Source organism: Mariniflexile sp., from assembly GCF_041583155.1.
Lineage (GTDB): Bacteria > Bacteroidota > Bacteroidia > Flavobacteriales > Flavobacteriaceae > Mariniflexile.
On record NZ_JBFHGK010000008.1, the window covers coordinates 1 to 57,671 of the forward strand.

52 protein-coding genes and 1 tRNA gene (1 of these 53 running past the window's edge) are annotated in these 57,671 nt (G+C 32.6%); 31 read left to right on the top strand and 22 right to left on the bottom strand.

Annotation, left to right across the window (positions count from 1 at the left end):
* The 9 genes from ABYI63_RS04340 to ABYI63_RS04380 form a co-directional block, all read left to right on the top strand.
* Positions 1-260, top strand: a 260-nt coding sequence (locus ABYI63_RS04340) for a GNAT family N-acetyltransferase (protein WP_372753820.1), incomplete at its 5' end; no start/stop codon positions are given.
* Positions 261-362: 102 nt separating this feature from the next.
* Positions 363-989, top strand: coding sequence for a hypothetical protein (locus ABYI63_RS04345; protein WP_372753822.1), 627 nt, complete (start codon positions 363-365; stop codon positions 987-989).
* A gap of 157 nt (positions 990-1,146) precedes the next feature.
* Positions 1,147-1,377: a CDGSH iron-sulfur domain-containing protein gene (locus ABYI63_RS04350; protein ID WP_372753824.1), complete on the top strand. Its 231-nt coding sequence runs from the start codon at positions 1,147-1,149 to the stop codon at positions 1,375-1,377.
* A gap of 75 nt (positions 1,378-1,452) precedes the next feature.
* Positions 1,453-2,025 (top strand): Crp/Fnr family transcriptional regulator, encoded by a 573-nt coding sequence (locus tag ABYI63_RS04355; RefSeq protein ID WP_372753826.1) that lies wholly within the window; start codon positions 1,453-1,455, stop codon positions 2,023-2,025.
* Between the two features lie 64 nt (positions 2,026-2,089).
* Positions 2,090-2,818, top strand: a complete 729-nt coding sequence (locus ABYI63_RS04360; protein ID WP_372753828.1) for an acyl-CoA desaturase — start codon at positions 2,090-2,092, stop codon at positions 2,816-2,818.
* A 287-nt stretch (positions 2,819-3,105) separates the two neighbouring features.
* Positions 3,106-4,308 carry a tryptophan synthase subunit beta gene (gene trpB / locus ABYI63_RS04365; protein WP_372753830.1) on the top strand — a complete coding sequence of 401 codons (1,203 nt, stop codon included), beginning with the start codon at positions 3,106-3,108 and terminating at the stop codon, positions 4,306-4,308.
* Between the two features lie 346 nt (positions 4,309-4,654).
* On the top strand, positions 4,655-5,659 hold the full coding sequence (locus ABYI63_RS04370) for a sugar kinase (protein ID WP_372753832.1): 1,005 nt from the start codon (positions 4,655-4,657) through the stop codon (positions 5,657-5,659).
* 126 nt (positions 5,660-5,785) lie between these two features.
* On the top strand, positions 5,786-8,092 hold the full coding sequence (locus ABYI63_RS04375; protein ID WP_372753834.1) for a DNA topoisomerase 3: 2,307 nt from the start codon (positions 5,786-5,788) through the stop codon (positions 8,090-8,092).
* Positions 8,093-8,264: 172 nt separating this feature from the next.
* Positions 8,265-8,861 (top strand): pseudouridine synthase, encoded by a 597-nt coding sequence (locus ABYI63_RS04380; RefSeq protein WP_372753836.1) that lies wholly within the window; start codon positions 8,265-8,267, stop codon positions 8,859-8,861.
* A gap of 207 nt (positions 8,862-9,068) precedes the next feature.
* Here ABYI63_RS04380 and ABYI63_RS04385 read toward each other — a convergent pair whose 3' ends face one another.
* Together ABYI63_RS04385 and ABYI63_RS04390 are read right to left on the bottom strand one after the other, a co-directional pair.
* Positions 9,069-9,710, bottom strand: a complete 642-nt coding sequence (locus ABYI63_RS04385) for a hypothetical protein (RefSeq protein WP_372753838.1) — start codon at positions 9,708-9,710, stop codon at positions 9,069-9,071.
* A gap of 4 nt (positions 9,711-9,714) precedes the next feature.
* Positions 9,715-10,209 carry an RNA polymerase sigma factor gene (locus ABYI63_RS04390; protein WP_372753840.1) on the bottom strand — a complete coding sequence of 165 codons (495 nt, stop codon included), beginning with the start codon at positions 10,207-10,209 and terminating at the stop codon, positions 9,715-9,717.
* Between the two features lie 128 nt (positions 10,210-10,337).
* Between ABYI63_RS04390 and ABYI63_RS04395 the strand changes: the two genes are divergently transcribed.
* Positions 10,338-11,615, top strand: coding sequence for an NAD(P)/FAD-dependent oxidoreductase (locus ABYI63_RS04395; protein WP_372753842.1), 1,278 nt, complete (start codon positions 10,338-10,340; stop codon positions 11,613-11,615).
* Between the two features lie 951 nt (positions 11,616-12,566).
* Here ABYI63_RS04395 and apaG read toward each other — a convergent pair.
* Positions 12,567-12,953 (bottom strand): Co2+/Mg2+ efflux protein ApaG, encoded by a 387-nt coding sequence (gene apaG, locus ABYI63_RS04400; RefSeq protein ID WP_372753844.1) that lies wholly within the window; start codon positions 12,951-12,953, stop codon positions 12,567-12,569.
* 107 nt (positions 12,954-13,060) lie between these two features.
* Entirely contained in the window at positions 13,061-14,311 is a 1,251-nt protein-coding gene (locus ABYI63_RS04405) for a DUF5103 domain-containing protein (RefSeq protein ID WP_372753846.1), read from the bottom strand.
* Between the two features lie 159 nt (positions 14,312-14,470).
* Here ABYI63_RS04405 and ABYI63_RS04410 point away from each other — a divergent pair, with 159 nt between their 5' ends.
* The 8 genes from ABYI63_RS04410 to ABYI63_RS04445 all read left to right on the top strand — a co-directional run bounded on the left by ABYI63_RS04410 (position 14,471) and on the right by ABYI63_RS04445 (position 24,023).
* Positions 14,471-15,826, top strand: a complete 1,356-nt coding sequence (locus tag ABYI63_RS04410) for a Na(+)-translocating NADH-quinone reductase subunit A (protein WP_372753848.1) — start codon at positions 14,471-14,473, stop codon at positions 15,824-15,826.
* Positions 15,826-17,052, top strand: a complete 1,227-nt coding sequence (locus ABYI63_RS04415) for an NADH:ubiquinone reductase (Na(+)-transporting) subunit B (protein ID WP_372753850.1) — start codon at positions 15,826-15,828, stop codon at positions 17,050-17,052. The genes ABYI63_RS04410 and ABYI63_RS04415 overlap by 1 nt, the downstream gene beginning before the upstream one ends.
* Before the next feature lie 2 nt (positions 17,053-17,054).
* The gene (locus ABYI63_RS04420) at positions 17,055-17,804 is read left to right on the top strand and encodes a Na(+)-translocating NADH-quinone reductase subunit C (RefSeq protein ID WP_372753852.1); all 750 of its coding nucleotides are present in this window, start codon (positions 17,055-17,057) and stop codon (positions 17,802-17,804) included.
* A gap of 3 nt (positions 17,805-17,807) precedes the next feature.
* Entirely contained in the window at positions 17,808-18,452 is a 645-nt protein-coding gene (locus tag ABYI63_RS04425; protein WP_372753854.1) for an NADH:ubiquinone reductase (Na(+)-transporting) subunit D, read from the top strand.
* A 107-nt stretch (positions 18,453-18,559) separates the two neighbouring features.
* Positions 18,560-19,273 (top strand): NADH:ubiquinone reductase (Na(+)-transporting) subunit E, encoded by a 714-nt coding sequence (gene nqrE, locus ABYI63_RS04430; RefSeq protein WP_372753856.1) that lies wholly within the window; start codon positions 18,560-18,562, stop codon positions 19,271-19,273.
* A gap of 1 nt (position 19,274) precedes the next feature.
* On the top strand, positions 19,275-20,582 hold the full coding sequence (gene nqrF / locus ABYI63_RS04435; RefSeq protein ID WP_372754021.1) for an NADH:ubiquinone reductase (Na(+)-transporting) subunit F: 1,308 nt from the start codon (positions 19,275-19,277) through the stop codon (positions 20,580-20,582).
* Between the two features lie 657 nt (positions 20,583-21,239).
* The gene (locus ABYI63_RS04440) at positions 21,240-21,659 is read left to right on the top strand and encodes a response regulator (protein WP_372753858.1); all 420 of its coding nucleotides are present in this window, start codon (positions 21,240-21,242) and stop codon (positions 21,657-21,659) included.
* 489 nt (positions 21,660-22,148) lie between these two features.
* Positions 22,149-24,023, top strand: coding sequence for a YfiR/HmsC family protein (locus tag ABYI63_RS04445; protein WP_372753860.1), 1,875 nt, complete (start codon positions 22,149-22,151; stop codon positions 24,021-24,023).
* A 6-nt stretch (positions 24,024-24,029) separates the two neighbouring features.
* Here ABYI63_RS04445 and ABYI63_RS04450 read toward each other — a convergent pair whose 3' ends face one another.
* Complete coding sequence (locus ABYI63_RS04450; protein ID WP_372753862.1) at positions 24,030-24,485, bottom strand: Na(+)-translocating NADH-quinone reductase subunit F; 456 nt, start codon at positions 24,483-24,485, stop codon at positions 24,030-24,032.
* A gap of 376 nt (positions 24,486-24,861) precedes the next feature.
* Between ABYI63_RS04450 and ABYI63_RS04455 the strand changes: the two genes are divergently transcribed.
* On the top strand, positions 24,862-27,297 hold the full coding sequence (locus ABYI63_RS04455) for a hypothetical protein (RefSeq protein WP_372753864.1): 2,436 nt from the start codon (positions 24,862-24,864) through the stop codon (positions 27,295-27,297).
* An 81-nt stretch (positions 27,298-27,378) separates the two neighbouring features.
* On the opposite strand, the gene ABYI63_RS04460 is transcribed toward ABYI63_RS04455, so the two are convergent.
* From ABYI63_RS04460 to ABYI63_RS04480, 5 genes are all read right to left on the bottom strand, one after another.
* Positions 27,379-30,549: a CHAT domain-containing protein gene (locus ABYI63_RS04460; protein ID WP_372753866.1), complete on the bottom strand. Its 3,171-nt coding sequence runs from the start codon at positions 30,547-30,549 to the stop codon at positions 27,379-27,381.
* A 49-nt stretch (positions 30,550-30,598) separates the two neighbouring features.
* The gene (locus tag ABYI63_RS04465) at positions 30,599-31,342 is read right to left on the bottom strand and encodes a tol-pal system YbgF family protein (RefSeq protein WP_372753869.1); all 744 of its coding nucleotides are present in this window, start codon (positions 31,340-31,342) and stop codon (positions 30,599-30,601) included.
* 3 nt (positions 31,343-31,345) lie between these two features.
* Positions 31,346-31,924: an RNA polymerase sigma factor gene (locus tag ABYI63_RS04470; protein WP_372753871.1), complete on the bottom strand. Its 579-nt coding sequence runs from the start codon at positions 31,922-31,924 to the stop codon at positions 31,346-31,348.
* Positions 31,925-32,475: 551 nt separating this feature from the next.
* Positions 32,476-33,228: a tol-pal system YbgF family protein gene (locus ABYI63_RS04475; RefSeq protein ID WP_372753873.1), complete on the bottom strand. Its 753-nt coding sequence runs from the start codon at positions 33,226-33,228 to the stop codon at positions 32,476-32,478.
* A 76-nt stretch (positions 33,229-33,304) separates the two neighbouring features.
* Complete coding sequence (locus ABYI63_RS04480; protein ID WP_372753875.1) at positions 33,305-33,559, bottom strand: hypothetical protein; 255 nt, start codon at positions 33,557-33,559, stop codon at positions 33,305-33,307.
* A 541-nt stretch (positions 33,560-34,100) separates the two neighbouring features.
* Between ABYI63_RS04480 and ABYI63_RS04485 the strand changes: the two genes are divergently transcribed.
* Positions 34,101-34,478, top strand: coding sequence for a Na(+)-translocating NADH-quinone reductase subunit F (locus ABYI63_RS04485; RefSeq protein WP_372753877.1), 378 nt, complete (start codon positions 34,101-34,103; stop codon positions 34,476-34,478).
* 8 nt (positions 34,479-34,486) lie between these two features.
* Positions 34,487-35,461, top strand: a complete 975-nt coding sequence (locus ABYI63_RS04490; RefSeq protein ID WP_372753879.1) for an FAD:protein FMN transferase — start codon at positions 34,487-34,489, stop codon at positions 35,459-35,461.
* Position 35,462: 1 nt separating this feature from the next.
* On the opposite strand, the gene ABYI63_RS04495 is transcribed toward ABYI63_RS04490, so the two are convergent.
* From ABYI63_RS04495 to gpmI, 5 genes are all read right to left on the bottom strand, one after another.
* A complete protein-coding gene (locus tag ABYI63_RS04495) occupies positions 35,463-36,227 on the bottom strand; it encodes a class I SAM-dependent methyltransferase (RefSeq protein WP_372753881.1) in 765 nt (254 codons plus the stop codon).
* 5 nt (positions 36,228-36,232) lie between these two features.
* Entirely contained in the window at positions 36,233-37,015 is a 783-nt protein-coding gene (locus ABYI63_RS04500; RefSeq protein ID WP_372753883.1) for a DUF3050 domain-containing protein, read from the bottom strand.
* Between the two features lie 5 nt (positions 37,016-37,020).
* The gene (gene map, locus ABYI63_RS04505) at positions 37,021-37,839 is read right to left on the bottom strand and encodes a type I methionyl aminopeptidase (protein WP_372753885.1); all 819 of its coding nucleotides are present in this window, start codon (positions 37,837-37,839) and stop codon (positions 37,021-37,023) included.
* Between the two features lie 78 nt (positions 37,840-37,917).
* Positions 37,918-38,322, bottom strand: coding sequence for a BT0820 family HAD-type phosphatase (locus ABYI63_RS04510; RefSeq protein WP_372753887.1), 405 nt, complete (start codon positions 38,320-38,322; stop codon positions 37,918-37,920).
* A gap of 60 nt (positions 38,323-38,382) precedes the next feature.
* Positions 38,383-39,900, bottom strand: a complete 1,518-nt coding sequence (gene gpmI, locus ABYI63_RS04515) for a 2,3-bisphosphoglycerate-independent phosphoglycerate mutase (protein WP_372753889.1) — start codon at positions 39,898-39,900, stop codon at positions 38,383-38,385.
* Between the two features lie 256 nt (positions 39,901-40,156).
* On the opposite strand from gpmI, the gene ABYI63_RS04520 reads away from it, so the two are divergent.
* Positions 40,157-40,546: an ankyrin repeat domain-containing protein gene (locus ABYI63_RS04520; protein WP_372753891.1), complete on the top strand. Its 390-nt coding sequence runs from the start codon at positions 40,157-40,159 to the stop codon at positions 40,544-40,546.
* An 85-nt stretch (positions 40,547-40,631) separates the two neighbouring features.
* Here ABYI63_RS04520 and ABYI63_RS04525 read toward each other — a convergent pair whose 3' ends face one another.
* Positions 40,632-41,072 (bottom strand): GNAT family N-acetyltransferase, encoded by a 441-nt coding sequence (locus ABYI63_RS04525; RefSeq protein ID WP_372753893.1) that lies wholly within the window; start codon positions 41,070-41,072, stop codon positions 40,632-40,634.
* A 96-nt stretch (positions 41,073-41,168) separates the two neighbouring features.
* Between ABYI63_RS04525 and ABYI63_RS04530 the strand changes: the two genes are divergently transcribed.
* Together ABYI63_RS04530 and ABYI63_RS04535 are read left to right on the top strand one after the other, a co-directional pair.
* The gene (locus ABYI63_RS04530; protein ID WP_372753895.1) at positions 41,169-41,594 is read left to right on the top strand and encodes a GNAT family N-acetyltransferase; all 426 of its coding nucleotides are present in this window, start codon (positions 41,169-41,171) and stop codon (positions 41,592-41,594) included.
* Between the two features lie 48 nt (positions 41,595-41,642).
* Positions 41,643-41,715: transfer RNA gene (locus ABYI63_RS04535), tRNA-Gly, on the top strand.
* Between the two features lie 190 nt (positions 41,716-41,905).
* Here the strand turns inward: ABYI63_RS04535 and pepE are convergent.
* The gene (pepE, locus tag ABYI63_RS04540) at positions 41,906-42,613 is read right to left on the bottom strand and encodes a dipeptidase PepE (RefSeq protein ID WP_372753897.1); all 708 of its coding nucleotides are present in this window, start codon (positions 42,611-42,613) and stop codon (positions 41,906-41,908) included.
* A gap of 191 nt (positions 42,614-42,804) precedes the next feature.
* Between pepE and ABYI63_RS04545 the strand changes: the two genes are divergently transcribed.
* The 6 genes from ABYI63_RS04545 to ABYI63_RS04570 all read left to right on the top strand — a co-directional run bounded on the left by ABYI63_RS04545 (position 42,805) and on the right by ABYI63_RS04570 (position 50,290).
* The gene (locus tag ABYI63_RS04545) at positions 42,805-43,602 is read left to right on the top strand and encodes a carboxypeptidase-like regulatory domain-containing protein (RefSeq protein WP_372753899.1); all 798 of its coding nucleotides are present in this window, start codon (positions 42,805-42,807) and stop codon (positions 43,600-43,602) included.
* Positions 43,603-43,782: 180 nt separating this feature from the next.
* Positions 43,783-44,511, top strand: a complete 729-nt coding sequence (locus tag ABYI63_RS04550; RefSeq protein ID WP_372753901.1) for a hypothetical protein — start codon at positions 43,783-43,785, stop codon at positions 44,509-44,511.
* 73 nt (positions 44,512-44,584) lie between these two features.
* Entirely contained in the window at positions 44,585-45,079 is a 495-nt protein-coding gene (locus ABYI63_RS04555; RefSeq protein WP_372753903.1) for a DUF6702 family protein, read from the top strand.
* Between the two features lie 111 nt (positions 45,080-45,190).
* On the top strand, positions 45,191-47,500 hold the full coding sequence (locus tag ABYI63_RS04560) for a M1 family metallopeptidase (RefSeq protein ID WP_372753905.1): 2,310 nt from the start codon (positions 45,191-45,193) through the stop codon (positions 47,498-47,500).
* Positions 47,501-47,589: 89 nt separating this feature from the next.
* Positions 47,590-47,877 carry a twin-arginine translocase TatA/TatE family subunit gene (locus ABYI63_RS04565; RefSeq protein ID WP_372753907.1) on the top strand — a complete coding sequence of 96 codons (288 nt, stop codon included), beginning with the start codon at positions 47,590-47,592 and terminating at the stop codon, positions 47,875-47,877.
* Positions 47,878-48,028: 151 nt separating this feature from the next.
* Positions 48,029-50,290: an ATP-binding protein gene (locus tag ABYI63_RS04570; protein WP_372753909.1), complete on the top strand. Its 2,262-nt coding sequence runs from the start codon at positions 48,029-48,031 to the stop codon at positions 50,288-50,290.
* An 8-nt stretch (positions 50,291-50,298) separates the two neighbouring features.
* Here ABYI63_RS04570 and ABYI63_RS04575 read toward each other — a convergent pair whose 3' ends face one another.
* Entirely contained in the window at positions 50,299-50,940 is a 642-nt protein-coding gene (locus ABYI63_RS04575; protein ID WP_372753911.1) for an O-methyltransferase, read from the bottom strand.
* A 233-nt stretch (positions 50,941-51,173) separates the two neighbouring features.
* Here ABYI63_RS04575 and ABYI63_RS04580 point away from each other — a divergent pair, with 233 nt between their 5' ends.
* Positions 51,174-53,726 carry a TlpA family protein disulfide reductase gene (locus tag ABYI63_RS04580; RefSeq protein WP_372753913.1) on the top strand — a complete coding sequence of 851 codons (2,553 nt, stop codon included), beginning with the start codon at positions 51,174-51,176 and terminating at the stop codon, positions 53,724-53,726.
* A gap of 106 nt (positions 53,727-53,832) precedes the next feature.
* Here ABYI63_RS04580 and ABYI63_RS04585 read toward each other — a convergent pair whose 3' ends face one another.
* The 4 genes from ABYI63_RS04585 to ABYI63_RS04600 all read right to left on the bottom strand — a co-directional run.
* A complete protein-coding gene (locus ABYI63_RS04585; RefSeq protein WP_372753915.1) occupies positions 53,833-54,915 on the bottom strand; it encodes an amidohydrolase family protein in 1,083 nt (360 codons plus the stop codon).
* Positions 54,916-54,924: 9 nt separating this feature from the next.
* Positions 54,925-55,449, bottom strand: coding sequence for a 3-hydroxyanthranilate 3,4-dioxygenase (locus ABYI63_RS04590; protein ID WP_372753917.1), 525 nt, complete (start codon positions 55,447-55,449; stop codon positions 54,925-54,927).
* A 114-nt stretch (positions 55,450-55,563) separates the two neighbouring features.
* Complete coding sequence (locus ABYI63_RS04595) at positions 55,564-56,346, bottom strand: SDR family oxidoreductase (RefSeq protein WP_372753919.1); 783 nt, start codon at positions 56,344-56,346, stop codon at positions 55,564-55,566.
* A 92-nt stretch (positions 56,347-56,438) separates the two neighbouring features.
* Positions 56,439-57,671 carry the 3' portion of an FAD-dependent oxidoreductase gene (locus tag ABYI63_RS04600; RefSeq protein WP_372753921.1) on the bottom strand. It continues 180 nt past the right edge of the window, so the window shows 1,233 of its 1,413 coding nt (coding positions 181-1,413); its start codon lies beyond the right edge, outside the window — the gene reads right to left on this strand; its stop codon occupies positions 56,439-56,441.

Consider the following 57,671-nt stretch of genomic DNA (forward strand, 5'->3'; position numbering starts at 1 on the left):
CTTCAATTTGGGTAAAGGACAACTTTCTTCATCATTTGTATATATCCAATGAATTTCAAAGCAAAGGAATTGGAACACAATTATTGAATAGCGTAATTGAGAGAGCAAATGCTGATATGACATTAAAATGCTTGAAAAAAAATAAATTGGGAATAAAATTCTACCAAAAACATGGTTGGACATCAGTTTCACAAGGCGAATCAAATGAAGGAAACTATATTTTGTTTAAGTACCGGAATAAAATTGCTAACATTGAATAACCGTAATTACGACAGGTTCCACTACGCCCGAATCCACTCGGAATTGCTACCATCAGTGCTTAGCCGAAAATTATTAACTTTTAAATCGAAACGGATGGTTATATGAGACCATTGATAGTAATTATGAAAAAAAAGAAAAAATTAATTTGTTTTTTAGCTTGTCTAATATTATTTAGCTGCGAGGTAGAAGAAGTCGAATGTAAAGGTTTTGATAAAAATAATGCTATCCTGAGTTATGCAATGTTTCCAGATGAAAAGGAGTTTTATGAATTCGTTAATAATCAAGGGGATACGATAAAGCTTTCTTTTTTTGATAGATATTATTCAGAAAACTATATTGAAAGATGCGGTGGTTATGGAGACCCGACTTGCGATTGTTTTAGCAATTTTGAAGAACTATATAAGGTAAACGATTCAATATTCTTTAGAACTCAAGTTCGTATGTCTAGCTTAGAGGATGAAACTGAATTCATAGAACTTGATTATTCTGTAAATGCTTCACGATACAGCGAAAATCAAATAATTAATAGTCCAGAAAATATATTGGAGAGATTTAGTCAAATCACTAAAGAAGAATTAATTATAGATAATCATGAATTCAACAATGTTCTTTTAGTTGTTTTGAATAAACATATAAATGATAAATCTCTTATTGAGGAATTAATTATAGAAAAAGATAAAGGTTTAGTTGGTTTTATAAATAACAATGAATTATATGTGAAAAATTAAAAACGACTACCAATACGGGTAACCGTTGCTAAAGCGCCTAATTTATATACACATTTTCAAATCATTACAACATACTCTTTTTGTACCAAATGTAAATAAACCACTCAACTCCCCAAATATCAAAAAATATTTTCCAACTTTGTTTAAAAATATAACTATGAGCAAAACAAAACTTACCATAAACAGTAACGGGTCGGTAAAAGTAGAAGGTGATTTTGAAATTGTGGACAGCCAAGGCAATGTATATGGCTTACAAGGCAGACAAGTATTAGGAATTTGTCGTTGCGGACATTCTGCAAACAAACCGTTTTGTGATGGCTCGCACCGTAACAATTTTGAACACGATGCTAAAGCCTTCGATCTACCTCCTATTAAACCACGTTCGTAATTAAAAATTACTGTAAAAATTTTTAACACCTTTTAAAAGAGTAATTTTGAGGTTCTTATTTCAACGGGGTAAGTCATGAATAAATTACGCAGTTATTTAGAGAGTATAGTAGATATTGATGATGCTGATTGGAATTATTTCTCATCGCGGCTCATTAAACGCGAGTTTTCAAAAAAGAGCATTTTTTTAAATGTAGGTGAAGTAGAGAACTATATTTCGTTTATAGATGAAGGTGGCGTGCGTTTGTTCATTCCAAAGGAAGATGAAGAAAAGGAAATAACATTTGGTTTTTGCTTGCAAGGAGAGTTTGTAAGTGCTTATGATTCCTTTTTAACCCAGATGCCAACATTATATCAGCTGGAAGCCTTAATGGATACCACACTATGGAGTATTAGTTATGCCGATTTGCAAGATGTTTACAACGCTACTAAAATTGGCAACACAATAGGTAGATATACTACAGAAAAACTGTTTTTAATCAAATCCAAAAGAGAACAATCGCTGCTAAACGACACGGCTGAACAGCGCTATATCAACCTGTTTGAAGAGCGCCCGGAAATAATAAAGCAAATCCCTTTAAAATACATCGCATCCTACATTGGCGTTACGCCGCAGGCATTAAGCCGAATCCGAAAACGTATTTCTTAACTTAAGTTCATTGTGTGCAATAGTCTTTTTTGACTACTTTCGCAGCCTTAAATTAAAAAAATACATGGAAGTTATATATCTATTAATAATCTTATGGTACGGAGGCTTGTTTTTTCAAACCTTTTTTCTTCACCGCTATGCAGCACATCAAACATTCACTATGTCCAGAACTGCAGAAAAGGTTACTTACGTATTAACATGGTTATTTCAAGGTTCTAATTATTTGAGCGCTTACGGTTATGGTGTTATGCACAGAATGCACCATGCCTATGCCGATACAGAAAAAGACCCACATTCACCAAAATTTGACGAAAATGTACTTAAAATGATGTGGCGTACTAAAAATGTGTATCAAGATATCAATATGCAACGGATTCCAGTAGATGAAAAATTTACTAAAAACGTACCGCAATGGTTGGCTTTTGATAGAATGGCGAGCTCCAGAATTTCAAGAATTATCTGGACGCTGCTGTATGTTTTATTCTTTCTGCAATTTGCAACAGCATGGTGGCAATGGTTGTTTTTACCAATCATCGTATTAATGGCACCTATTCATGGTGTTATCATTAATTGGTATGCACATATTTATGGTTACGTAAATTTTAAAGTAAAAGATACGTCTAAAAATTTATTGCCATTCGATTTTTTAATGATGGGGGAAGCATATCACAACAATCACCACAAGCACGGTGGTCGAGCTAATTTCGGTGTAAGATGGCATGAGTTCGATCCAACTTATTTCATCATGCGTATCCTTAATGCATTAGGTATTATTAAATTTGTAAAAAATTAAATTTCAATTGGGGCGTTACCCGAAAAGGGTCGGGCTTTTCACTACAAGTCCTCGCTAAAATGCTTAGGCATTTTAGCTGTGGGCTTTCCGCTGCAATCCCTAACGCACTCACATCGCGGCACACATTCCTATTTTATACTTGATTATGTTTGAAAAAAACGATACATTCGTTTCATACAGAATTATGTCTACAATCTGTTGAAATCAGATCCCAATTACGAGTTCAATTTTAGTTTGTTAAAGGCAAGATGATTATCTGTGTTAATTAAAAAGCATAAAAGTATCATATGAAAAACTATTTTAAAACCTATCCAAATAAGGAAGGGTTCTTTGAAGGATATGGTGGTGCATTCATTCCACCTGTATTGGAACTTGAAATGAAAAAAATTACCGATGCCTACCACACCATAAGTAAGTCGCACAATTTTATTCAAGAACTTCGAAGTATTCGTAAACATTATCAAGGACGTCCAACACCAGTATATTATTGTGCACGCTTATCCGAAAAATATGGCGGACGTATTTATTTAAAACGTGAAGATTTAAACCATACCGGAGCTCATAAACTAAACCATTGTATGGGTGAGGCGCTTTTGGCAAAACACCTTGGTAAGAAAAAATTAATTGCAGAAACGGGTGCTGGCCAACATGGCGTGGCATTAGCAACCGCAGCGGCTTATTTTGGTTTAGAATGCGAAATCCACATGGGTGAAGTTGATATGGCTAAAGAACGCCCAAATGTAGTGCGCATGCAAATATTAGGAGCAACGGTTGTTCCTGTTTCCCATGGTTTAAAAACTTTAAAAGAGGCAGTCGATTCTGCTTTTGAATCCTATCTTAAAGATCCTGAAAATACCATTTATTGTATCGGCTCGGTGGTAGGACCACATCCATTTCCTATGATGGTTCGCGATTTTCAACGTGTTGTAGGTATTGAAGCACGCGAACAGTTTTTTGAAATGACAGGTGAAAATCCTGATAACGTTATTGCTTGTGTAGGCGGAGGAAGTAATGCAATGGGTATATTCTCAGCATTTATTGATGATGAAGATTGTCAGCTTCACGGGGTTGAACCAGGCGGTCGTTCTGATAAAATTGGAGACCACGCATCTACAATGAAGTTTGGCACTCCAGGAATTATCCATGGTTTTAAATGTTACACATTACAAGACGAAAAAGGAGAGCCTGCACCAGTGCATTCCGTAGCGAGCGGATTAGATTACCCTGGTGTTGGTCCAGAGCATAGTATGCTAAAAGATATGGGTAAGGTTAATTACGATAGCGTTAATGACCAAGAAACCATTGATGCCTTTTATGAATTAAGCCGATTGGAAGGTATTATTCCAGCCCTGGAAAGTGCCCATGCTGTGGCTTATGCTATTAAAGTAGCACAAGAGCAACCTCAAAAATCCATATTGGTTAATTTAAGTGGTCGTGGGGATAAAGACATCGATTTCGTGGTAGAAACCTATGGTTTGCCTAAAAATTAACCAATTAATTAAGTGGAAGTAACTTAATTTAAGCGAGTTAAATTAAAATTCATTATTAGCTGTTTGTCAAAATTTTTGATGAACAGCTATTTTTTTGTTTACACCATAAGAATCGGGTTTTTCTTTGAGAAAGATTTGCATTCAGAATTTCTAATTCATAAATTGTTTTAACTATCCCGAAAAGTAATTTTAATTTGGTTTTTTTACTCATTCCCTTCCTGTTGCGAGTTAGGCAATGAATAACAAATTTAAGAGCTAAATAAAAAATCACTATTTTTAGATAAATCATTGTGAGTTATACGTTTTACGAAAACCATTAACTTTATTAATCATAAAAAATTAAAGTATGCCTAAAAAAGTAGTCACATTTGGAGAAGTAATGATGCGTTTATCGCCACCAGGATATTCGATGTTTTCGCAAGCAACCTCTTTCGATTTGGTGTATGGAGGAGGTGAAGCCAATGTAGCCATTTCATGTGCCTATCTTGGAATGAAAGCAGAACATATGACACGTTTTCCAGATAATGCCCTTGGAAAAGCTGCTACCCAATTTTTACGAAAACATTGGTTAAGTACCGTAAACATTGTGTATGGCGACAACATGTTAGGTAAGTATTTTTTAGAAAAAGGGGCATCTTATAGGTCTAGCGTTGTTATTTATGAAAGGGAAGGCTCGGCTTTTTCCTTAATTCAGCCCTCCATGGTTAATTGGGAACATGTTCTTAAGGGTGCCGATTGGTTTCATTGGACAGGTATTACTCCTGCCATTTCTGAAGGCGCCGCTATGTGTTGTCTTGATGCCGTAAGAACTGCAAAAAAAATGGGTTTGAAAGTTTCAGGTGATATTAATTCGCGAGACAATATGTGGAAATATGGAAAAACCAAGCAAGAAATAATACCTGAATTGGTAAAACATACCGATATTGTAACAAGTAGTACAAGAGGTATTTTTGAAATGTTTGGACTAGGGGAATTAGGTGGTAAGTTTAAGAAATCAGCTAAGTTGCTTATGGATGAGTTTCCTAATATTGAGAAAGTGGTTGGTAAAAAAAGAAAATCAATAAGCGCTTCGCATCAAAAAATACATGGCAAAATGTGGAACGGTAAAAAATATCTAAAATCAAAAAACCTGGATATTAGTCATGTAATTGATAGAGTAGGAACAGGCGATGCCTTTGCTGCTGGTATTATTTATGGCCTATTGCATTATGACGACGATTTGCAAGCTTTAAACTTTGCCTCGGCAGCATGCGCTCTTAAACATACTGTTCCTGGTGATGTAAATATGGTGTCGCTAGAAAACGTAATAAGTTTAATGGAGGGCGATACTTCGGGGGCTATTAAAAGGTAGTGTTGTATAATTAAGTTGGAATGATTTTGTTTTACCTTCACTTTAATAGTTAATAACTACTTACAATTCCCTTTTAAAAACCATTTCAAAATCCCTAATTTGCGCCTTCAAATAAAAAGGAATTAAGTGAAAGTTTGTATTGCCGAAAAACCAAGTGTTGCCCGCGAAATTGCCTCCGTTTTAGGAGCCAATACCAAGCGCGATGGCTATTTTGAAGGCAATGGTTATGCTGTAACTTACACATTTGGGCATCTGTGTACCCTAAAAGAGCCTAACGATTATAAACCCTATTGGAAAAGCTGGGATTTAAACAATTTGCCCATGCTGCCTGAAAAGTTTGAAACCAAGGTAGTGTCAAATTCGGGGATACAAAAGCAATTTAAAATCGTAAAAAGTTTATTTGATAAAGCGGAGGTTGTTATTAATTGCGGGGATGCGGGTCAGGAAGGAGAACTTATTCAACGTTGGGTCATGAATGAGGCGAAATACAAAGGTGAAGTAAAACGACTATGGATTTCATCGCTAACCACCGAGGCCATTAAAGAAGGTTTTGAAAATTTAAAACCAGCTTCTAATTATGATAATTTATACTATGCCGGATTTTCTAGAGCTATTGGCGACTGGTTATTAGGAATGAATGCTACGCGATTGTACACTGTAAAACATGGTGGTTACAAACAAGTTTTATCTATTGGTCGTGTGCAAACACCCACCTTGGCAATGGTTGTAAACCGTTTTAAAGAAATAGAAAACTTTAAACCACAACCGTACTGGGAATTACAAACCATGTATCGTGAAACACTTTTTAGCTATGAGGAAGGTCGTTTTTTAAATAAGGAAGATGGCGAACTTTTAGCCAATAAGGTAAAAGAAAGCGATTTCGAAATAGTGTCTATTGAGAAAAAGAAAGTTAATGAGTATGCACCAAAACTGTTTGATTTAACGGGATTACAAGTCTATTGTAATACTAAGTTTGGATTTTCGGCAGAGGAGACTCTTAAAATAGCACAAACCCTATATGAACAAAAGGTAGTTACCTATCCAAGAGTAGATACCACCTTTTTACCAAATGATATTTACCCAAAAGTAAACGGTATACTTCAAAAGTTAACCAATTATGCTGCGTTAACAGCTCCGCTTTTGGGAAAAAAGATAAAGAAATCGCCAAAAGTTTTTAACGATAAAAAAGTTACTGATCACCATGCTATCATTCCAACGGGGATGCAAAGTAACTTGCAGTACAACCAGCAACAGGTGTATGATATTATTGTAAAACGCTTTATTGCGGTTTTTTATGATGATTGTGATGTGGCAAATACTACTGTAATTGGAAAAGCAGCCGAAGTATCGTTTAAAACCACCGGAAAAGAAATATTGAAAAAAGGATGGCGTGTGGTTTTTGAAAGTCCAGATTCTAAAGAAAAAGAACCCGATTTATTACCAACATTTGTGAAAGGAGAAAAAGGGCCCCATGAACCTTCTTTTTTAGAAAAAGAAACCAAACCACCCAATCAGTTTACAGAGGCCTCTTTATTACGAGCTATGGAAACCGCTGGGAAAGAGGTAGAAGATGAGGAATTAAGGGATTTAATGAAAGAAAATGGTATTGGGCGTCCATCAACCCGAGCCAATATTATCGAAACACTTTTTAAGCGCAAATACATTATTCGAAATAAAAAACAGGTGTTACCAACCCAAACGGGTATTCAGTTAATTGATACGATTCAGAATGATTTGTTGAAATCGGCTGAACTAACAGGAACTTGGGAAAAGCAATTAAAAGATATTGAAAAAGGTGAATTTACTGCAGGCGCGTTTATAAATAATATGAAACGCATGGTAGACGCTTTGGTTTATGAGGTGCGAAGTGAAACAACACGCGCCAATATTTCGCATGTTGCCACTGTAAAAAAACGAGAAGCTAAAGCGGAGAAAAAGAAAGCTGCAGGTATTTTGGCTGAGATATGCCCGAAATGTAAAAAAGCAACGCTTATAAAAGGGAAATCGGCTTTTGGCTGTGGGAATTACAAAGTCGGTTGCGATTTTGTGTTGCCATTTACCTATGCCGAGAAAAAAATTTCTGAGAAGCAATACATTCGGTTACTTCAAAAAGGCTCTACTGTAAATTTGAAAGATTTTAAATTTGGCTCGGATAAATCGGAGGGTTTATTACGATTGGATGATAATTTCAAACTTAAATTTGAAGCTAAAAAAGGTACAAAAAAAGTAGAGCCAAAATCGGATGAGTTAACCTGCCCAAAATGTAAAAAAGGCACAGTTCTAAAAGGTAAAACCGCATATGGTTGCAGTGAATATAAACAAGGTTGTAATTTTAAAGTAACTTTTGATGATGTTAGAGCTAAAATGAATGGAGAGAAGCCTACTAAAGAATTGGTTTATAAAATTTTGAAAGACTCCTTTAATATAAATTAAACGATCATTTTAAGGTATAACAACGAAGTATTCTATAGCATTTGGTTGTCTTCTCTACGGGCGAAGACAGCGGTTCTTATTAAATGTATTTAAAACAATACCCAAAGCGCTGAAACCGATGAAACTAATGATTGAACGTTATAAATTTATTACACTGTTGTTAATTAATTAAATGACCGAACAGCTAAGTACACACCAGCATTTTATAATATACAAACCATATGGGTTTTTAAGTCAGTTTGCTAGCAACGATAGTAAGCAACAATCTAAAAAATTTTTAGGGTTATTACATGAGTTTCCTGAGGGAATTATGCCCATTGGTCGTTTAGATGAAAAGTCAGAGGGTTTGTTGTTGTTGACTACCGATGGAAAATTGAGCGACTATGTTAATAGTAAAAAAGTTGATAAAGAATATTATGCCCAAGTAAATGGCGATATATCTTTAGAGGCTATTGAACAGTTAAAAGCAGGTGTTGAAATTGGTTTTTCGGGGAAAAAGTACCAAACGAAGCCATGTAAGGTGTTTAAATTAGAAAAAATACCTGAGTTGCCAACACGTTCACAAAAAATTAGAGATGATAGGCATGGACCTACTTCTTGGATATCAATTACTTTAAATGAAGGTAAGTTTAGGCAGGTTCGGAAAATGACTTCGGCAGTCGGGTTTCCAACCTTGCGATTGGTTCGAGTTCGGGTAGGAAATATTCATTTAGATACTATGCAGGTTGGTGAGGTGATTGAAATGGATGGTCTTTTGGATGTCATTTGAATTGATTTTAATTCGTTTGAAAGGAGTTAAAGTTTCCGAAATTCATCGTTCTTAAGGTTGTTGGGAAAGTGTATTGAGAATTTGAAGCTTCTTTAGCTTTTACGGTGCTTGTTTTTTTGCATTAGGGATAGCAGCGGAAAGCCCACAGCGAGGTACGAGCGAGGACTTGTAGCGGATAGCCCGACCCTTGGGTAATGCCTAAATAATTTAAACTTCCAGTTTTTTTAATTCGTTGTAATTACGGTTTAAGCGTTTTAATAATAGGCCGTAGGTTAGCCAGTAAATTAGTAATAAAAGCCCAACAGCTATTATTAATACGAGTAAGGTTACTATTATGATTCCCGCATATATTTCGAAAACACCACCGTTTAGGGAAGCCGAATTTAGTTGTGCTGTTAGGTTTGTATCGTGCTTAAATCCGTAAATAACTCCTAAAAATGTTCCAAGAATAAGAAATGCAATATTGAAAATAACATACTGTTTTACGGTTTGTCGGGTTTTTAAAATGTTTTCTATAAGTGTTTTGGAGTTATCGGTTGCCGATATGTTTTGGTGGTTTTTATAAAATTGATAAAAGAAATAAATGAGTACCGCATAACTTACAACGGTAAGAGGTGTGAGGATATGATCTATATCCAAACCATTCATTTTTTTAGATAATGAGGTGCCCTTGAATGCTACTGAAATGATTAACCAAAAAGCAAATTCCAAAATGCTAATAATAAATATCCATTTTACAATGTTTGATGATTTTGCATGAATCATGGCATAAATTTCTTTATAGCTTAACTGCGGATACTTAGTGGTATCTTTTTTCCAGTCTTTTTTTAATAGTTCTAATTCATCCATAACCTTACGGATTTAAAATGGTTTTAAGTTTGGTTTTGATTCGGTTCATTTTCACTCGGGCATTCACTTCGCTTATACCTATAGTTTCGCTTATTTCCTTATAATCTTTATCTTCTAAATATAGAAATACAAGGGCTTTTTCTATGTCGTTTAATTGATGTACAGCTTGGTATAGTATTTTTAGTTGTTGTTCTTCAGTGTCATCATAATCTTCAGCCTTTATTTTGAACTCCACACCTTCGTACGCTTGGGTATTAATGCTTCGTTTCGATTTTCGGTACAGGGTAATAGCAGTATTTAATCCTACCCGATACATCCAAGTGCTAAACTTAGCATCGCCCCTAAATTTGGGATATGCCTTCCAAAGTTGAATGGTTATTTCTTGAAACAAATCATTATGAGCATCCTGATTATTGGTGTACAGCCGACACACTTTATGGATGATGTTTTGATGCGTTTCTAGCAATTCAACAAAACTATGTTCTAGTTCTTTATTCAATTTTTTGGTTTGGTAGGTATAAGTTGTCTAATTCTGAAAAATGTTACAGATTTTAAAATTAATTTTTTAAAAAGCAATAAAAAAAAACTGATGGGTTAACTTTGCGGGTTTAATTTTTTATGTGTTTTATGAATATTCCTCAAACAAACTTACCCAGAATTGTAATTATAGGAGGCGGTTTCGCTGGTATAAATTTAGTAAAAAAATTAGGCAAAAAACCAGTGCAAGTTGTGCTAATTGATAAGCGTAATTACCATACGTTTCAACCTTTATTATACCAAGTGTCTTCGGCTGGTTTGGAACCAGATTCGATAGCGTACCCATTACGGAAAATTTTAAAGCGCTATGAGAACACTTATTTTAGAATGACTAAAGTGCGCACCATTGATGCTGAAGCTAAAGAAATTTATACGGATATAGGTGTGATAAGTTATGATTACCTTGTTATTGCAACTGGTACTAAAACGAATTATTTTGGTAATAAGGAAATTGAGAAGCATAGCATGCCTATGAAAAAGGTGCCTCAGGCTTTAAATATTAGAAGTTTGATTTTGCAAAATTTTGAGCAGGCTGCCATAACCGAAGATCAAACTGTAAGAAAGGCACTTTTAAATTTTGTTATTGTGGGAGGAGGACCAACTGGTGTTGAACTTGCGGGTGCCATAGCCGAATTAAAAAACCATATTTTACCTAAAGACTACCGCGACTTGATAGCATCCGATATGCAAATTTATTTGTTGGAAGGAAGTGCACGGGTATTGCCAACAATGAGTGAAGAGGCTTCCAAAAAAGCCGCACGATTTTTAACAAAGTTAGGTGTGATTGTGCATTGCAATACTTTTGTTAAAAATTATGATGGTAAAAAGGTGACCACTAATTTGAGTCTGAAGTTAGAGTCTGAAACCTTAATATGGGCAGCAGGTGTAACCGGTGATTTGGTTAAAGGATTGAATGCAGAAGTTTTGGTGGAAAGAGCAAATAGGTATAAAGTAAATGAGTACAATCAAGTGGAAGGCTATTCTAATATTTTTGCATTAGGAGATATTGCTTTGATGTCTACAGATGCGTATCCAAACGGGCATCCTCAGGTAGCGCAACCTGCCATACAACAGGCTCAACTTTTGGGTGAAAACTTACCCAAATTAATAGCAGGAAAACCGCTTAAAAAATTCAAGTATATTGATAAAGGATCTATGGCAACAGTGGGTAGAAATAAGGCTGTAGTAGATTTAAAGCATTATAAATTTGGAGGCTTTTTTGCTTGGTTTATTTGGATGTTTGTTCACCTTATGGCCTTGGTTGGATTTCGTAATAGGGTAGTGGTTTTCTTTAATTGGTGCTACAATTATATCAATTTTGACAAAGCAGCGAGACTAATTATTCGTCCGTTTAATAAATTGAAGTAGCGCTTTCTATAAGGATGTTTAAAATGCTGGATAATAATTTTTTAAATTCCTTTGATAGATTTTATTTATAATGGTTTTTTTGCCTTAAAACAGGGTCGGTTTTAATGAAAAAGGCAATTTAAGAGTTGTTTTTTAAAAGAATAAAAACACAGTGTCTTTAAAGTAATTGTTGCCTAGTAAAGTTTAAAGATAGATAAAATTTCCGACTTTAATTTTGTTTGGTTGAAGCATCTAAAGTCTTTTTGAAAAGTCGCTGAATGGTCTTTTTTATTTTTAGGATTTCTAGCAAAATAAGATGTGTTTTCACAGAATACTTGTTGTGTAATTTGGTTTAAAACGAAGAAAAAATGGCTTAATTATTTCGCTTTTTTTGATGAGTATGAAGGCTTTTTTTATTGCTTATTTTTTGTAGAAATACAATTTCAATACATCGAATTTTTTTAAAATTAAATAGATTATTTTATCTGTTGCAACTAGTAATTTGTTTTCAAAAATTGGTGTTCTTTGCGGGTTCATTGTTGGTTTATATATCAATTGATGGAATTTAATCTGGAGCATTAATAATAGTTTTTGTTTCATTGTTATTGATATAAAATAACATTGCGTATTACCTCTTGGATGTGATGTTCTTGGGGATTCAATAGTGGGCTTGTGGAGTATTTTAATGCTTATTGAATTAGACAAAATCCAAAGGGAACAAGACCGCTAAATAGGAGCGTGATACAGAGGGAGACCGTAAATGGTTTGGGTGTTTGTATTAAATGATAATCTTTAATACTTCAGAAAGAAAATCAATATTAAAAATGAGGTTTCGTTTTGATGACACATAAAAAAGCAAGTAATTATGCACTGTTTTTTTTATTTCTATGGTGTGTTTAAGACAAGAAACAACAGAAAATAGCATCTAATCTCAAGATGTCCTAAAAGATAAAATAAGTAGAAGTACTAGACTTAATTAATCGCGAAAGGCGCACTTAATTTAAATGTAGGGATGGTAACTTGAAAATTTTTAGAAGTTGTAAAATTAATCATATTATAATGCCCTTGCATAGCACCAAAAGGTGATGTTAATAAGCAGCCAGAAGTGTAGGTGTGAGATTCACCAGGTTTTAAAACAGGTTTTTTGCCCACAACACCTTCGCCTGAAACAACTTCAACGTTACTCAAAGCATCTAGTATTTCCCAATGGCGTGCATTAAGCTGAACAGAGTCTTTACTCTGGTTTTCAATTGTAACTGTGTATCCAAAGGCGTATTGTATTTTATAATTTTTATAAAATGAGCCTTCGTAAGTTGTTTCTACTGAAATTTTAATACCGCTTGTAACTTGTTGAACCATGGTGGTTTATTTAAGTTAATATTACTTTTAGGGCTAAAATACTAAATATTTAAGGGTTGGATGAAAATTTTAACGACTTTCATCAAAATATTAGTTGAAACGCATAATTAGTTCGAGATATTAACCGAACTTCCTTCTCCTACACCTATAATTTTATCGTATCGCGCACCTAAATCTCGGTAGTAAATAATTACTTTGTAGTTGTTTTCTGTTTGGTAAAAATTACCACTTATAGCACCTTCATCTAAACTACCGTCCTTATTAACTACTACAAATTTATAGTTATAAAAGCCTTGCTTTAAAAGCATTGTGTTTCTAAAAATGTTGTGAGTATCGTCATAAATCAGTTTAGTGCTTTCATCAATCACATAATTATTAAAATTACCATAAACGTGGATGTTTTTATTTTTAAAGGATTCTTGTGGTACTAATGAAAAATGAATCCAAACATAATCGGCTTCTATACTTGGATCGTCCACATCTAAGGCGGTAATTAGATAGTTGCCATTTATGTCGGGGTTATAGGTATACGGCTTGCTTGCTCGCTCTACATTAGTAAACAGATAATTATGGTAAAGTTCTTTTAAGTCAATTGCTCTAATACCCGTGTTTGCTGCACGAACATCTTTATTCTCAAAAAATAAATATTCGTTACCACCCATAAAACTTGTTTCTGTATCGTATCTGTAAATTAGCTGATTGCCCATAGTGTATTGCGGTTTTATGCTATGTAAGGCAGTTTTTAAATTATTATTTTGAACAATAACAGCCTTAACAGTTTGTGCGGGGTTGTTTAATTGGGTGTTGTTAGGGGATACAACAATTTCAACCCGTTGTTTTTCCTCAATGAATCTAACATCACGAGAGCGTTTTATAGTTACACCAACAGTGGAAGCTTCTTCGTAAATCATAAATTTTCTAGAAAAAACCAAATTATCGTAACTGTCATATACGCTAAGTATATAGTTTCCTGAGACTTTCAATCGTCTTGTTTGCTCGTTAGGAATTGTTAACTGATAATGAGAGTAGATTTGATAGGTGTTAAATGAATTCTCGTACGTTCTAATGCGTTGGTTGTCAAAGCCATCCATGAATTCCGACTTCATTAAAACGGAAGGTGTCCAGTCGTAATTGTAATGGTCTATTTTATAATAATAATCGTCTTCATTTCCATTTAAAACATCAAATTCAAGTACCACATATTCATTAAGTTTTAAAATAGGCAGTTGGGTCTCGGGTGTATTACTTTTAAAATTTATGGTTTTTATGTAATCTGGAGGATTAATTTCATTTACCTGAGAAATACAAAAGAAAGGGGCAAGAAGAAAAAAGATAAAAGAATTATAATTTAATCGCATTTTAGCAGTAGTTTTTCTGTAAATATAAACAATTATAATGCCTAACTAAAATATTAAGTTTTTTGTAAAAAAAAATCTAAGTATTTATTATGAAAACTGCATTATTAATTTGTATTTTTGCCCCGATTTTTAGACAAATAATTTCAATATAAATAAAATATGTCAAACGACATTCGCATTAAAAAAGGTCTAGACATTAAACTTAAGGGTGAAGCTGAAAAAACCTTGGAAAAGGCTGATTCGAGTAACTTTTATACTTTAAGGCCTGAAGATTTCCATGGCGTTATACCAAAATTGATTTCTAAAGTTGGATCGAAAGTAAAAGCGGGTGAACCTGTATTTTACGATAAATCCAATGAAAACGTAAAGTTTGTTTCTCCAGTTTCTGGCGAAATTATAGAAATTGCACGTGGTGAGAAACGTAAGATTCTAGCAATTAAATTACAAGCGGACAAAGAAGAAACTTATCAAGATTATGGTAAGTTTAACTTAGAGGCAGCAAAAGCAGATGAGGTTAAGGCCCATTTGTTAGCTTCGGGTTGTTGGCCATTTGTAAAGCAACGTCCTTATGATGTAATTGCAAATCCAGATAAAACGCCTAAGGCGATTTTTATTTCTGGTTATGCTAGTGCGCCATTGGCAGCTGATTTAGATTTTACTTTAAAAGGTAAAGAAGCGGAATTGCAAGCTGCAGTTACAGCATTAGGAAAACTTACCGAAGGTAAAGTACATGTGTCAGTTGGGAGTAAATCTAATTCGCCATTAGCAGGTTTGTCTGGGATAACACTTCACAAAGTGTCTGGTCCACATCCATCAGGAAACGTGGGAACATTAATCAATAAAGTAGATCCTGTTAATAAAGGAGAAGTAGTCTGGACGGTTGCCGCTCAGGATTTAGTGATTATTGGTGAATTACTTTTAACAGGTAAATTTAATGCAGAGCGTATTGTTGCTTTAGCAGGTTCTTCTATAGAAAAGCCGAGATATTTTATTACTAAAATTGGAAGTGAAGTAGCGCCAATTATTTATAATAAAGGAATTGCTAAGAAAGCAAATGTTCGTATTATTTCAGGAAACGTTTTAAGTGGTAAGCAAGTTAAATCTAATGGTTATTTAGATTATTACAGCAATGTGATTACGGTAATACCAGAAGGTGATGATTATGAACTTTTTGGATGGACTGCACCTGTATTTAATAAAATATCAACTTCTAGAGCATTAACCTTCTCTTGGCTTAACCCAAATAAAAAGTTCGATTTGAACACCAATACAAATGGTGAGCATCGGGCATTTGTGGTTACTGGTGGTTATGAGGAAGTTTTTCCATTAGATATTTATCCAATGCAAATTTTAAAGGCCTGCATGTATAAAGATTTAGATGAAATGGAAGCTTTGGGAATGTACGAAGTAGCACCTGAAGATTTTGCGTTAACAGAATTTGTTTGCGTGTCTAAACAACCACACCAGGATATTATTAGAAAAGGATTAGATGTAATGCTTAAAGAAATAGGGTAATGAATTTAAAAACAAGATTACATATTTTAAAAAGAAAGTATCGCGGGTCTAAATTGGCTCCGGCGTTTAATGCGCTTCATACTTTTTTATACTTGCCAGATGAGACCACACATAACGGAACTCATATAAAAGCAGCCGACGATTTAAAACGTACCATGAATACCGTTATTATGGCTATGGTACCATGTTTAATCTTTGGGATGTTTAACGCAGGTTACCAACATAACTTAGCTGTAGGTGAAATTCAAGCAGTAGCAGGAAGTTTCTTTAGCTCGGAATTTTGGACTTTGGATAATTTAATGATTGGTTTCTGGAAAATTATTCCATTAGTTATCGTGTCTTACGGTGTTGGTTTAGGAATTGAATTCTTATTTGCTATCATTAAAAAACATGAAGTAGAAGAAGGATACTTAGTAACAGGAATGTTAGTGCCACTTATTGTGCCTATTGATATTCCACTTTGGATGTTGGCTGTTGCTGTAGCATTTGGTGTGGTAATAGGAAAAGAAGTTTTTGGTGGTACAGGAATGAATATCTTAAATCCAGCATTAACCATCAGAGCATTTTTATTCTTTGCCTATCCAACTTGGATGTCGGGAGATAAAGTTTGGGTTGAAGGTGCTGTTGAAAGAACTAATGAAATTGCAGCAGGAGCTAATTTAGATGCTATTTCTGGTGAAACAATTTTAGGAACTTTGGCTCAAGGTAAAGAAGCTGCTTTTTCAACTTGGGATATGTTTCTAGGTTTTATACCTGGTTCTGTAGGTGAAACATCCACACTTTTAATTCTTTTAGGAGGTTTATTCTTAATCTTTACTAAGGTTGGAAGCTGGAGAATTATGTTATCATCTGCTTTAGGAGCCATTGTAATGGGAATCATATTCAATCAAATAGTGGATGCAGGCGTTATAACAGAAACTAGTAAATTTTACGGTTTAATGAGTACGCCATATTGGGAGCACTTAATTATTGGTGGATTTGCATTTGGAACTGTATTTATGGCTACCGATCCTGTAACTGCTTCTCAAACAAATAAAGGAAAATGGATTTACGGGTTTTTAATAGGATTCATATCTATTTTAATTCGTGTATTCAACCCAGCATACCCAGAAGGTGTTATGTTAGCAATTTTATTAATGAATGTGTTTGCGCCGACTATTGACCATTATGTGGTACAAGGAAATGTGAAGCAACGAATGAAACGTTTAAAGGCTAAAACTGCATAACTATGGAAAGTACAACAGATAAAAATTCATATACCATTTTATTTTCTATTGGAATGGTACTTATAGTAGGAGCTTTGTTAGCGTTTACGGCTTCCTCATTAAAACCGAAAATTTCAGAAAACCAACGTATAGAAAAGCAACAAAATATTCTATATGCGATGGGTGTAAATAATAATGATGAAAGTAGTGCGTCATTTGTGTCTACAGAAGAAGCGGCAAGTTTATTTGCAAAATACATCAAAAAACAATTAGTTATTGATGGTGCAAACGTAACAGAAGATACGGAAGCTTATTTAATAGATGTTAAAAAAGAACAAACCAAAGCAAAAGCTGGAGGTGTTAGAAGATTACCATTATTTATTGGAGAAAAGGATGGAAAAACCTTTTATATTGTGCCAATATATGGTAAAGGACTTTGGGATGCTATTTGGGCTTACGTGTCTTTAGATGAGAATATGGTTGTTCAAGGTGCTTATTTTGATCATAAAGGTGAAACTCCTGGTTTGGGAGCAAACATCAAAGAACGCTATTTTATGGACGATTTTATTGGTGAACATCTTTTAACGGAAGCTGGTGATTTTGCTGGTATTACCGTTGCTAAAGGAAATGCAGATCCAAAAAATGAAGTTAAAACAGATAATGAGGTAGATGCTATTGCAGGAGCAACCATTACAGGTGATGGTGTAACAGCAATGATTAAAAGCGATTTAAAGCTTTACAAACCTTATTTTGATAATTTAAAAAATAATTAATTTATGGCACTTTTATCAAAAAAAGATACGAAATTAATCACTGATCCATTAGCGGATAATAACCCAATTACTATTCAGGTATTAGGTATTTGTTCTGCATTAGCTATTACAGCGCAATTAAAAGCCTCTATTGTAATGGCCGTATCTGTATTAGCAGTATTAGGGATAGGTAACGTTGTTATTTCTTTAATGAGAAATATTATACCTTCAAAAATTAGAATTATTGTACAGTTAGTGGTAGTTGCTGCATTGGTAATTATTGTAGACCAGGTGCTTAAGGCATATTCATATGAATTGAGTAAAACCTTATCTGTATTCGTTGGTTTAATTATTACCAACTGTATCATTATGGGACGTTTTGAAGCCTTTGCATTAGCTAATGGGCCTTGGCGTTCATTTTTAGATGGTATTGGTAATGCTGCTGGTTATGGTGCAATACTTATAATTGTTGGTTTCTTTAGAGAATTATTAGGTTCAGGTACATTACTTGGATTTAAAGTTTTAGGTGATCCAATTGAAAAAACAGGCTTGTATGCTATAGGTTATGAAAATAACGGATTTATGTTATTATCACCAATGGCCTTAATTGTTGTAGGTATAATTATTTGGGTACAACGTAGTAGAAATAACGCATTAATAGAAGATTAGAAAAAGTACTTAAAGTTTTAAGTGCACTAAAGTATTTAAAGTTGATTAAACTGTAAATACTAAAAAACTTTAGACACTTTAAATACTTATAACTTATAACTGATAATATGGAACATTTAGAATTGTTTTTAAAATCGATATTTATAGATAACATGGTATTTGCTACATTCCTTGGGATGTGTTCTTACTTAGCGGTATCTAAAAAAGTAAATACTGCTGTTGGTTTAGGTGCAGCGGTAATATTTGTAATGCTTATTACAGTGCCTTTAAACTGGTTATTAGACCATTATTTATTACAACCTGGTGCTTTAGTATGGTTAGGAGCAGAATATGCTGATTATGATTTGAGTTTCTTATCTTTCATCATGTTTATTGCAACTATTGCTACGATGGTTCAATTGGTTGAAATTGTTGTTGAAAAATTTTCACCATCATTATATAACTCGTTAGGTATATTCTTGCCGCTTATCGCTGTAAACTGTGCGATATTAGGTGGGTCATTATTTATGCAATCACGTGAAATTCCAACTTTAGGATTAGCAACCGTTTATGGTGTTGGTTCTGGAATTGGTTGGTTTTTAGCTATTTTGGCTATTGCTGCTATTCGTGAGAAGATACGATATTCAAATGTACCACCTGCTTTAAGAGGCTTAGGAATTACATTTATTATAACTGGTTTAATGGCTATTGGTTTTATGAGTTTTGGTGGTATGCTAACAGGTGGCGATGAAGGAGAGAAAAAAGAGGCAACAACCACTGCTGCAGACCAAAATAGTAAAGAAGATAAAGTGATAGCTAATAATATAAAAGATAATGAGTAATATGATTTTAGCCGCAGGAACATTAGGGACAGTAATAGCGACTGTAACAGCTTTTTTAATTATTACCTTGGTATTGGTAGCATTATTGTTAGTCGTAAAACAAAAATTATCACCATCAGGTCCTGTAAAGATTACGATTAATGGTGAAAAAGAAATTGAAGTAGCTTCAGGAGGTAGTTTGTTATCAACCTTAGGGAATCAAAAAATATTTTTACCATCAGCATGTGGTGGTGGTGGAACTTGTATTCAGTGTGAATGTCATGTTTTATCAGGTGGAGGTGAAGCTTTACCAACAGAGACACCACATTTTACACGTAAAGAATTACAACATGGTGCCCGTTTAGCTTGTCAAGTAAAAGTTAAGCAAGACATGAATATTACCATTCCAGAAGAGGTGTTTGGTATTAAAAAATGGGAAGCGGTTGTTGTTCGTAATTATAACGTAGCATCATTTATTAAGGAGTTTGTTGTTGAAATTCCTGAGGATATGGGTTATAAAGCAGGTGGCTATATTCAAATTGAAATTCCACCATGTGAAGTTAAATATTCAGATATTGATATTACAGCGCATCCTGAGGAACATGAAACTCCGGATAAGTTTAAAGCTGAATGGGACAAATTTGGTTTATGGGATTTAACAATGAAAAACACCGAAACTGTAGAACGTGCTTATTCTATGGCTTCTTATCCAGCAGAAGGACGTGAAATCATGTTAAACGTTCGTATTGCTACACCACCGTGGGATCGTAACAAAAATGGTTGGATGGATGTAAACCCAGGAGTGGCATCATCTTATATTTTTAATCAGAAAAAAGGAGATAAAGTAACAATCTCTGGACCTTATGGTGAGTTCTTTATCAATGAGTCTGAAGCAGAAATGCTTTATGTTGGTGGTGGAGCTGGTATGGCGCCAATGCGTTCTCACTTGTATCACCTTTTCAGAACATTAAAAACAGGTAGAAAAGTAACTTATTGGTATGGTGGTCGTTCTAAACGTGAGTTATTCTATTTAGATCATTTTTACAAATTAGAGAAAGATTTCCCGAATTTCAGATTCTTCTTAGCATTATCTGAACCATTACCAGAAGATAACTGGAAGGTAAAGGCTGATATTGATTCACCTGGAGATGGTTTCGTAGGATTCATTCACAATTGTGTTATAGATAACTATTTAAGCAAACATGAATCGCCGGAAGATATTGAATTATATTTCTGTGGACCTCCATTAATGAACAAAGCTGTTCAGAAAATGGGAGAAGATTTCGGTCTAGCAGATGAGAATATACGATTTGATGACTTTGGAGGATAGATCTTCAATTGATATAAAAGTAAAACCCCAGCACTTATATGCTGGGGTTTTTTATTATCAATTGTTTTATATGCGATTAGGTATTTCTTTGTATTAGGTCTTGCATAATTTCATTTATTGTTTACATCCTTTTATAATGCTTTTTTAAGGCTTTTAAAACCATATAAATGTCTTTTATATAAGTAATGGAATGAAATGGGTTTTTAGGTGGCATAAAGCTCATTAATTCAATTTCCAGTTTGTAATTTCCGTAATGTGTGAAATTGTTAGTTTTTAAGACGGTAGCGTTTTGTAAGGATCTTGGTATTTTTAGAAAGAGCTTGATTGATATTGAAGGTTAATTAAGGATTTTTTATTTAGCTATACAAGACATTTATTTGCTGTCTAACGGTTGCTACATTAGTTTTGTTTCATAATTAATAGAGGGCTAATGCGCCATACCAATTCTCATGTATGGATGTTATTTAGTTAACGATTTTATCTCTTTATCCTCGTATGAAAAGAAATGTTTATATAAGGGTTGTTTCTTTATTTTATATTTTTTTTAACTTTAAATTGTATTTTGTCTACTAAAACGAGCATCATATCGATTAAATTCGTAAATTGCAGTAATATAAAAGGTTTTATACCTTCAGTTTAATTAAAGTTATTCTTAATATGTTTATTCAAGAGAAAAATTTAAAAATTGTGTTTATCGATGATGATAAGGCTACTAATTTTCTAAACAAACATATTGCCAAGAACAATGATAATATCAGTTCCGTAGCTTTGTTAGATAGTGGTTTTGAAGGAATTTCGTATTTAAAAAAATGCCTTAATGGAGAAGAGGATAAACCTAATTTAATTTTTTTAGATATTAATATGCCAGCTATGAATGGTTGGGAATTTTTAGAAGAATTTTATACACTTGATAAAATGCTGATTAATGAAATAAATGTGATTATTCTATCATCTTCTAATGACCCTAGTGATTTGAGTAAATTTAATAATAATGATAAATTATTGGATTTTATAAGGAAGCCTCTTAATAAAGAGGTGTTTAATGCTGCTTTAATGAAAGTTATGGAATTGCATTAATAAATTACAAGAACTAATTACAAAATACTTTTGGTGGACGATAATAAGACTTCCAATTTTTATAATATAGTTCAGTTGATTACGAAATTGAATCGTTTATAACGGTTTTAAATATTTTGGGGTATTTTAAAAACATAACATCTGAATATTAGTTTTTTATATAATACTGATGTTTGTTGTGGGGAATATTCAATTACCACGAGACAAAATACTTAAACTTAAAGATCTTAGTAGTATATAAATTTAAATAGTAAATTATTAACAGGAAGTAGTATTAATTGTTTTTAAAAACAAATTCAGTATAAGTGATTTCACTTGAATATGAGGTGTTTTATTCAAAGTTAAACCCAAATTAGTCCATTTTTTCATCCCTCAAAGTTTAATAATAAGGTAAAAATATTATTAAAACTAATAATGTTTTTATGTTAAATAAAATGATGAGTCATTAGTTTTTTACTAATGATATGGATAACCTTATTGGGATGATTAATGGAAATTAGTATCAGAATTTTTTGGAACTTTACCAAAGCAAAAATTCACCGTAATTCGTGGATTTCTTTTGGTAACCTTTCGGCTTTTAAAAGCCTATGTTTTGTTTTAAGCTTTATTGTGTTTAGCAACGGGTGTTTTGGTCAGTCTCGAGACAAAAGCGAAGCATCCAGACTACAAGAACAACGTGCTTTAATGATATTTAATTTGTCAGAACAAGTTAAATGGCCAAAAATAGAGCAACTCACTACATTTAAAATTGGAATCATGGGACCGGATACTATTATAGAAGGTCTAAAAACTATTTCTAAAAATAGAAGAATCCATGATAAGCTTATTGAAATAAAACGAATAGACAAGCTAGAGGAAATTCATAATTACAATTTAGTGTATGTAAATCATACCTATGAATATTTAATTAAAGCCATAATAGATAGTACTGTAGGGAAGGAGGTTCTTATTATCACAGAGGGTTATCCTAATAAGTCGTCTATGATAAATATGGTACAGGTTGGAGATACTTATAGTTACGACATTAACAGAGAATATTTTTCCAACGCCAACCTTAGAATAACCCCTATATTGGCTAGCTATGCTGTAACTTCTAAAGAAATTGGAGATAAATTATTCAAAAAGACAGAGCAAAAGTTGTACATGGCAACTAGAGAAAATGAAGAACAGAAAAAATTAATAGAAAGTCATTTTAAAATAATTGGCAGTCAAAAGAATGACCTGATAAAAAAAGAGCAGGTGATACTTGAAAGAGAATATTCTATTATGAATCTAGCCTTTGAAAGTGAATTGAAAAATAAAAAAATTGCCGATAATTTAGCTTTAGAAAAGGAATTGGAAGCTAAATTGGAAGAACAATTGTGTCAGATTAGTATTCAGCAACAGAATATGGACTCTGTAACTAATGAAATTAAGAAACAGCAAAAAGTTTTAGCACTTCAAAATCGTAACATTCAGGAAAAAGCCGATATCTTAGAGAAAAAGGACATAATTATTAACACGCAGCGAAAACATAATATAGTGTTATCAATCTTGTCTTTTTTGCTGTTTTTGGCATGTGTTTCATTGTTAGTAGCTTACCTATACAACAAGAAATTAAATAAGCGATTGAAATTACAACACATTGAGATCAGAAAGAAATCTAGTTTACTAAAATCTAAAAACAATGAGTTAGAACAATTTGCCTATATTGCTAGTCATGATTTGCAAGAACCTCTTAACACGATTTCTAGTTTTATTGATGTTATTCAAGCTGAATACCACAACAAATTTGATGACGATGGTAAACAAATACTTGGCTTTATAAAAGAGGGAAGCATTAGAATGAAGAGATTAATTGATGGGCTCTTGCAATATTCTAGATTGGGTAGAACAAAGGAATTTCAAGATGTAAATTGCATGCCTTTATTAGAAGTGCTAATTGCAGATTTACAAAGTACCATAAAAAGTACCGATGCCTTAATTAACTATGCGGATTTGCCAACTATAAAAGGAAATGAATTGGAAATAAGATTACTTTTTCAAAACCTTATTACAAATGGTATAAAATTTAGAGACCCAGGAATTCAACCTAAAATAAATATTGAATGTACAGAGGTTACTGAAATGGATGAAGCGGGGGTTGAAGCAGAAAAATTTTGGAAGTTTTCTATAACAGATAATGGTATAGGAATTGCGCAAGAATATCAGGAGCGTGTGTTTTCTATTTTCCAAAGGCTTCACTCAAGACTAGAATATGAAGGTTCTGGGATAGGTTTAGCGCATTGTAAAAAAATTGTGGAAGCCCATTCAGGAAAAATATGGTTTACGCCTTCAAAAGACAAAGGAACCACATTTTGTTTTTCTATACCTATGAAAGTTTAATTGGTTTTAAAGTGTTTGTAGTTTATATTTCGGCTTACCGTTTTCAACTTCAAACAATTTAGTGTAATCCATCATATTTGGAATATTGTCAAATTCACACAACAGTTTTATAACTTCACTTAGGCCATTAAATAAATTATCCTTATCAGTAGGGTTTTTAGGCTTTTTGTTTTTGTGATGTAGTGGTATTGTGTAACCGCACGCCTTTAGAAAGGTAGCTTCAATTTTAAGTAATTCTTCAGGAGAATAACCATTAAACTTTCTTCCTAAGTTTTGATGTAATACGCCAAGATAGTTTAATTGGATGGCGCCATGATGGTCGGATAAATGTTTCCAGCTATCTTTGTTGTCCAATATATTTCCAACCGCACAATGTTTACAACATTCCGGGTGTAATGTGTTATTATGAAACGCGATATAAAGCTTTTTAACAGCAGTCTCTAACCTATTAGTAGTATTCATTTTTTCAAAATTTTATTCCTAAGTTATTAAAAAATAAGTGTTTATCCAATTTTGATGAATTGTTTTTCATAAGATTCAATAAATCAGATAAATATGTTTGCTTGAAGTTTGAAACAGTTTGCGTAGTCCGTAACTAATGATGTTTTCAACTGTCGTTATTACCTAAAATGTAAGATTTGAAAAAAGGAAATATTAATGATTATTATTCTTTGGGATTTTTCGCTGAAACATTAATGTTAAAGTAAAAGTAATTTTTTGTGATGACATTTTATATTTAACTCGATGTTTTAATAATGAAACAAAATAGATATCGATAATTATGAAAAATCTCTTTACCCTCAACAATCTTTTCAACGTTTTTTTGGTTCTTATGCTAATGACATCATGCAAAAAAGATGATGATATAAATACGGATAACAATCCCGATATTAATGAAGAACTTATTTACAATGAAATCACAGTAGAAATTCCTACTGATGCATCAGTATCATTTTCAGATTTGACGGTTATTGGAAACCTCAATGAATTTAAGATTCCTAGCAATGGCGTAGTTTCTATACCGCATACTAATGATAGTAGATCGTTAGCTATTTTAGTTAATCAAAATAAGGAACCCGTTTTGATAGGGTTTATTCATCAAAATAACTTAAAAATTTCGATAAGTTCCACCATCGAAGCTCTTTATTATTACGGTTTAGGGACTTATTTTTTAGATGAAGATGTTAAAGATGAGTATTTTAAGCAATCTTTGTCAATTAAGGATTTTGATAAAACTGTTACCGAATTCAAAGAGGCTTTTAAGCAAAATACAAATTTTTTAAACTCCCCTGATTTTTTTTCCTGGTTTGAAGAAAAATTGAACTTGATTAGGGATGACGATATAAAGAATTTAGCATTACGAAGTGTTTTAGTTGATGCCAATGATATAAAAAGTGGTATTCAAATTTTTGAAGATACAGGGTTAAATATAAAAATTGCAAATGAGTACAGGAGAAGGGCTCATGCCTTTTTGTATAAAACAAAAGTTAAGCATTTTGATAAGTCCGAGGAAGTTTTAATATCTAATATTGCTTCATCAAAAATATCTTCAAATGCAGATACCAAGATAAAGTCCATTCAAGCAAAAAGAGAGTTTTTAGGCGTTATAGGTGATTGGGCCAGTGGTGTTGGTGTAGAGTTTTTTAGGTCGGAGACAGATCCAATTCCATTGCAGTTAAATGATAATGAAGAGTATGCTATTTATAAAGTAAGGGTTTTGGGTCCAGCTATTGGAGTTATTGATAAAAGTAAGTTTAATAGCGTTGAAAAACAAAAACTAGAAGAAATAATTATCGAAACTCTTGCTATGGATTTTGTTTTGCCTTTCTTTTTGGATGTTATTGGCGAAGCAAAATTGCTTAAAGGGCTAGATGAAGTATATTTTAAAGAGTTTACTTCTTTAATTAATGCAGTGTCTAACTCAGTTCCTTCTATGGCAGATGCTATAGAAAAAGGAGATTTTAAAACGGCCACTTCAGAGTTTTTTAAAGCCTTCTACAATAATTCTATTGGTGAGTCTCGTTCTAAGATTATTGAAGCTCTAAGAGATGGGGTTATAAATTATAAAATGCAAATCTCTAAAGGAGATAATCTTGCAATATTAGGCGATGCCCAAGATGCTGTGAACAAATTTAATGGTGCTAATAAATACTTAGATTGGACAGACAAGATATTAAAACTTTCAGATTATGCCTCATTGGCATCGGGTATTGCAAAAAGCAAATATCTTGAAGAATGGGAAGTAAAAGCCAAACAAGACCCTGTAACTTTAAATCCTCAAGAGCCCACAGCTTTTCCTTTTATAAAAACTTATGTAGAAGCTATAGTTAAAAACAAATCTTTGGCAAGCGGAGAATCTTATGCTTATGAATGGCAAGTAAGTGGAAATTATGGTAAGATTTTCGATGCTAAAGGACACGAGGGTGTAAACTTCGAGAGCAGTGACAAAGAAATCTATTACCTATCGGATGTTGATGATAATAATTTACCTGAGGATGCCCAAGAGACCCTAGTAGCGAAGGTATATGTGAAAAAAGGACAGGAAAAAACCTTTGTAGGTACAGATACAATAACCATAAAAGTTGAGCCCTATAAATACCTGCTTAAACCAGATGGAGCAACTGTTAACGGGAACTCAAGTATAGAATTAAAACTATTAAGAGTAGACTTTTCAGAAGATATTAATGATAATAATCTGATAGATTATAAAATAGTCTGGAAAACTACAGGTAATTACGGCACGTTTTCAGGAGGCGATTTAACCACTACAACTTACAATAGTAATGCTATAACCTATAAAGCTCTGGATGAGGATGTAGAGCATGGAATAGAAACTATATCTGCATTTTTATACGGAAAAGTGAAGTCGGAACCTAATGCAGATTATAAGCTATATGATGAGATTTCGGGCATTGTAAATATTAAGAACGAGGTTGATAAAATTTACAAGATAGTACCCGCTAGTGTCGTGGTTTGGGGGCCTACAACTACTGGAGGTTATATAAATTGTGGTAATTACGTTACTTTTCTAGTAAAACCTGTTGAGAATGCGATTAAATACGAGGCCAGTATTATTGAGTACAGTTTATCAAGTTCGGCTATAGGTAGAACAACTTCTTGGGGCCCTAATAGTCCATTGGAGGATGGTAACTTCGAGATATTTAAAGCTATTAGCTACCGTTCAAAATCTTCTCCAGTAAATCATTTTACAGGATGTCCCGATGTTATTTCTGTAAAGGGAGCTATGCAAGTAGTGATTACAATAAAGAAGTAAAGCCTAAGTTGTAATATAGGTTATCTAAAATCATAAACACCGATAACAAAATTGTCTGGTGTTTATGATTTTATATGCTTCTTATTTAATAGCTTTTTTTCTTCTTACAAATTGTTTTAATAAAAATATTATTGTCAGAATTGAAACAGCTAGTAAAATACCAATCCACCAAATTATATTTGAATTAGTGTTTAAAATTAAAGGGTTTGTATCTCCAATTAATATTAAACCAGACCAGTATTCTGGAGATAAAGTTCTGCCATAAGATTCAGTAAGGTAGGTTAGTTTTGCTTCTTTTAGAGCTTTGTCTTTGTGCATCCCCTGCTTCAAATTATTTAGAAATAGTTCCACAATTCTTGTGCTGGATTTTTCATCTATTTTCCATAGGCCTGTAACTATACTTTCACTACCTGCATAATTAAACGCATGGGCTAAGGATATCATGCCTTCTCCTGGTTGGTAAGTTGGCTTACCTGTTTCACAAGCGGAAAGTATGGCTAACTTGGACTTTAAATTCTCATTATAAATTTCAAATGCATAAAGAGTATTATCTTCAGATGATTTGTTTTTAGCAAATATTAATCGGGATTGTTCTGGGAATAAATTGTTCGATTCGGCATGTGTGCCAATGTATATGATTTTGTTGCCACCAGCTTCATTTTGGAAGTTTTTTTTGGATGCCTTTTCATTAATAAAAGAAATACCGTTAAAAAGTTTAGAATATTTTCTTGATAAATCTGCACTAAATGGTTGTGGGAGGAGGTTGTCATATTTTACATCAATTGATAAAGAATCTTTTGAGACCCTTTTGTAATTCGCTTTCATTTTATGGGTAAATTCAGGAGCAAATGAGATAAAATTGGTTTTAAAAGCTGTATTTGTTTGGTTTTGAGTTAATAAAAACAAGCTATAATTGTACGATAGGTTGTATTTAGATAACAAACTATTTTGGGCAAACTCTTTAAACGATTTTATTTTTTTAGGTGTAAGAGTTTCAAAACTTAAATTAAAGAGGTTTTTATCTGGAATAATAACAATGTTCTGCGTTGTTAAATCACTAGCAAAAGGTTTCCAAAGGATATTGTATAAATGGTGAAGTTTAGATGCTGTTTCATCAAATGTTAATTCACTGTTTTGTAATTTAGCTATATAGTTGTTAATGGTTTCTTTAGGGCTTAATTCATAAATTTTTTTGTCATTTTGCGATACTATAAAAGCATAGAGTACAGTATCGATATATAAGTACCTTACAATGCATGTATTTTTAGGCAACACTATATTATCTAATGGAAGTTCAAGTGTAGCGTAGCGCATCTTGTAATATTTTGGATGGTTATTTTTTAAGGAGTCTAAAAACTGTTGCCATGATTTACTATTTGAAATAAACGAATCAATGTTGCCATCTTTGTTATTTAGTGAATTTTTTAGAAAATCTTCCCTTTTTGTGGTTTCCTTAGGAATGTTTAAAAAAGAAATAGGTTTCGAGTTTAAGCGGAATCTAATTCTGTTATAAAGTCCAGATTCATGTAAACTGATTGCTTTTTCTAGATATGCAGGCTCTTTAGTGCTTTTGTAAAGTTCTAGATTGATTTTTTTTGCAAAATCAAATACTCTACTATTATTTTCAACCAAAGTATTAACATCTTTTGCGGATGATAATGAGGTTTTTCGATTTTCAATGGCCTTAATAGCAGTATTGATACTTGACAAAATATTTTTTAAAAATGTGCTGTCCCTCAATTCTTCATTGTAATATTTAGCTTGGGCATTTACAAGGTATATGTCTGCTTTATTATCTTCAAAGTATACTTTACCAAGACCTTTTAAAGCGTTTCTCTCTTTGTAGAGAGCTATGCATTTATTACTCCAATAAATACTCCTTTCATACTGCTCAAGATTTAGGTAAACTTTGGCATAGGTAAGCATGATGGCCTTTATCAAATAACTTTTTTCACCTTCGGTTTTGTTAACATAGTTGTATAACCTATCTATGGTGGCAATGGCCTTTTTTTTCTCATTAATCTCAGAGTAGGCAATTGCCAAATTCATGTTAGAAAATATCTGGTTTACATCAAATCCATAAGGATTTGATTTGATGTAATGATCCCAACTTTTCTCCCAGTAATATACTGCATCTTTAGTTTTATTTTGTAGATGTTTAACAAGGCCGTAATTATCGTAAAGAAAGGCATATAATTGATGGTTTTCGCTATCATTGGATTTTAAGCTCTCATTTGCCTTTTCTAGATAGGAAAGGGCCTCTTCAAATTCCCTTTTTTCGGTTTTTACTTGGGCAGCACCCAAATATGCCATAAAGTATTCTTGAGTGTTTTTGGCGAAATTTAAAGCTAAGGTGGTTATAATTTCAGATTTTTCAAAATCTCCCAAATCATAATAAATACCATTTAAAGTAGCGTAACCAATTAAAAGATTTCGTTTTACCCTATTGGCAAGAGGGTTATTTTTTGCATGGTCTAAAAAAGATAAACTAAGTTTAATAGAGCTTTCAATTAGTGCTTTAGCTTCTTTTGGTTTGGCTTGGTTTAACTTTATCAAAGCTAAATTGCCTTTAAGGGCAGCTGGTAGGTACCAATTGTTTTCAGGATTGTTTTCTAAAAGTGGAATGTTTTTTAAAGATTTCTCAAAATAGTAAATGGCACTGTCTTGTTTTGAATGGTAATACATTAATGCTCCCATTAAATTATATACTCTAGCCGAAATTTTAAATGTGGTTTTTTTGTTTTGTTTGATAATATGGTTGGCCTTTCTTATGTGTTTTTCCAAATTATCAATTTGCCCCATTTTCATGCTAAAATCAGCCAAGTAGTATTCGCTCTCTAGCTTTAGTGCAGAGTTATTTAAACTATAAGCCAAGGATTTTGCAATGGTTGCGTGTTCTAAAGCTTCAGGTAAAGTGTTTAATTCTAAGCACAATTTAGAGAATTCTATATGCGCATGATATCGAATTTTCTTGTTTTGCAACGTATTTTCAATAATGTCTAATAATTCCTTGCTTAAAATTTTTGCTTTATGAGGATCCTTTTTTAATATATAAATTTTGCCTAAAGGATAGATGTAATTACCCAGACTTTCAAATTTCTTGTTAGATTTTAAATAATTTATTGATTGGGTTATTTCTGTAAGTGCTTTGTTTATAGAATCGGATTCTATTAATTGGTTGAGCCTAATGTTAGAATTATCATCCTTTTTCTGTGCGTTAGTTTTGATATTGTAGAAGATTGCAAAACTCAAAAACAGGCATTTATAAATAAAGCAAAGCTTGTTCATTTTTTTAATTACATTAGTCTTTAATTTCTGATAAAATTGATTTGCTTTCAGAATTTTTACTTAATATCATGTGCTTTTTGGCAAGTTTTGTATTCTCTTTTTTTAGATATGCCAAGCCCAAGTAATAATGAGCTTCATTAAAAAAAACAGAACTTATACCGGCATTAACAGCTCTTTCAAGAAAAGGAATGGCATCGTTTACATTTTTATCGCACATGTAGGCAAGACCTAGAAAATAATTTATGGTATCGTTATTTGGTTTTTTTGTGCTTAAAATTTCCCATTTTTTGATGGCCTTATTGTAGTCTCCACGTTTATAGTCAATCATGGCGTCATAAAATTCAAAGTTAGCATCAGTACCCATGGATGTTTGTAATCCCGGGTCGGGTTTAAAATATTTTGAGTAAAGCTTTTTATTGTGTGATGTGTTAAATAACCAAAAACATCCAATGGCTATAACAAATACCGCTGCAATTGAAAGTTTCATATATGGGATATGGCGTATTATCCTTTTTTGGGAATGTTTTTTTTTGTTGCTATAAAAATGTGAGTGAAATGTGTCCAACTGTTCTTTTAAGGCCTGCGTTTCGATACCAAGAAGCATGGTTTTTATATCTTCAACTTGTTCTTTGAATTCTAGATTATTTATTAGTTTTTCTTCGAAAAGAATACGTTCGTTATTTTCCATAGAATTGTTAAAGTAACTCTCTATGGTTTCTAATAATTCTTGCGATATGTTATTTTTTTCTTCTTCCAAGGTTTAATTATTTAAGGCTTTTATGATGTTACGCAATTTTTTCATGCAACGGTATTTTTTGTTTCTTACGGAGGCTTCGTTAATTTGTAATTGTAAGGATAAATCTTTTAATGATTTTTTTTCAAAATAGAATGTAGTTAATAACTTTTTACAAGGTTGTCCTAATACCCTAAAGGCCTCCATAGCAGTAGTAAGTTTTTTGTTTTCTGAATTTTCGGAAAATGAATCATCATAATCAATTTTTGTAAGCTGAAATTGATTGTTAAAACCAGATAGCGTTTTTCTAAACCTAGAAGACTTTACAATATCCATCCATTTATTTTTCGCAATAGTGTATAAATATCCTTGAATGGCTGTTTCATTCAAAGGAATAAAAGTATTACTCTTTATATTTTTCCAAAAAACAATGAAGGCCTCTTGGTAGATGTCTTTAGCATCTTCAATAGTGCCACTATTTTTTAAAACTAACGATTCTATTTTTTTGTAATTTGAAATGTATAACATTTTTAATACTTCAGATTCGTTCGCTTTTATGGCATCGATAAGTTGAGACTGTCGTTTAAATTTATTATTTCCCTTCATAAGTTGATAACTTAAGGGAAGATATTAATTTTTAAATTTGTCGACAATACTTAGCTATTAAATGATCAAAGAATTCGATAATGAGTATTAAAATTGTGCCTTTGTTTTTATATAACATCGATGCGCATTAAAATTGTCATCATAAATAAAAAAATTAAATCGAATTAATTAAAATGGGCAAATTTTTTAAGAGAACAAGAATTTAAAAACCAAGAAATTAATCATGTGGTTAAGACTTAGAATAAGTTTGTTTTATTTACGGTTTGTTGTAAGTTAGGTTGTTGGTCTTTAGAGTTTTATTTTCAAACTCAAAAAGTTTTGAATAGTCCAATATATTGTAACCTTTTAATTTAATACAGATGCGTTTTAGATAATTAAACCTCAATTTTTTAAGATATTATCGAATAATCAATAAGTGCTAATTTGCTGCATATTAGTCAATATTCTTAAGTTGCAGTTTGGTGTATTAATGTTAAATTATATTCGAGTTTGTCTTGTTGTAATGCCTAGTTTTGTCAAAAATTTATTGAGATTTATTTTGTAAAACAATTCTATAATTTAGTTTCATCTAATCTTTTTATTATTTCTTTGCCGCTGCTGGTTTTACTTAAAATAAGATACTTTTTGGCTAAGTTCAAATTACCATTATTTATGTATGCCAATCCTAAGTAGTAGTAGGCCTTACTTAAAAAAGAAAAACTTGGATGTGGTGTTTCAATAGTTTTTTCCAAGAAGGGTATGGCTTCGTTTATGTTTTTATTGGCCAAGTAGGCTACTCCTAAATAGTAATTTAAGGTGTCATTTTCTGGTTTAGCATGGCTTAAAGCATACCATGTATCAATGGCTGATTGATAATTTCCTTGTTTATAATCTGCCATACCGTTATAAAATTCAAATTTTTTTGAGCCGTTCTCCGTAGTTGTTAACCCTGGGGCTGGTTTAAAGTATTTAGTGTATATTTTTTGATTGGGCGACTTACTAAAAAACCAAATACTACCAATGGCTATAAGTAGGGCCGCTGCGGCGGCTACTTTACTTAGAAATAGGTAACGGACTTTTTTTGAAGCCACTAGACCAACGTCGGTTTTCTGTGTTTCATTGTGAAAAGGATCTAATTGCTTATCTGATGATTGGCCTTCTTTTCCTTGAATCTTACTCTTATATTCATAAACTTGTGCTTTAAATTCGGCATCAATTTTAAGATAATCATTAAAATCCTTTAATTCATCGGCCTCCATAGTACCGTTCAGATAACGTTCTATAGCTTCAAAAATTTCTTGTGAAATGTTGTTATTATCTTTCAATTTTTTTTGTTTTAGTCTGAAAACAAATGGTCATAATTTTAATTTTTTTTTGAATATACAGTATCCATTTATTTTTCTATGTTATGTAGTATTCTAATATGGCGTTTTTGTTAACTGAAAAAGACAAATATTTTGTTACATTATTCCAAACAACTAAATAAAACTTTTGATAATTGTTTTTAGCGTTTTCTTTTGTGCTGTTATTCCATAAAACCAACGATTTTACTTTTGAATAATTTGATTCATAAAGTAATTTTAAAGCCATTAAATTGTCGGTTTTATTAGCAGTAATAAGTTCTAGTTGTTGCTGTACTTTGTATCGCTCGTTCATAAATAAATAACTGTAGGAAATATACGAATTTTCGCTATATATTCAATTCCCTTATTTTTATTTTATTTTAATTTATAAAAAATAACATTGGTTGCTTTACAAAAATTTATTGACTAATGCATTAGTCAATGCCGTTTTAAGTTGATATTTACAGCTATTAACATGTGATTTTTATATAATTTTATTGTTTTTGGACGATTTTCATATATTACCACTAATAAGGGAAAAGCAAATATCAATGCATTTAGGGCTTACAACATTAATATTTTTATATATAAGTCCATTAAAAAATCCAATGTCATTTTTTAGGGTTCTATTTTTGTAATCTAATCTTTTTAGTTGTAAATTGCTGTAAACTAGTTGGTTTTGATTTTTTTTAAAATTATTCTTTTTATCTAATTATTATTCAGATTTAGTATTAAGGTTTATTGGAAGTTAAAAGGTGGTTTGAAGAGAATAAGGTGCATTTTGTTTTATTTTTTTCAACGAAACATTTTAAAAATGTCATTAGCAATCAGAACAATTATTTTATTTTTGTAAAATGAGTAAAGCCCTAACAGAACAAGAATTACATAATTTGGCCATGAACCACGTTGGAAAAGATTTAGAACAACGTGGCTTTGAATTTATCGCTGTAAATAGTAAATTGAAAAAACACCCACAGTTTGTTTGTATTGATAAAAACAAACAGTATTATTTTGTAATTGTTAGAGTGGTTATTCTACCAGATAATCCTAATAATTATGATGTTGTTTGGATGGAAGCCTTTAAGAAACATGCAAGAGAGAAGGATGCGAAAGTACTATATGCGGGTGTAGGTATAGGCAATGTTGTTGGCGAAAAGGAACCAATTTACTTAAATCAGGATTACCTTTTGGAATATAATGGGATTCAGGTTTTAGACACTAATTTGAATTAGTATAACGCATGAAATTTCTATTTAATTTAATCTTAGTTTTTTTAGCGTTTTCTTGTAATGAAGAACTTGTAAATACCCGATTGTCTGGATCCGTTTTTGGCACTAGTTATTCGATTATTTATGATTCTGATACAAATTATCAATCTCAAATTGATAGTTTATTTTATGTGATTAATAAATCGATGTCCACTTATCAAACCAACTCCTATATATCTAAATTAAATAGAAATGAGGATAGTCTTGTAGATGCCCATTTTATTAAGGTATTTGATGCATCGGATGTTATTTACAAGAACACAGAAGGTGTTTTCGACCCCACAATTGGAGCCGTTGTGAATGCTTGGGATTTTGGTCCTGAAGGAAAAATTGTTAATCTAGATAGTCTGAAAATTGATAGTTTAATGTTGTCGGTAGGGTTTGCTAAGGTAAAACGAATAGACAATAAAATTATAAAACCAAAAGGTGCTTTTATAGATTTCAATGCCATAGCAAAAGGTTATGGGGTTGATGTGGTTGGTGAATTTCTAGAAAGTAAAAAAATTAAAAATTATTTGGTTGAAATTGGAGGTGAAATACGCGTTAGAGGAGAAAACAGAGAGAAAAAATCTCCTTGGAAAGTGGGTATTGAGATGCCTCATTTTGATGAAGAACAATCTATAATGAAAGCCATCGAAATAAATAACCAAGCTATGGCAACGTCAGGCACATACAGAAAGTTTAAACTAGATAGTTTAGGTAATCGTTACGCACATATTATTGATACAAAAACAGGCTACCCAAGTAAGACTAATTTACTCAGTATATCGGTAATTGCACAAGATTGTATGACTGCCGATGCTTATGCCACCGCTTTTAAGGCTATGGGAATAGAAAAAGTGAAGACCTTCTTAAAAACACATCCAGAGCTTAAAGTGTTCTTTATTTTTGAGAATGAAAAAAAAGAGTTGGAAACCATGGCTTTAAATGGATTTCCTGAGTTTTAAGTTATTTGTAAACAACAGGAATTAGTTCACCTTTTGCTAAACAGTATTTCTTAATTAAGGCTTCGGAAAGTTTTGCAGTATAATCAACTTCATCAACTTTAAAACCAATATTTCTTAATTTGTCAAAATAATCACGTCCATACACACGAACATGGTCGTATTGCCCAAATATTTTAGCGCGTTCTTTTTTGTCGGTAATAGTATCATCCTCAAATGTAGATTGTCTATTTAAATCCTGAGGAATTTGAAAAATACCCATACCACCTACTTTCATAACCCGAAACAATTCTTTCATGGCTTTTGTGTCGTCTGGGATATGCTCCAAAACATGGTTACATAGAATAACATCGTATGTATTGTCGGGGAAGGGCAGGTTGCAAATATCAGCTTTAACATCTGCAATAGGGGATAGTAAATCGGTAGTTGTATAATCTAAATTTTTTAAGCTTTTAAAACGTTTTAAAAAACATTGTTCTGGTGCAAAATGCAACACTTTTAATTCCTCCGAAAAAAAGTTGGTTTCATTCTTTAAGTATAGCCATAGCAATCTGTGCCGCTCTAAACTTAAGGTAGAGGGTGATAAAACATTGTTGCGCTGTTTGCCATAACCATAAGGCAAAAAACTTCTAAAATTCTTACCATCAATAGGATCGGTAAAGTTGTTCCCCTTCAAAATAATTCCGAGTATGGGGCGTACAACATAACTTAACCTTATTAATAAAGGTCTCGGAATGATATTTAAAATTAGTTTGAAGAGGTTTTTCAAGAGATTTAAGCTTCTGCTTCTACGCTTGTATTAATTAAATTAGCAATACTATCCCAAAGCGAAAGCCTAAAACGTAAAGCGTTTTTAGCTACTTCTAAGGTCTCATTCCATTTCGCTTGATCTTCGCCACATAACGCTTCAATCATTTTTAACGATAGAGGCCCATGTTCATCACCATCAAGTTCAATGTGTCTTTTTAAATAGTAGGTTAATTTACTAAATGAATTATCATTTGTTTTCGACTTATTAATAATTTGAAAAAACATGTCTGGAATCACATCTTCTCTGCCAAAAGTAAATGCTGATGCTTTTACATGTGGCTTGTTAGTGTTAATGACACTGAAAGTGAATTCAACAAATTTTAAGGTTTCAAAACGTAAATTAACATTTGTAGCAGCTTCACTTATTGAAAAACCTTGTTTTATGTTTTCAATAAAATCTTCTATTTGGTTGGTGTTTGCATTTATTTGCTTCATGGCATCTAAATACATTTCATAATGACTTTTAGGTTCGCCCAATTCATTTACATCACTTTCTTCTCCAAGAACAATTTCATTTATAAAACGAGCTGTTGCTGGATGTTCAACCGGCGTCCAAGGCAGGGTAGTACATGTTAAGTGATTTTGAAGGGACTTTAACAACGACATAAAATCCCAAACAGCAAAAACATGCTGCTCCATGAAGATTTTTATATCATCGATTGATTGTAATGCACTATATAAATTATGATTGTTTAATTTGGCTCTAAGAGGTTCGAGCTCTTTTTCAATATATGCAATTTGTTTCATTGATATTATAGAACTAGGGCTTTTTGTCTAAATTCATCTTCTTCATTCGTAGTAATTCCAAGGGCTTCATAGATGTAAGCAAATGTTGAAAGTAGTTCAGGTTTACCATCTACTATGGCCACATTGTGTTCAAAATGAGCACTTGGTTTATTATCTAACGTGGTAATGGTCCAACCATCACTATGTTGTTTTATGCGATGGGTTCCCATATTAATCATGGGCTCAATAGCAACCACCATGCCTTCAATAAATTTTTTACCTCGACCTCGTTTTCCATAATTAGGCATTTCTGGATCTTCGTGCATTTTTCGGCCTAAACCATGGCCAACCAATTCACGTACCACTCCATAACCATGATCCTCACAGTATTTTTGAATGGCGTACCCAACATCACCTACACGATTATTTATTTTAAACTCTCGAATACCTTCGTATAAGGATTGTTTAGTAACTTGAAGTAACTTTTCTGTTTCTGAATCTATTTCTCCAACAGCAAAGGTATATGCATGATCGCCGTAAAATCCATTTTTTAAAGCACCACAATCTATGGATATGATATCTCCTTCCACAAGGGGTGTTTTATTTGGAATACCATGTACTACTTGAGTGTTCGGACTCATGCACAGGGTATTAGGGAAGTCGTATAATCCTAAAAAACCAGGAATAGCACCGTGGTCTCTAATACAGGTTTCAGCTATTTTATCTAATTCTAATGTGCTTATACCCGGTTTTAAAGCTTTTGCAATTTCGCCCAGTGTTTTGGATACTATTAAGGCGCTTTCACGCATTAATTCAATTTCTTCTTTTGTTTTTACTATAATCATATTAAAAAAATAATGGCAAAGATACTTAAAAAGCTAATATTAGCTTTTTAATATGGTGACTGATTTTATGCAAAGGATTTATTTGAAGAAATCAAAGAAACCTTTTTTCTTTTCAGGTTCTGGTGGATTTGTATTGGTTAGCATTTGGTAAATTTCTCCCCAACCTGGAAAACCTCCAATGTTTCTGTCGTCAATAAATAAATCGGCATGAATTTTTCTACTAACGTTGTTATCGAAGATTTCTTCAGGAAAACTGTTGTTTACTGCATAGAAATGCACGCCATTTTCTTCACAAAAACGAACGGCATCGTCTAATTTTGAACCACTTCTGTAAGTCCATAAAATTAGTCGATGCCCTCTTTCTTGAAGCTTTTTTAACGTATCAAAAGCAAAAATCATTGGTTTGCCTATTTGAGGATATGCATCTTCAACGATGGTTCCGTCAAAATCGACAGCTATAATTAAGTGTTCAGTAAATTTCATTTATATTGTAATAGACTTGAGTTTTGCGCAAAAGTACAATAAAATTTACTCTTTAAACATTTAAACTAGGGGATGACGGGTCATTGCTGCAGGTTGTTCAACTCCCATAAGTTTTAAAATGGTAGGAGCTACATCTCCAAGTACACCATCGTCAATAGATTTTAAATCTTTATCAATTAAAATTACCGGTACAGGGTTTGTTGTATGAGCTGTATTTGGTGACCCATCAGGGTTAATCATGGTTTCGCAATTACCATGATCTGCAATGAGAATGGTTGTGTAATCATTCTCAAGAGCTGTAGTTACAACATCTTTAACGCAAACATCTACTGCTTCGCAAGCTTTAATAGCTGCTTCCATAACACCTGTATGTCCTACCATATCCCCGTTCGCGAAATTTAGGCATACAAAATCCACTTCTCCTTTTTGTAACTCTGGAATTAAAGCATCACGCAGTTCAAAAGCACTCATTTCTGGTTTTAAATCGTAGGTTGCTACTTTTGGAGAGTTACGTAAAATACGGGATTCTCCTTTAAAAGGTTCTTCACGACCACCAGAGAAAAAGAAAGTTACGTGCGGATATTTTTCAGTTTCTGCAATACGAATTTGTGTTTTGTTGTTTTTTTCTAAAACTTCACCTAAAGTTTCGGTTAAGTTGTCTTTATTAAAAATAACATTAACGTTTTTGTAAGTGTCATCATAATTAGTAAGCGTTACATAATGCAAATTTAGTTTATGCATGTTTTGCTCATGAAAATCTGTTTGAGATAAAGCTTCCGTTAGCTCACGGCCTCTATCTGTTCTGAAATTAAAGAAAATTACAACATCATCTTCTTTAATTTTTGCTACAGGATTTCCTTTCTTGTCCACCATAATGATAGGTTTTATGAACTCATCAGTTATGTCGTTTTCATAATTATTTTGAATTGTTTTTGTAACGTTTGTAGATTTTTCTCCAACACTGTTCACCATGCCGTCATAAGCTAACTTAACACGTTCCCAACGTTTATCTCTATCCATAGCGTAATAACGTCCTGTTACCGTAGCTATTTTGGTGTTGGTGTTTTCTATATGATTTTCTAAAGAGGTTAAAAAGCCAAATCCAGCTTTGGGGTCTACATCGCGACCATCCGTAAAGGCGTGAATATATGTGTTTTTAAGTCCAAAATCGTTGGCCGCATCAATTAAACCAAATAAATGATTAATATGAGAATGCACTCCACCGTCACTTAATAATCCTAAAAAATGAACATCTTTATTGTTTGTTTTAGCATAATTAAAAGCATCAACCAATACTTTTTCAGTATTTAAAGTCTTATTTTTAACAGCTAAATTAACTTTAACTAAGTCTTGATATACAATTCTGCCAGCACCCAAATTCATGTGTCCAACTTCACTGTTTCCCATTTGTCCTTCAGGTAAACCAACGTGTAATCCATCGGTTCTTAAAGTTGCGTAAGGATATTTTTTATATAAAGAATCTATAAAAGGGGTGTTTGCATGATCGATAGCTGAAACTTTTGGGTCTGGAGAATTTCCCCAACCATCAAGTATCATTAAGATAACTTTTTTATTCATTTTTTTAACATTTTTAATAGGGTTCAAATATACTGAAGTTTGCTATAAAACGATTGAAAAATAAGTGTAAAAATAAAGTCCGTAGGTTATTTTGAGTGAAATTAAATAGTAATAATAATCCAGGTCTTGTAGTACTGTGGAATTTAAATTTATAATTTTTATTGTTTTTTGTGTAACAAATTGGAATTCAACTCGTCTCATCATTAAATCAATAAAAATAAATCATTAATCAAAAATCAAATCAAATTCATTCATCATGAAAAAAACAATCATTTTTTCCGCATTCGCATTATGTGTTTCAATGGGAACTTTAAATGCAAAAACAAACAATTTTAACTTTGAAAACAACCATGTTGTAAAACCGTATAATGTTAATTCATTTTGTGTTTCTATAGCTATGGGAGATTTGGAAACCGTTAAGAAATTAATTTCTTTGGGAGAGGATGTTAATAAAAAATCTAACGGGATGACGCCAGCCATGTATGCTGCAAAGTACAACAGAACCGAAATTTTAGAACTATTAATAGCTGAAGGCGCAGATTTAAAATTGAAGTCTGATAAAAAAATGACAGCCGCTGATTACGCAAAATTGCATGGAGCTAAAGATACCTATGCCATTATAGAAGCATCGTTGTCAAAAAAATAATTAGAAATTTTTATAATTATTTGAGTTAGTCACTCTTGAAAACCCTGAAAACTTCAGGGTTTTCTTGTTTTAGTTTTTCAATATTTCATAGTTTTTTAAACATAATATAGTGTTTGCCAATATTAGGAATGTTAAAAGGCTCTCCAATTATATTAAAGCCTATTTTTTTGTAGAAATTGGCTGCTTTTTCCCTTGCATTGCACCAAATAACGTTAATCTTTTTCTCTTTTAATATGGCTTCTCCTTGGGTTACTAATTTAGCGCCGAGGCCTTGGTTTTGATAGGCGTCCAAAACTGCCATCCCCCTAAGTTGGTATTGAAAAACTTCAGATAATAATGTATGGTTATTTTTTACAAATGTGCAAACACCAACAAGTTGCTCTTGCTTATATATTCCCAAATGAAAGGTGGTATCTAAATCATCACCTTCAAAAATGCACGATTCAAAAGGTTTTCCCTTTCTCAAAACCGGATGCCTAACGGTATAGGCATCAGAAGTTGAAATGTATTTTATAATGTAATCCAAAATTTGAAATTTGTTTGGAACCAAACTTAGTCAAAATTAATTTTTGATTTAAGTAACACATATAAATTATTTACCTTCACGGGCTAAAAAACGGTTATGTCTTTCGATATTAAAATCATAAATAAAGAATCTATTGAAATTGTAATTCCTTTAGTTGAAAAATTAAATGATTATAAAATTGATTTTGAAGTTTTAAAACAACGGTTTTCAGAAATGATTACCCAAAACTATGAATGTGCTGGTGTTTTTGATGGTAAAAAATTAATTGGAGTCTGTGGTTTGTGGTTTCTTACCAGGCATTATGCCGGAAAAAGCCTTGAAATAGATCATGTTTATATAAATGATGAATATAGAAACCGTGGTATAGGAAAGGAATTTTTTAAGTGGATTTACAATTATGCGCTTGCAAAAGGTTGTAACACAGTTGAATTGAATACATACGCTACTAACTATGCTTCTCATAAATTTTATTATAATGAAGGCTTTAATATTTTAGGTTATCATTTTGTAAAAAAGTTGTGATTTTTCTTGTTAGGTAATAAAGCGTTTTTATATATTTGCCGAAGAATTGCGGGAGTAGCTCAGTTGGTAGAGCGTCAGCCTTCCAAGCTGAATGTCGCCGGTTCGAACCCGGTCTCCCGCTCAAGAAGCTTCATAGAAATATGAGGCTTTTTTTATGCTGAATTTTTTGGTGTTTGTGCTGCCTGTATTTTGCTGATGGTTGCCTGAGGGGTAGCAGCGAAAAGCCCACAGCGTGCCCCGATTTTTATCGGGACGCGCGCGGACTTGTAGCGAATAACCCGACCCTTTTTAGGGGCAGGCCCAAATTGTTATTATTTTAAGTGGTTTAATTGGGTGTCTGCTTCAACTTCGTAGGCCGCTTTGTTGTATTCGAAAATGCGCGCACTTAAGGAGCCTTTTAAAACAATGGAATCGCCGATTACTTGCAGCCAACTTCCTTCGCGCAAGCCTATAACCGGAGGCGTATTAAAATGATGAAATTCATTAATTCTAGTTTCGCGAGTTTCGCCCATATGGGTGCTATTAGTATCTGGGTCTAGATAATGCGGGTTTATATTAAAAGGTACAAAGGACAATGCATTGAAACTTGGCGGGTATACAATAGGCATATCGTTTGTGGTTTTTATTGTGAGCCCGCAAATATTGCTTCCTGCGCTTGTTCCCATATATGGTGTGCCATTTTTTACTGCGGTTTGTATGGCATCAATAAGGTTGTTTTTATATAACTGATAGGTTAAAACGAAAGTGTTGCCTCCACCAGTAAATATAGCCTCAGCATTTTGTATTGCCTCAATGGGGTTATCAAATTCGTGGATTCCTGTAACTTTCTTATTGATTTTGGCAAAAGCATCGGTTACTTTTTGGGTGTAAACATCGTGAGAAATACCACTTGGCCTTGCATACGGAATGAACAAAATGGTATTAACGTCTTTGAAGAAAACGATTAATTCGTCTAGAATATATTCTAAATAACCACTTCCGTGAATGGTTGATGTACTGGCGATAATTAAATTTTTCATTTCAATTTATTTAGTGAGTAAAACTAATTAAATATTAGATGAAACGAAATATTCTATTAATTTTCGAGGAAATTTGACCTTAAAGTATTAATTTTAAGAGAACGAAATAGCATGTTGAAGGGATTCTTTTGGAATACGATTATCAAAATGCTTACAGCATGTCTTTCTTTAATAAAAATATCACTAAACCTATGAAAAAGATACTACTATTAATTATTTGTGCCATAAGTTTTACAGGATTTTCTCAAGATTTTAAACGGTTTGACGTTAGCGGTAAAATTATAGTTGAGAGTAATGATGTCTCTGGTATTACCATTTTTAATGTAACCGCCAATAATGGAACCGTTACGGATAATAATGGTGAATTTGTATTGGCTGTAAGATTAAATGACGTAATAGAGGTTAGTGCTTTACAGTTTCAAAACATAAAGTTTGAAGTTAATGAAGCCATTGTAGGTTCTAAAAAAATGAAAATATTTCTAATTGAAGAGATTAATCTTCTAGACGAAATTATCATTAAACGAAATAAATTAACAGGAAATCTGGATGTAGATTTAGAGGCCAACAAGCGATTTACGCCGAAGTTAGATGCCTTGTATTTCGCTATTAAAAATGCAGATGAATATGATTTTAAACCAGATAGTAAAACAAAAACAGAGAATATTACAGTTACCACACAGCAAATGACGATGAAACACGGCCTTAATGTTGTGAATGTAGTCGATCAGTTATTGGTGCCATTATTTAGATCTAAAGCCTTGGAAAAGAAAAAATATGGCATTCCGGAGGTGCCAGCGGAAGCAGTTAAGTATTATTTTGGATCGGAGTTTTTAATAGATAATTTTGATATTCCAGAACATCGTGTTGAAGAGTTTATCCATTTTGTGCAAGCCAAAAACTTTGATTATTCTTTTCTAAATTATGGAAATGAAATGCTGTTTTTGGAATTTCTTCATAACAAAAGCATCGAATTTTTAAATGAGAAATAGTATCATTTCACTACACATATTGTTATTTTAACAAAAGTTTAAAATCGTTTTTTATTTTTGTTAAGAGTTTCTTGGCGTTCTTTATGTTGCCAAACCAATAATATGACATTCTTTAAAGAGAATCTGCTGATTTTCTGTATTTTATTTTGCCAATCCTTACTCTCACAATCAATTGAGATTATGGGTAAAATTGATAGCAAAGTTGAGGTAGAAAATATCCATGTAATTAATAAAACTGCACAGGTTTTTACAACAACCAATAATAAGGGTGAATTTAAAATTACCGTAAGTTTAAATGATACCCTAAGTTTCTCTTCAATACAGCATCAACCAAAATTGGTTGTGGTCGACCAAAATATGATTCTATTTAAAGCAGTTCGTGTAATTTTAGAAGAACAAATTAACGAATTGGATGAGGTGTTAATTGGAAAAATACTTACAGGAAATTTGTATTCAGATATAAAAAATACTAAAGGAGATGCACCAATTAATTTTTACGATGTTGGAATTCCTGGTTTTACTGGTAAACCTGCAACCCAAAGCGAACGACTTTTAAGTGAGGCATCTAGTTTTAATCCAAAAGCAGGAGGTTCTTTAGGAGGTCCGGGAGGTTCCATTTCAGCCACAGCTTTAATAAATGCACTTTCGGGAAGGACAAAAATGTTAAAGGCTAGGGTAGAATTAGACGAGCGAGAGGCCCTAATGCAAAGTATAAAAGGTAGGTTGGCGAGAGATTTTTTTGCGTCTAACCCTTTGGAAGAAGAATTAAGGATGGATTTTTTTTACTTCTGTGCGGATGATGATAATTTTATATCCTATTGTAACAACGAAACCGATTTCAAAATTTTAATCTTTTTAAGACACAAATACAAACAGTATATGGAAAATTTAAAAACGGTGAAACCTTGATTTTTCTATTGCTTTTTTAATCAACCATTGTAAAATAATTACTTTAGCGTTCAGAAATACTTAAATGAAATACATGAAACGGTTTATAATACTATTAGTTTTACCTTTATTTGCTTTTACTTCTTTTCATAAGTATTATATAAGTGTAACTCAAATCGATTACATAGAAAGGAAACAATCCGTTCAAATAATATCAAGAATTTTTATAGACGATTTAGAGCGATTGATTCGTGAACGTTATGACGAAACGATTACATTGGGTGGTAAAAAAGAATCTCTGAAAGCAGATGAATATATTCAGCGGTATTTAGGTGAAAAAATGATTATTAAAATTAATGGAAAAAGGGCAAACCTAACCTTTGTTGGTAAGGAGTACGATGTAGATTTAGTGAAATGTTATTTGGAAATTGAAGATGTAAAAAAAATTGAGTCTTTTGAAATTAGCAACAAGGTTTTATTTGATTTATTTGACGATCAACAGAATATTATAAAAACAAAAATCAACTCCAAACAAAAAAGTGTGATACTTATTCCACAAAACGAAAGTTTTTTGTTTACTTACCAATAAAAAAAGGTTAATTCATTTTATTATTCGCAATATTATTTCGTTTTTTGTGGAAATGAATGAGGTTTTTTTATATAAACCTTAAATTCACCTAAATAAACACAAGATTCAGTAATGACAAAACTAAAGTATTATTTCCTTTCAGTTCTTTTTGTTTCTGCAGCAGCTTTTGCTCAAGATGATTCCACAAAAGAGCGTAAACCAGGTCACACCAACACTAATAAATTTAGACAGTTATACGACCAATTCGCAACTCCAAACATGTTCAGAACCGCTTCAGGAGCTCCTGGACCTGCTTATTATCAGCAGCAAGCAGATTATAAAATGGACATTGTTCTAGATGATAAAAATGCTACGATCTCTGGTATTGAAATGATTACTTATGCTAATAATTCACCAGACAATTTAACTTATTTATGGGTTCAGTTAGATCAAAACAAGCGAGCGAAAGATTCTAAAAGTCCTCTAATTGAAGAAAGTAATGTTTCGCAAGTTGCAAGTCCGGAAGCCTTTGTTAAGAATTATATGAAAGACCCTTTTGATGGTGGTTTCAATATTCAAGAAGTGAAAGATGCTACCGGTAATCCATTAAAATACACCATTAATAGTACTATGATGCGTGTAGAATTACCAACAACTTTAAAGTCTGGAGAAAAATTTGCATTCACCATAAAATGGTGGTACAACATAAATGATCACGTTGACGGACGTGGACGTTCTGGTTATGAGTTTTTCCCAAAGGATGGTAACCGCGCTTACATTATTGCACAATTTTTTCCAAGAATGGCAGTGTATAATGATGTAGAAGGTTGGCAAAACTCCCAGTTTTGGGGACGCGATGAATTTGCGTTACCATTTGGAAATTATGAAGTTAATATTACCGTACCTGCAGATCATATTTTAGATGGTACTGGAGAATTAGTTAATAGAAAAGAGGTGTTTACAAAAACGATGATGGATCGTTTTGAGCAAGCTAAAAAATCGTATGACAAACCTGTTTTAATTGTAACACAGGCTGAAGCTGAAGTAGCAGAAAAAGGGTTTTCAAATACCACAAAAACTTGGAAGTTAAAGGCAGAGAACGTACGCGATTTTGCCTTCACAACTTCAAGAAAATATATTTGGGATATGATGGCTGTGAAAATTGGTAGTAAGGATGTTATGGCTGTTTCTTTGTATCCAAAAGAAGGAAACCCGCTTTGGGAAGATTGGTCTACCCTAGCCGTTGCAAGTACTTTAGAAACTTACTCTAAATTGACTTTTGATTATCCTTATCATAAAGCCATTTCAGTTCATGCTCACCAACAAGGGATGGAGTACCCAATGATTTGCTGGAATTATGGCCGCCCTAATGAAGATGGAACATACAGTGATCGTACAAAATATGGCATGATGGGTGTAATTATCCATGAAGTAGGTCATAACTTTTTCCCAATGATTGTAAATAGTGACGAACGTCAATGGACTTGGATGGATGAAGGGTTAAATACTTTTTCTCAGTATATCGCAGAACAAGAATTTGGTAAGAAACACCCAAATGCACTTTCGCCACAAGATAAAACATTTCCTTCCGATCGTGGTCCTGCACGTTTTATAGTGCCATACATGGGGGGAAACCAGGATTTTATTGCGCCAATTATGAGCAAAGGTCTAAATGTGTACCAATTTGGGAATAATGCCTACGGAAAGCCGGCAACGGCATTAAATATTCTAAGAGAAACCATTATGGGGCATGAATTATTTGATTATGCTTTTAAAGAATATGCAAACCGTTGGAAGTTTAAGCACCCAACACCTGAAGATTTTTTCAGAACCATGGAAGATGCTTCTGCGGTAGATTTAGATTGGTTCTGGAGAGGCTGGTTTTATACAACCGATTGGGTTGATATAGGTATAAAAGAAGTGAAAAAGTATTATGTGTCTTCTGAACCGAATCAATATATCAAAGACTATTTAGCAAAAAATGGTAGAACCATGAAAGATATGAGACCATTGGTATTTATGGTGGAAGAAGGGAGCGATGAGTTTAAAGAAGAACTTAAAAACGGAACGCTTTTAGAAAATTCTAAGACGCTCAAAGAATATTTAATGGATAACTTTACTGAGGAAGAGCGTAAAAACATAAAATCGCCAAAACACTTCTATAATATTACCTTTAATAAACCAGGAGGCCTAGTAATGCCTATTATTGTTCAGTTTACTTATGCAGATGGTACTACAATGAGAGAAACTTATCCAGCCGAAATATGGAGGCTTAATGATAATGAAGTAACAAAGGCCATTGCTAGTGAAAAGGAAATAATAAGGATAGATATCGATCCAGATTTGGAAACTGCCGATATCGATGTTTCCAACAATTCTTGGCCAAAAAAAGAAACGCCAAACGAATTCGAAAAGTTTAAGGAAAAGAAAAAAAATAGATAATTTTATTAAAGCCAACTTTATAGTTGGCTTTTTTATTTTTTTTAACGTCAAATTCTCAAAGTATTCCAACAACTTACTATATTTGCATCGTGATACTACAAGCTACATTTTTATTTATATCTGGTGCCGAAATAGCTTTCATTCTATTTATCGTCATCATGGTTTTTGGTGCTGATAAACTACCCGAAATAGCTCGAGGTTTAGGAAAAGGCATGCGTGTTCTTAAAGATGCGTCCAACGATATAAAACACGAAATCACTAAAAGTGCAGAAAAAAGTGGTATTGATACCAGCATTGTTTCCGACGTTAAAAAGGAACTTGATAATGTTAAAGACGAGTTAGGTGACTTTACTGGTTCGGTAAAACGCAAGTTGTAACGCAAGTAATCTCTTTTTATTGCAGTCGTTTGGCTGTTTTTTTTACCTTTCTTTTTAAATCATCGAGTAATAAAAGACTTATATCGGTTTTATTTAGTTTTATCTTTCCTTTATTTTAAGTTAGTAATCCCAAATCTAAAATATTGAAAGGATGAAAACTAACCTACTAATCGGTTTTTTCTTTGCCATTACTTTGTCCTATAGTCAAAGTGAAAGAAAAGTAATTAGCTATATTGATAGCCTTAATTCACTAGCCTCAAGTCATTATAAGAATAATGACATTACACAATCCTTTAATTATCTTCTTGAAACTGTAAAGTTATCGGATTCAGTCTATGATGATTACGGCAATGCACAGGCCAATTTTTTACTTGGTAACATATATAATTATATGGGGCTTTCTAAAGAAGCAGAAAAATGTTATGTAACCATGTTAAAGAAAGCAGTTAAGATTAATGATAACTATTTAATTGCTAGTTCTTATTTAAGTTTAGGAGAACTTTATAGGAATAAAAAACCTTTAGATGAATTCATATTATATTACGATAATGCATTAAACTATGCTCTAAAAAGTAATCTTTTGGATGAGTATAATGTAGATAAAAGAGAAAGCATTTTGTTTGATGTGCGTTTAAAATTAAGCCAAATTTATTTAGAAAATAATGAAATAAATAAAGCTTATATGAGCTTGTTGGAGGCTGAAAAGGGCGTGCTAGACAACGATTATTCTAAAGCTAGTTTAAATTACACATATGGCCTGTATTACAAAACAAAAGCGTCCTATAATTTGGCTAACAAAAAATTTACCGACGCTTTAGGTTATTTAAATAAAAAAAGTGATAATACTAAAGTCAATGCATTATTAAGTGATATTTATAATGAACTTTCAATATCACTTGCAAAGTCTGGTAATGTAGACCAAGCATATAAAGTGTTATTGTTACATAATAGTTTGGAAGAAAAGCTTTTAAATGAAGAAAAAATAAAAGAAGAAAAAAATGCGAAGTCTAAATTTTTTATTGCAGAATATAAAAATATAGCTCAAATAGCTAATAAAGAAAGATTATTACAAGAAAAAATATCAAATAAAATTAAAACCGTAACCATTATTGTGAGCATTGCTTCTGTAATTTTACTGGTATTAGTTTTTATTTTGGTTAAAAATTACAAATCTAAGAAGCGATTTAGCCTGATTTTAAAGGAACGTAATAAATTATTATTGATAGCTAAAGAGCAGGCCGAAAAATCTTCTAAATTAAAATCTGATTTTATTTCGAATGTAACACATGAGTTGCGCACACCACTTTATGGTGTGGTAGGATTAACATCCTTGATGCTTGAAAATAATAGTCTTTCTGAAAAAGATTATAAAATGCTGGAGTCTTTAAAGTATTCCGGCGATTATTTATTAAATCTTGTAAATGATATTTTACAAATAGGCAAAATTGAATCTGAAAGTATTGAATTAAAGAATGTTTCGGTTAACCTAAAAGATATGGTAAATGGACTTATTGGCTCATTTGAATACCGTTTGAAAGAAAGCAATAATCAAATTCATGTATTAATAGATCATAGCATTCCTGAGGTTTTGAGTTTTGATAGTGTTCGAATGTCTCAAATCTTGATTAATCTAATAGGGAATAGTATAAAATTTACAAGTAATGGTCATATTTGGCTGCGTATTATATTGAATAACAGTAATGATTCTACTGTAGACTTACGATTTGAAATAGAGGACAATGGCACAGGAATTCCTGAAAACCAACAAGAAACCATTTTTGATAACTTCACCCAAATTACCGAAAATCAGAATGTTAATTATCAAGGTACTGGCTTAGGGCTTTCTATAGTAAAAAGTTTGTTAAGCTTATTCAAAAGTAAAATCCAACTATCTAGCGAATTTGGTAAAGGTTCAATATTTAGTTTTAATGTTGTTTTAGATGTGGATAACAATTCGGTTGTAGTTCCTAAAAATGAAAAAATTGGAAAAATTATTCCTTTAAATGCAGGCTGTAGAATTCTTATTGCCGAGGATAATAAAATTAACCAAATTGTAACAAAAAATTTATTGATCAAAGAGAAGTATGAATGTGATGTTGTTGAGAATGGTTTAGAGTGTGTTGAAGCTTTTAATAACAAAGAGTACGATTTAATTTTAATGGATATAAATATGCCTGTAATGGGAGGTAATGAAGCTACTGTTGAGATTCGTAAAACAAATTCCGATATTCCGATAATAGCCTTAACTGCAGCCGATATCGAAGAGGTTAAAAAGAATTTTGACAGTATTGGTTATAATGGTATTATCACAAAGCCATTTGATAATTTTGAATTCTTTCAAGTTATCAATGCTCACATACAGAAGAATAAAGCTAAAAATAAATCAAGAGAAAACCTTGTATTGGTTTCCTAGTTAAAGTATTAAAGCTTTCGGCTAATGGTTAAACCATCTCTGATAGGTAATAAAACGGTTTCTATTCTAGGGTCTTCTTTTAATAAGGTATTATAGTCTAAAACTGCTTTCGTTGATGCATCTTTAGGGTCCAATGGTTCAACAACTTTACCGTGCCACAAGACATTGTCTGAAAGGATAATACCGCCTGGATTTAGTTTGTCAATAATTAAATGGAAGTAATTAACGTAGTTAGGTTTATCAGCATCAATGAAAATTAAATCGAAAGTTTTATCCAGTTTCGGAATAATGTTTAAAGCATCGCCCAAATGCTGGAAAATTTGATGACCATATTCCGATTTGTCAAAATATTTTCTTTGAAAATCTTCCAATTCTTCATTAATATCAATAGTGTGTATTTCGCCATCTTTTTGCAAACCTTCCGCTAAACATAAAGTTGCATAACCGGTAAACGTGCCTAATTCTAAAATGGTTTTAGGCTGTTTTAGTTTAGATATCATGCTCAATACCCGCCCTTGGTAAGGACCACTAAGCATAATAGGTTGCAATATCTTTTGGTAAGTTTCACGGGTAAGTTGCTGTAATAATTCGGGTTCTGCTTCAGAGTGTGCTACTACATAATCATCTAAATCTTCTGGTAAAAAGTGCATAATAAACGTGCCTTGAAATTAAAACTCGAAAGTATTACATTTTATTTATTCATAATAATGTATGTCTTCTTTTTAATTAAATTATACTTTTTTATGCAATTTGTATTTGCAGTTCGTTGGAATTATTCAAGATAGTTATCTAAGTAATATTTAACATTTAAATTGTGTAATTTTTCTTGTATATTGTATGCTTATTATTACAACGCTATTCTGAATAAAAACAATCCAATTAAATGAAAAACCTGTTATTAATTTTAGTACTACTCGTATTTAGTCAAACCTATTCACAAAGCGAAATAGAAAACCCACACTATAGTTATTCGATAGGACAAGGTAGAGTAACAAAAGTGGAATTGTTAGAAAATGCTACGGTATTACATTTTGATGTTACATTATATACCAATAAACCATGCAAGATACCTAGTGCTTCGTACATACAGCCCGTAAATAGTGATGAGAAATACTTTGTAACAGGAAGTGAAGGTGTTGTTTTAGATGTGGAATTTGAAGTACCTGGGAAATTAAGAAAAAAGTATAAATTAATGTTTCCTAAACTGCCAGAACATGTTACACATGTAAAATTTGATGAGTTTGAACAAGGTACTTGGGAAATACATGATTTGGAAGTTAGAGGCTTTAAAAATTTACCTAAAGAGCTTGTTGGTAATTGGTTAAATGCAGATGGAAGTAATTTATGGCATCATAGTTTTTATAATAATAAAGCCATTGTTGATAGAACGGTTTGGCAATACAAATCTGTTGAAAAAGATGGTGAATTTTACAAGATTAGTTTAGAAAATAGTAATGAACAAAAAACAATGTATGCTAAGGTAAAAAATAAAGAGCTTATTAGCTTTGGAAACACTAAAAAGATGTTAATTCCTTACACTACAAAAAAGTCATTTAATAAAAAGAATAAATTGAATAATGACGAGGTTTATACGGAGTCTAATTTGTTTAAAACAGATTCTGCTACCTATTCAGGCATCATAGCAAACTACTCAAAAAATAGTAATTACAAAACGGGTAGTATAAGTGTTAACAACGTATTTACAGGCTCACAAGAAACGTATCTTGTTGAAATTGAAGAAGATGGTAGTTTTTCAGTTAAATTTCCAATGCATTACCCACAAGAAATTTATATTAGGTTTCCATCACATAGTGCTTCCATTTTTGTTGAACCTGGCAAAGAAACTTGGAATTTAATTCAATCAAGTGATGTAGCCGATTCTTTTTATTCTGAAAATTTGGCTTTAGTAAATACACAATTAAACCATTTTGTGTATTCTAACAGAACTATTGAAGACCATATGAAGTTAAGAGAAAAAAATATTCTGCCAGAAGATTATAAAAAATTATGCTACGCCATTTATGATAAAAACGCCAAAATTTTAGATAGTGTTGTTAATAATTCTGTTTTAAGTAAAAAGGTAATTCAAATCATGCAATTAAATTTAGAATTTCAGAAATATGAAAATTTAATTAGTTATGAAATCTATCATGAACGAGGTGATGATAAAGATGCAAAATACCTAACAGATAGCACTTATATGGATTTTTTAAGTCCAAAAATATTGGACAATAAATTAGCAACATTAACTAGTGATTTTTCCGGACTTATTAATCGTCTTCGTTTTTCCAAGCATATTAAAAGAGGTAAAAACTATTCAGTTAAGCATCCACAAGTTCTGGAGTTGGCTGAAATTATGAAAGAAAAGGGACAAGAAATTACAGTAGAAGAGCAAGAATTGATCGATTCTCAACTGCAATTTAAAATAAATAACGCTGTTGCATTAGAAAAGCAAAAAGCGTTTAGAGAGGTTAATAATGAGACTTTAATGTCATTTAGTACTAAGTTTAGCAAGGTTTATCAGAAAGTGCCAGAAACGCAACGTCAAAACCTATTTAGTGACAATGGATTTATTCTCGATACCATTGCTGCTTATGCAAAAACTTTTGATATTGTGTTTTCAGATGAAGAAATTAGTATAATTAAAGCTCAGAAAACTATTTTAAATGAAGAAGAGAAGCAAAGCTTTAAAGACTTTTATACTAAAGAGTTAAATGAGAAGAATCAGGCATTTACAAAAAAATATTACCACATCATTAGAGAGTTTGTTGATGAACAACTAAAAGAGAAAAATTTAGAAATGTATACTCGATATTTTAGAGATAAGCCATTATGGGTTTCAGATTTGATTTTTTGCCAAGCTCTTGCTGGACCTATAAAAGACCAAGTTACACCACTATCTGATTCCGTTTTAGCAAAGTATTCAAGTTATATAAACAATGAGTTTGTAAAGCAGCAGTTATATGCTGTAAATAGTAATACCATAGCGAAAATAGAAGATAACAAAAGCAAAACAGGCTATGTGTTAAATGAAACACCAAATGCAGAGGCAGATAAAATTTTTGAGGCTATTATAGAAAAGTACAAGGGTAAAGTGGTTTTTATTGATTTTTGGGCTACCTGGTGTGGACCATGTCGTTCTGGCATGACCAGAATGAAACCGTTAAAAGAAGAATTAAAAAGTGAAGAGATTGTATTTGTTTATATTACAAACCCATCATCACCAGAAAAAACGTATCAAAATATGATTCCAGATATCAAAGGCGAACACTATAGGGTTTCCAGTGATGATTGGAATTACTTAAAAGAAAAATTTAAAATTACAGGGATTCCGCATTATGCCTTAGTAAATAAAGAAGGTGTGGTTGTAAAAGATAAAATATATTTTTCATCTTCAAATGAGGAATTCAAGAAACTATTAGAAGCGTACTTGTAAGATGAAGACATCTTACAATAAAGCTATAAAAAAACAGGGGCCTTTTTAAAACGCACCTGTTTTTTTATAGAATAAGACTATTTATTTTAGAAATTACAGGTTTAAATTAGCCCAAGATTCTATTTATTAATTTCTGCTTCGCTGTTTCATCATCGCCACAGAGCCATTGTATTACGTTGTCTTGCCAAATTGCGTCACGTTCTACTTCTGTAACAATGTTTTGCTCCATTGCCAAATCTAATATTTTTCCGGGATAAGATGATTGTTTGGCACTTTCCATTTCCCCCAAAGGGTATGGGTCATCTAGCCCCATTAACACCTGTTTGGAACCTTGATTTTTAATTAGAAGTTGTAAGCCACCGGTATCATGAACCAAAGTGTCGAAGAAAATATTTTTATGTCCCACAGCTTTTCTAGGGTGATGTTTACCTTCAAATAAATCGGGTCTGCCATCAAACCCTTGTATGCGTCTACCTAAATTAATTTGCGCCAATTGGCCACCATGCGCAAAACAGGTTCGCATGTTTGGGTATTTTTCTTGGTAACCGTTCAAGGTTAAAAAGTGGTAAGCATCTGCACATTGCGCCAGCATCCAAATTAAGTGAAAACGCCAAGAGGTATTTTCTAATTTTATAAATTTTTCACCATCATACGGGTGGATTTCAACCGCTAAATTATATTTATTTGCCAATTCAAAAATAGGCTCGTTTTCTTCATCAAAAATACAACGCCATGTTCCAATGGTATCCATGTAATGTGTTGGTAAACAGAGTAATTGCATGCCGTGTGTCTCAACGCAGCGTTCAATTTCCCAACAGGCACTTTTTACAAAACCCGGATGCACTACAAAACCACAGGTAAATTTACTGGGGTTATCATGTTGAATACGTGCATTAAAATCATTCTGAAAACGTAAAGCCTGTTTCATTTCTTCCACTCGTAAGCCATTGCCATAAAGTTGCGATAGGTTTAAAACCACTGCGTGGTCTATGTTGTAACGTGCCATCCATTCCAGTTTTTCATGTAAAAAAAAGCTAGAATCGGTTACAGGTCTTTTCCAATCTTTTTGAAGCATGAATTTTCGGTCTTTGTCAACCCAAAAAATGCCTTTTTCTCGCATAAAATCGGGTATCTCCTCGGGGTAAGGAAGCAAATGTGAATGCCCGTTGATACGAAGTTTACGTGCCATAAAACAAATTTAAATTTTCTTAGGCGGATCCATTACATACGTGCATTTTGTGCAAGTACGTTTTTCTTCATCACCATAAAATTTATCGAAAATTTTAGGCATATCGGTTTCTATATTTCCTAATTTAAACTTCTTTCTATACAGTAAATTATTGCATTTTTCGCAGTACCATTCCAAAGCATCTTTCATCTTTTTAGAACGTGGGTATTCAATTACCAACCCAACGGTATTGGCAACACGTTGTGGCGAATGTGGTACTTTTGCAGGTAACAAATAAATATCCCCTTCCTTTATATGGATGTCTTTTGGCGTATTGCCGTCCATAATTTTCAGTATCATATTGCCCTCAATCTGATAGAAAAACTCGGGGGTTTCGTTATAATGGTAATCCTTTCTGTTATTAGGGCCTCCAACTACCATCACAATAAATTCACCGTCTTCCCAAACTACTTTGTTTCCAACAGGCGGTTTTAAAAGATGTCTATTTTTATCAATCCAAGCTTTAAAATTTAAAGGCGAAACTAATTTGCTCATAAATGTATTTTTTAGGGCGTGTCCCTGCAGGGTCGGGCTTTTCGCTATATCTTTTTTGCTTTTAATGGCAAAAAAGGATGCCGCTACAATCCCTCACGCAAAATTATTATAAAGTTACAAACTTTTTGTGCGTCCACCATCAACAGGAAGGTTAATTCCGTTTATGTAGCCTGCACATTCACTTGCTAAAAAGGTAATTGCATTGGCTGTTTCTTCTGGTTGAGCAAAACGTTTTGCGGGGCTGTAGTTTTTCATAATTTCGGTCATAGCCTCGATAGAAGTGTTTTCTGCAGTAGCTTTAATTTTAATAATTTCAGCTAAACGTTCGGTATCTGTGAAACCAGGTAATACATTGTTTACGGTAATGCCAAATGCACCCAGTTCAACCGATAAGGTTTTGCTCCAATTGCCAACAGCACCTCTAATGGTGTTACTTACACCAAGCCCAGGAATAGGCTCTTTAACCGATGTAGAAATCACATTAATAATACGGCCAAAACCTACCTTTTTCATAAACGGAATTACCGTTTGAACCAAAACGTGATTACATTTTAAATGCATGGTAAATGCATTGTCAAATTCATCCAAACTGGCCGACAAAATAGCGCCACTTCTTGGTCCTCCCGTATTATTTACTAGAATATGAAAACCGTGATTTTTGTCAATAAACTTAATTATTTGCTCTTGTAAATCTCTGGGATTCGAAAAATCTGCAACAATGTAATTATGGTTTTCACTGTTTGGTAGCTCGGATAATACTTGTTTTAATTTATCGCGGTTTCTTGCAACAAGGGTTATATTAACACCTTCGTTTGCAAGCGCTACAGCTGTAGCTTTTCCAATGCCTTGGGTGCTTCCACAAACTAACGCGTTCTTATTTTTTAAGTTTAGATTCATTTTCTTTATTCATGCAAAATTCCTGTAATGGCAGGAATCTGATTATTAGTTATCTGAATTTTTTAAAGACTTTTGATTTAGTAGTAACTCGGTTATTTTAACCTTTTAACACTATCTTGTACCAAAATGGCTTCGGTTTCTTTTATTACTCTATCTAAAATAATTTTTAAATCATCTTTGGTCATGTCGGGTTCAACTAATAAATCATTATCTGATAACAGATTTAATATAGCCTTGTCTTGAGCGCGTCCGCGTAACATGGCCTCTCTATAACCAATATGTTCATTAAAAGTTACTAATGAGTATTTAGATGAATACTCGTTAGGAAATTGTTTTTCCAAAGCCATTTCTAAATTGCGCTTATCTCTAAAAAGCTTCTGGTTAACATGGCCTTTCATTTCATGGAAATTATCGATAGCTAAATCCGCAATGGCATCGGTATCTATTTTTCTTGAAGTTGCAAAAGTTTTAAAAATAGTTTCCCAATCGCCATCAACAGTATCTAAAACCTTATCTAATTCTACAACATCTTCAAAGGCGGCATTCATACCCTGTCCATAAAATGGTACAATAGCATGAGCAGCATCGCCCATTAAAAGTGTATTACCTTTATAATTCCAAGGGGAGCATTTTACGGTACCCAATGGTGATGTTGGATTCATAAAAAATTCGTCAACCAAGTTAGGCATCAACTCTAAGGCGTCTTTAAAATAGGTGCTAAAAAACTCAAGAATACGGTCTTTTTTGGTTAAATTATTGAAATTATATGGGCCTTCATCATAACTTAAAAATAAAGTTACCGTGAAACTACCATCTAGATTGGGAAGTGCAATAAGCATAAAAGATTCTCTTGCCCAAATATGCAGTGCATTTTTAAAGGCTTTAAATTCACCTGTTTTTGTTGGTAAGATACTTAATTCTTTATAGCCATGATTTAAATACTCTTGCGAGAAATTAAAGAGAAACTTTCTGCCTAAATAATAACTCTGCCTCATTACAGAGCCGGCTCCATCTGTTGCTATTATCACATTGGCCTCTTTAATTATTTCATTTTTATTTTCATAATCTTGAAACAGTGCTGTGGTTTTTTCAAAGTCAACAAACTTACATTTTCTATTGAAAAAGATGTTGACATTTTCGTGCTTTTCTGCTTCGTCTAACAACAATGCAGTAAGTTTTTGTCGGGAAATAGAGTTAATATGTTCATGTTCACGGCCACTATAAGGTGCAAAGAAGGTGTTTCCATCTATATCATGCAACATGCGGCCATTCATGGGGATGCATAAGGCTTTTACCTTATCTTCGATTCCAACCAATTTCATGGC

What these genes read in the sequence shown, in the direction of transcription:
- ABYI63_RS04385 (WP_372753838.1), bottom strand. Translation starts at nt 9,710, where the DNA reads ATGGATGAATTAGAACTATTAAAAAAAGACTGGAAAAAAGATACCACT.
- ABYI63_RS04450 (WP_372753862.1), bottom strand. Translation starts at nt 24,485, where the DNA reads ATGAATACTACTAATAGGTTAGAGACTGCTGTTAAAAAGCTTTATATC.
- ABYI63_RS04410 (WP_372753848.1), top strand. Translation starts at nt 14,471, where the DNA reads ATGTCAAACGACATTCGCATTAAAAAAGGTCTAGACATTAAACTTAAG.
- ABYI63_RS04555 (WP_372753903.1), top strand. Translation starts at nt 44,585, where the DNA reads ATGAAACGGTTTATAATACTATTAGTTTTACCTTTATTTGCTTTTACT.
- ABYI63_RS04355 (WP_372753826.1), top strand. Translation starts at nt 1,453, where the DNA reads ATGAATAAATTACGCAGTTATTTAGAGAGTATAGTAGATATTGATGAT.
- ABYI63_RS04560 (WP_372753905.1), top strand. Translation starts at nt 45,191, where the DNA reads ATGACAAAACTAAAGTATTATTTCCTTTCAGTTCTTTTTGTTTCTGCA.
- gpmI (WP_372753889.1), bottom strand. Translation starts at nt 39,900, where the DNA reads ATGAATAAAAAAGTTATCTTAATGATACTTGATGGTTGGGGAAATTCT.
- ABYI63_RS04580 (WP_372753913.1), top strand. Translation starts at nt 51,174, where the DNA reads ATGAAAAACCTGTTATTAATTTTAGTACTACTCGTATTTAGTCAAACC.
- ABYI63_RS04370 (WP_372753832.1), top strand. Translation starts at nt 4,655, where the DNA reads ATGCCTAAAAAAGTAGTCACATTTGGAGAAGTAATGATGCGTTTATCG.
- ABYI63_RS04570 (WP_372753909.1), top strand. Translation starts at nt 48,029, where the DNA reads ATGAAAACTAACCTACTAATCGGTTTTTTCTTTGCCATTACTTTGTCC.
- ABYI63_RS04485 (WP_372753877.1), top strand. Translation starts at nt 34,101, where the DNA reads ATGAGTAAAGCCCTAACAGAACAAGAATTACATAATTTGGCCATGAAC.
- ABYI63_RS04545 (WP_372753899.1), top strand. Translation starts at nt 42,805, where the DNA reads ATGAAAAAGATACTACTATTAATTATTTGTGCCATAAGTTTTACAGGA.
- ABYI63_RS04490 (WP_372753879.1), top strand. Translation starts at nt 34,487, where the DNA reads ATGAAATTTCTATTTAATTTAATCTTAGTTTTTTTAGCGTTTTCTTGT.
- nqrE (WP_372753856.1), top strand. Translation starts at nt 18,560, where the DNA reads ATGGAACATTTAGAATTGTTTTTAAAATCGATATTTATAGATAACATG.
- nqrF (WP_372754021.1), top strand. Translation starts at nt 19,275, where the DNA reads ATGATTTTAGCCGCAGGAACATTAGGGACAGTAATAGCGACTGTAACA.
- ABYI63_RS04520 (WP_372753891.1), top strand. Translation starts at nt 40,157, where the DNA reads ATGAAAAAAACAATCATTTTTTCCGCATTCGCATTATGTGTTTCAATG.
- ABYI63_RS04550 (WP_372753901.1), top strand. Translation starts at nt 43,783, where the DNA reads ATGGGTAAAATTGATAGCAAAGTTGAGGTAGAAAATATCCATGTAATT.
- ABYI63_RS04530 (WP_372753895.1), top strand. Translation starts at nt 41,169, where the DNA reads ATGTCTTTCGATATTAAAATCATAAATAAAGAATCTATTGAAATTGTA.
- ABYI63_RS04585 (WP_372753915.1), bottom strand. Translation starts at nt 54,915, where the DNA reads ATGGCACGTAAACTTCGTATCAACGGGCATTCACATTTGCTTCCTTAC.
- ABYI63_RS04595 (WP_372753919.1), bottom strand. Translation starts at nt 56,346, where the DNA reads ATGAATCTAAACTTAAAAAATAAGAACGCGTTAGTTTGTGGAAGCACC.
- ABYI63_RS04590 (WP_372753917.1), bottom strand. Translation starts at nt 55,449, where the DNA reads ATGAGCAAATTAGTTTCGCCTTTAAATTTTAAAGCTTGGATTGATAAA.
- ABYI63_RS04360 (WP_372753828.1), top strand. Translation starts at nt 2,090, where the DNA reads ATGGAAGTTATATATCTATTAATAATCTTATGGTACGGAGGCTTGTTT.
- ABYI63_RS04345 (WP_372753822.1), top strand. Translation starts at nt 363, where the DNA reads ATGAGACCATTGATAGTAATTATGAAAAAAAAGAAAAAATTAATTTGT.
- trpB (WP_372753830.1), top strand. Translation starts at nt 3,106, where the DNA reads ATGAAAAACTATTTTAAAACCTATCCAAATAAGGAAGGGTTCTTTGAA.
- ABYI63_RS04405 (WP_372753846.1), bottom strand. Translation starts at nt 14,311, where the DNA reads ATGCGATTAAATTATAATTCTTTTATCTTTTTTCTTCTTGCCCCTTTC.
- map (WP_372753885.1), bottom strand. Translation starts at nt 37,839, where the DNA reads ATGATTATAGTAAAAACAAAAGAAGAAATTGAATTAATGCGTGAAAGC.
- ABYI63_RS04420 (WP_372753852.1), top strand. Translation starts at nt 17,055, where the DNA reads ATGGAAAGTACAACAGATAAAAATTCATATACCATTTTATTTTCTATT.
- ABYI63_RS04440 (WP_372753858.1), top strand. Translation starts at nt 21,240, where the DNA reads ATGTTTATTCAAGAGAAAAATTTAAAAATTGTGTTTATCGATGATGAT.
- apaG (WP_372753844.1), bottom strand. Translation starts at nt 12,953, where the DNA reads ATGGTTCAACAAGTTACAAGCGGTATTAAAATTTCAGTAGAAACAACT.
- ABYI63_RS04395 (WP_372753842.1), top strand. Translation starts at nt 10,338, where the DNA reads ATGAATATTCCTCAAACAAACTTACCCAGAATTGTAATTATAGGAGGC.
- ABYI63_RS04425 (WP_372753854.1), top strand. Translation starts at nt 17,808, where the DNA reads ATGGCACTTTTATCAAAAAAAGATACGAAATTAATCACTGATCCATTA.
- ABYI63_RS04470 (WP_372753871.1), bottom strand. Translation starts at nt 31,924, where the DNA reads ATGAAGGGAAATAATAAATTTAAACGACAGTCTCAACTTATCGATGCC.
- pepE (WP_372753897.1), bottom strand. Translation starts at nt 42,613, where the DNA reads ATGAAAAATTTAATTATCGCCAGTACATCAACCATTCACGGAAGTGGT.
- ABYI63_RS04380 (WP_372753836.1), top strand. Translation starts at nt 8,265, where the DNA reads ATGACCGAACAGCTAAGTACACACCAGCATTTTATAATATACAAACCA.
- ABYI63_RS04510 (WP_372753887.1), bottom strand. Translation starts at nt 38,322, where the DNA reads ATGAAATTTACTGAACACTTAATTATAGCTGTCGATTTTGACGGAACC.
- ABYI63_RS04455 (WP_372753864.1), top strand. Translation starts at nt 24,862, where the DNA reads ATGACATCATGCAAAAAAGATGATGATATAAATACGGATAACAATCCC.
- ABYI63_RS04575 (WP_372753911.1), bottom strand. Translation starts at nt 50,940, where the DNA reads ATGCACTTTTTACCAGAAGATTTAGATGATTATGTAGTAGCACACTCT.
- ABYI63_RS04445 (WP_372753860.1), top strand. Translation starts at nt 22,149, where the DNA reads ATGGAAATTAGTATCAGAATTTTTTGGAACTTTACCAAAGCAAAAATT.
- ABYI63_RS04500 (WP_372753883.1), bottom strand. Translation starts at nt 37,015, where the DNA reads ATGAAACAAATTGCATATATTGAAAAAGAGCTCGAACCTCTTAGAGCC.
- ABYI63_RS04415 (WP_372753850.1), top strand. Translation starts at nt 15,826, where the DNA reads ATGAATTTAAAAACAAGATTACATATTTTAAAAAGAAAGTATCGCGGG.
- ABYI63_RS04480 (WP_372753875.1), bottom strand. Translation starts at nt 33,559, where the DNA reads ATGAACGAGCGATACAAAGTACAGCAACAACTAGAACTTATTACTGCT.
- ABYI63_RS04350 (WP_372753824.1), top strand. Translation starts at nt 1,147, where the DNA reads ATGAGCAAAACAAAACTTACCATAAACAGTAACGGGTCGGTAAAAGTA.